Origin of the sequence: Deefgea rivuli DSM 18356 (genome assembly GCF_000620145.1) — a bacterium.
GTDB classification, from domain to species: Bacteria; Pseudomonadota; Gammaproteobacteria; order Burkholderiales; family Chitinibacteraceae; genus Deefgea; species Deefgea rivuli.
Window position 1 is genome coordinate 230,385 of the sequence record NZ_JHVM01000003.1, and the last position, 57,671, is coordinate 288,055.

Genomic DNA, 57,671 nt, shown 5'->3' on the forward strand with positions numbered 1-57,671 from the left:
GATGCCCTGGGGCTCAAATGGTTGGCACTGGCGATTGAGCAATTGCCGCGTGACAATCGTTGGCAAACCTTGGCGCGGCTTGCTGTGCGTGATGATTTGCAACGTCTGCATAGCGAGTTATTTAAGCAGGCATGGGCGCAGCATCAAGATCAGCTCGATCTATGGTTAACGCAAAACCAAGCCGCACGCGAACGTGTCGCTGCAATGTTTGCCGAATTGAGCGCAGCAACACCAGACTTAGCAATGATCTCAGCGGCACTACGCGAATTACGCCACCGTTTGATTGCGTAACTGGTTTTTACACCATCGATTCAAACGTCAAGGCTGGAGTCCACGAAAAGCACGAAATACACGAACAAAACCATCTCTATTTAGGCTATGACGCGGGCGATATCGACGTGAATGTGTAGAGACTTTGGTGTTTTTCGTGCCTTTCGTGTATTTCGTGGACTCGACTTTTGAATTTTTAGCATCACATCTGCCTCTCATTTCCCACTGCGGGTAAACCGAGTTTCGATTTACCCTACTTTAACAAGGCACTCGCTGATATAATTCTCGGCTTTTGCAATTGCAGACGCGGATTCATACGCATGGAAGCGGAACAGCTTAATCAGATTGAAAACCAACTCAAAGAGTTGGGCGCACGCGCGGACGAGCTCAAGCGCTACTTGGACTACCCTGGTAAAGTGGATCGACTCGAAGAAGTCGTTCGTCTTTCCGAAGCGCCAGAAACTTGGAACGACCAAAAGAAGGCCCAAGAAGTCGGTCGTGAACGCAAAGCACTGGAGGACATCGTTCTCGTGCTGGATCGCGTTTCTGACGGAGTAACTGACTCGCTTGAGCTATTTGAAATGGCCAAAGCAGAAGGCGATTACGGCACTGCCGAAGTCATCGCCGAAGATTACATTGCACTCGAAGCCGAAGTGGCCAAGCTAGAATTCCGCCGGATGTTTAATAATCCGATGGATCCAATGCCGTGCTTTATCGACATTCAATCGGGCGCTGGCGGTACTGAGGCACAAGATTGGGCTGGCATGTTGCTGCGCATGTACGTACGTTATGGCGAACGCAAAGGCTTTACCGTTGAAGTAATGGAACAATCGGATGGCGACATCGTCGGCATCAGCCAAGCAACGATCAAGCTGACTGGCGATTACGCCTACGGTTTCTTGCGCACCGAAACTGGCGTACATCGCTTAGTTCGTTGTTCTCCGTACGACTCCAACAATCGCCGCCACACGTCATTCGCTTCGGTATTTGTTTACCCTGAAGTCGATGATAGTTTCGAGATCGACATCAACCCATCCGATGTGCGTACCGATACTTACCGTGCCTCGGGCGCGGGTGGTCAGCATATTAATAAAACCGATTCTGCGGTTCGTTTAACGCACATCCCGACCAATACCGTCGTGCAATGCCAAAACGATAGATCACAACACAAAAACCGTGATGAAGCGTGGAAAATGCTGCGTGCTAAATTGTACGAGTTGGAATTGCGTAAACGCATGGAAGCTCAACAATCGCTCGAAGCGACCAAATCGGATATCGGCTGGGGGCATCAAATTCGCTCTTACGTGTTCGATCAAAGCCGAATCAAAGATTTACGCACCAGTTTTGAAGTCGGCAATATCAAAGGCGTCATGGATGGCGACTTGGATAACTTTATTGCGGCCAGCTTGAAACAAGGCGTTTAATTAATTCTTCAAACAGGGGGCGATGATTCGTCCCCTGAAATCATTTAGATGTAATGAGTGGAAAAATCATGAGCGAAAATCAAGCTGGTCAAGCAACTGAAGTTGCAGAAGCACCCATCGATGAAAATCAAATTATTCTTGAACGCCGCGCCAAGCTCGCTGCGATTCGCGCCAAAGGCATTGCCTTTCCAAATGATTTCAAACGCGAACATCTGTCTGGCCCGCTGCACGAACAATACGATGCCGTAGAAAAAGCGGAGCTCGAAGCCCAAGCCATCAGCGTTTCAGTTGCTGGCCGCATGATGCTTAAACGCGTGATGGGTAAAGCCAGTTTCGCGACGATCCAAGACGCCGATGGCCGTATTCAGTTTTACATCAGCAAAGAAAGCGTTGGCGAAGCGGTTTACGACGATTTCAAAACGTGGGACATGGGTGACATCGTAGCTGCGCGCGGCACTTTGATGAAAACCAAAACGAATGAATTGTCGATCCATGTAACCGAGCTGCGTTTACTGACCAAATCGCTACGTCCATTGCCAGACAAACATCACGGCATGGCCGATCAAGAGCAAATTTATCGCCAGCGTCATTTGGATTTGATTACCAATGACACAAGCCGCGGCACGTTTATCAAGCGCTCAAAAATCATTCAACGTCTGCGCGAATTCATGGTCGGTGAAAATTACCTTGAAGTTGAAACGCCGATGATGCACTCGATTCCAGGCGGTGCAACGGCCAAACCATTCGTGACGCATCACAATGCGCTCGACATGCCGTTATACCTACGCATTGCGCCTGAACTGTATTTGAAACGCCTTGTTGTTGGCGGTTTGGAACGCGTATTTGAAATTAACCGTTCATTCCGCAACGAAGGCATGAGCACGCGTCACAATCCAGAATTCACGATGATCGAATTCTACGAAGCGTACGCCGACTACCAACGCATGATGGATATGTCCGAAGGCATTATCCGCGCCTGCGCGATTGAAGCGACTGGCTCTGCAACCGTGGAATATCAAGGTAAAACGGTTGATCTATCACAGCCATTTGCGCGCTTTACGATTGCCGATTCAATCAAGCATTACAATCCAGAATACACTGACGCACAACTCAATGACGCTGACTTCCTGAAAGCTGAAATCGCCCGCCTTGGTGGCAAGCCAGTCTTGACCAGTGGCATTGGTGGCTTGCAATTGAGTTTGTTTGAAGAAAATACTGAGGCCAAACTGTGGGAACCGACTTTCATCGTTGATTACCCTGCCGAAGTGTCACCACTGGCGCGCGCATCGGATACGCAAGCGGGCTTGACTGAGCGTTTCGAGCTATTTATCGTTGGCCGTGAACACGCCAATGGTTACTCAGAATTGAACGATCCAGAAGATCAAGCCGCTCGTTTCCAAGCGCAAGTAGATTTAAAAGCCAAAGGCGACGATGAAGCAATGCATTACGACGCCGATTATGTTCGCGCGCTTGAGCACGGCATGGCACCGACTGGCGGCTGCGGCATTGGTATTGATCGCTTGGTGATGCTTTTGACTGATTCACCAAGTATTCGTGACGTGATTTTGTTCCCGCAAATGCGCCGCGAAGACTAATGCAGGCATATCCATCCAAGCCATATTAATTAATGGTCACATGGATATACCCAAATAAAAAAACCGGCTCTTGCCGGTTTTTTCATTTGCCAAAATATGAATTACTTCGCTAATGCGGCATCCTGCTCTGCCACAGCATCTTTCAACGCTTTAGCGGGTGTAAATTTCAATACACGCTTGGCGGGGATTTGTACGGCTTCACCAGTCCGTGGATTGCGACCAACGCGCGCATCGCGTGATTTCAACGCAATTTTCGCCACATTAGGCAAAACCACTTCGCCACCACCACTCACCGTGGCCACGATCACTTCAGACAAAGTCTCTAATGTGGCCGCAATGGCTTTTTTCGAAACTTCAGGATGATCGATCGCTACTAAATTATGCACGATCGAAATCAATTCGGTTTTATTCATCAAAAGAACCTTTGCATTGGCTGCTAGGCAAATATAGAACGCACATTATGCCGCAGCCTAGCGAAATAAGCTAAGTAGTCACATACAAGCCAATAGAAAGTTACAGTCCCGATACTGCCAAAAGCTCATCTGATTGATTGCTGGGCACTTCCTTAAAGTCATCTCCATTCAATTTACAAAAGCTCACCTTGCTTTGCACATAGAAAAGCATTTATGCCAACAGCACTATTACCTCGCTTTTAAAAAATAAAACAAGGAAAATGGCGGTACTTATTGAGAGATTACATGACCCAAATTCGTACCCAGCCGATTAGCCAACTCAGCTTTATCGCTTTATTATTTCCATTCGCCTTAGTTCTCTTTGAATTTGCCACTTACATTTCCAACGATATGATTTTGCCGGCGATGCCGACGATTGTGCATTTATTTAATGTCGATCCAAGTCATATTCCGTCGGCCATGTCTTTATGCCTGCTTGGCGGCGCTAGTTTACAGTGGCTACTTGGGCCATTATCAGATCGAATTGGCCGAAAACCAGTAATGCTGGCGGGTGTGCTGCTCTTTATCGTCGCCTGCATCGGCATTGTGTTTGCCAAATCGTATTCTTGGTTTTTATTCGGCCGTTTTGTACAAGGTACTGGCATGTGCTTTATCGGCGCAGTCGGTTATGCCGCCATTCAGGAAAGTTTTGCTGAAGCCACGGCGATCCGCGTCACAGCGTTGATGGCGAATGTGGCACTCATTGCCCCGCTGATCGGCCCATTGGCTGGCGCCATGATTCTGCAATTCACTGACTGGGAATGGATATTTATCATTGTGGCAGGCATTGCGATGGTGTCGTTTGTTGGCTTATGGCGCTTTATGCCTGAAACCTCGCCGAAAATCACTTCGCCATTGAGACTCAGCAGTTTACGTACCGACTATATGGCAGTGTTACGCAATCGCCGCTTTGTTGCAGGTGCGATTTCAATTGGCTTCACGTCCATGCCACTACTGGCATGGATCGCCCTAGCGCCAGTGATTTTAATGCAGGACGCAGGCCTTTCCACCATCGATTATGGCTATTGGCAAATTCCGGTCTTTGCTGGCCTAATACTGGGCAATATTATTCTTGCCAAAGTGGTGGGCAGCTTTCCAATTTATCGCATTATCACATTGGGATCGATCCCCTTTATGCTCGGATTCGCCCTTAGCCTCTACCTTATTCGCGCACCCGATGCGTGGCAGTGGCTGATTGTGTCACTTTCGATTAGCGCCATCGGGATTGGGATTATCAATGCCGCCCAATTCAGGCTGGCACTTTTTGCTAGCGATCAAAGCAAAGGCACCGTTTCAGCGGCGCTCGGCATTATCATTATGATTATTTTCTCGGCCGGTATCGAAATTGCCAAAATTAGCCATGAAATCGCAGGTAATGCCGGATTTGTGCTCGTTTGTATTGCCGCCGCTGCGATTGCAATTAGCGCTCGCCGTCGATTTTTGCGTGGCCAATTTGGCGAAGAAGCGCAATAACACCAACAATCGCGAACCAACATGAGCGCTCAAAGCAACGAAAAGCAACAGCACTTTATCGCCGCGAATCAACTGCCGCAGCGCTGGCAAGGCCGTGATTCATTCGCCATTTTTGCTAGTGACTTTGGCGATGGCTCGGCATTTTTAAACACTTGGCAGCTCTGGCAGCAAGATACACAACGCAGTCAGCGGTTGCATTACCTCGTATTTACCAATCCTTCCGATCTCAGTTCAATGAGCGAGGTGAGCGGCTCGCTGCAATTATTGCGCGATGAATTGCTGGCGCAATGGCCGGCGGCCACCAGCGGCTTTCATCGGCTTTATTTGCAGCGCGGCCAAGTGATGCTGACGCTGATTTTTGGCGACATGGATAAAATGCTGACTGAGGTCACGGGCCCGATCGATGCGTTTTATCTTAATGATGCAACGGACTGGACCACATCGCAGTGCAAGCAACTTTGGCGGCTCTGCAAAACGGACAGCATGCTGGTCAGCCACAACACCACACTTGCACCACAGCTAGATGCAGCGGGATTTAGCAGCACGCTATTTACCCAAGACAATACATCTTATTTAATTGCACATTGCCAACGCCCGCCCAAAACAACCATCGCCAAACCAAAGACCCAACACGCAATCATCCTGGGGGCGGGCATGGCGGGTTGCGCCGTTGCAGCCAGTCTTACCAGTCGCAACTGGAAAATCACGTTGATCGACGCGCAAGCGAGCATCGCCAGTCAAGCGTCAGGCAATCATATTGGTCTTTGCCATCCCGTCTTTAGCTTGGATGATAATTTTCAAGCTAGGCTCTCAAGAGCCGGCTTCGCGGTAACCCAGCAAAAACTCGATGCACTGCTTGCGGCGCAACAAGCAGTGCACTTTGCCCGTGATGGACATTTTCAAATCGCCAAAGATGCCGCCGCAGCGCAATTAATGCAGGCGATTTTAGCTGCACAAACACATCCCAATTCGCTAGTGCAATGGCTTAGCAGCGCAGAGTGCCTGCGCGCTCTCGATATAAATTGTGAGTTCGGCGGCTATTGGTTCCCGCAAGGAATGTGGGCGAACCCTGCCAGCTTATGCAATGGGTATATTAATGCAGGCATTGAAAATATTAGCCTACAATTAAATACCTATATTAAATCTATTCAATATGCTGACCAGCTCTGGCACCTATACGACGCTGATAATCACCTTATCACCCGTAGCGAAACACTTATTTTGGCCAATGCCACTGATGCGCGGCGCTTACTTCCCAGCCTTGAATCCGCGCTCAGCGCCAGCCTGCGTAGTGTCACTAAATTGGCTTCTGCACAGCTCAACACCACCCTTCACAGTATTTCTGGCTTAACTTATTTAACCGCCGAATTTGCTGGCTGGCGCTGTGCGGGCGCCAGCCTCGTCAACGCAGCAGATCCCGCTAGCGCCGAGCAGAATAACTTAAACGATTTAGCCAAACTACTTGGCCAAAACGCCATTAGCCCCTCCTTGCATACTGAAACACGGCTGTGCTTTCGCCCTAATTCTTCGGATCGCCTACCTCTGGTCGGCGCGATACCCAACACATCCGACATCCAACATGCGGTGCATCAGTTATTTCATATTCCAAGAGTCACAGGGCTATATGGTGTACTGGGCTTTGGTTCGCGTGGATTAACTTGGCATGCACTGGCCGCTGAAGTGCTAGCCTGTCAGCTCAATGCCGAACCGCAAGGCATTGAGCGCAGCCTGCTAGCTGCAATCGACCCTGCCCGCTTTGCTTTACGCGTGCTCAGAAAAAAGACTTCGGCCCCTGTGCAGTAAAACGATGCAGATGTCTTATTTTTAGAGCATAACAGTGACAGAAAAATGGTAAGTGAATGATGAAATACAATACAGTTTGCATCTAATACAGAAAATCTGCTTTGCGTATAGTCGGTATATCGCGTAAACCTGCAGAGAGCACAAGATGCAAACCTATCAACTCAATACCGCAGAAGTTCATTCATTGGCGGCCAAACAAAGTTGGATTCGCTGCGACTCAGGACAAGTTTGGCTTAGTCACGATGGCGAAGATATCGTATTGGAGTGCGGGCAAAAATGCTTTATTAGTGGCCGCGACAAGGTGGTTGTCGAAGCGTTACAAAATAGCCGCTATAGTCTGGCCAAAGATTTCATGGCCGCGACAGCTCAAGATCGCCCTATGGCATTGGGCGCGGCAGCGACCGCCTAAGTCAACAGCATGACAAGCAGGCGAGCCACCCGCCGTCCTTTGGCTGCGCCGTATGTCCCGACGACGTCCGTTTAAATACCGAATTGGAACAACCGTTAATCGGTGAATTTCGACGCTAAGCGCGGCCAAGGTTGCAGTTCAGTAATCGCTCTGCCGATATTTAAGCAAACGGCAGGCCGATTGCGTTTCATTCGAAATGCCAGCCCGTCAAGGGAGGGCATCATGTTCCGAAAATCCCTAATCACTGCAATTGCGACTGGATTACTTTTACCCAGTATCGCCAATGCAGAAATCATCGACGATTTACTCAATATTAACGATATCCTCGGCAATCTATGCGGCCAACGCATGACCGTGCTTTGGGTGGACGAAACCGAGCAAATCGGCCCCTGCTTACTGACCTACTCCGTAGGCTGCGTCGAAGTACAAACAGCAGGCTCACAAAGCTGCAGCAACGCAGCAGAAACGGCCAAGCCAGAAGCCGAGCCCATGCAGGTCACCACAATTACGGCAAATTAAGCACTACCGATGCGCTGCTTTGCTTAAGTAGTGTGCCAATTGCCCAAGCCGTTCGATGGCTTTTTCGTGTCGAACTGTCCAAGGCTCACCACAGCAAATTCGCAAGCAATTGTGGTAACTTCGGCTGGGCGAAAACATCATGCCAGGCGTAAAACTAATCCCTTCTGCCAATGCAAGCTGCAAGAGTTGCAAAGTTTCAATCCGTGTATTGAGCTCTAGCCACAACACATAACCGCCCTGCGGCACCGTCAAGCGCGTATCAGCAGGAAAAAAGCGCTGAATCGCATCGACCGCATCATTCACCTGCTCTGCGCAATTTTTTCTCAAACGACGCAAATGATGATCATAGCCGCCGCTTTCTAAGAAATTCGCAATCGTTCGCTGCAAGACCAAGGACGTTGAATAAGTATTGATGAATTTCAGCTGCTCGATTTCTTTTTGCCAACGACCACCGAGCACCCAACCAATTCGAAATGCGGGCGCTAATAATTTGGTAAACGATGCAATCAACATGACATTGCCCGTTTGATCGTAAGCTTTGGCTGGGCGTGGACGGTCGCCTTGATAATAAAATTCGCCGTAAATATCATCTTCGATCAGGGGGATATTGCGCTGATCCAGCAACTCGACCAGTCGCCGTTTATTCTCATCAGGCATCAAACTGCCGCACGGATTCGAGTAATTAGGCAATAAAACGCAAGCTTTAATGTCGCCATTTCGCGATGCAAGCTCCAGCGCCTCAATTGAAATTCCCGTTTTGGGATGCGTGGGCAGCTCTAGCGCTTTGAGTTTAAAGCTTTCTAAAATCTGCAACAGGCCAAAATACGCTGGCGATTCAATCGCCACCACATCGCCCGGCTTGGTTACCGCACGCAAACACAAATTCAAACCTTCAATCGCACCATGCGTAATCAGTACGTCATCGGCTTCAACCTGCGCACCCCACGTCAACGCGCGTCGAGCGATTTGTCGCCGCAATTCTAAATCACCATGCGACTCGCCATAATCGGCAATGATATCGGGATCATTACGCGTAACCTGCGACAAGATGCGTTGAATTTGCTGATTCGGAAATAATTTGGGCGACAAAATCGCCAAGCCAAAATCTACTTTCACTTCATTAATACGGGATAAAGCGCTCGGAGTGAGTAAAGGATCAATCACGACATGCGAAGGGCGTTGCGGCGGCTTAGTCAGCTCAGGCGCAGCAAGATGGCGAATCGCACGCACATAAAAACCAGATTGTGGCCTTGCTTCAACCAAACCGCGATCTTCTAGTTCGCGATACGCTTCCATAATCGTCGACAAACTGAGTTGACGCTCTGACGACAATTTGCGAATAGACGGTAGCTTTTCACCGGAACGCAAAATGCCAGCCTGAATCGCTAGCGCTAGCTCTTCAGCTAATTGGTAATACAGCGTGTCTGATTTTTTACGGTGATGCTCAGTGGTGATTAGCTCGCTCATTGCTTGCGCCCCTTGTTTACTGATCCAAGGGAATACTATAACTGAGTGCCAATCAAAAAAACAGATCAATAAAAACTAAATAAATCCCAAGCTGTACCGTATCAATTTGCAGTTGGTTTTTTAACCTCAGCAATTGTACTGGCAGCGATGGTGGGCGTACTAGCCGCTAAAGGCGCACGGTCTAAGACCTGAAAAAAGACTTCTTCTTGGCGTATCATGCCCAATTCATTTCTAGCACGCTCTTCAATTGCATCCGTACCGGTTTTTAAATCCCGCACTTCGGCTTCTAAAGCATCATTGCGTTCTTTTAATTTTAGATTTGCAGCACGATGCTCAGTGAGTTGCGTATCCAACTGCCAAACTCGCAACCAACTTCCCTTCCCCACCCACAGCGGCCACTGCAATGCGACGATCACAATCGCAAAAAAAATCGCAAGAATTCGCATACCCATCCAAATATAAAATAAAACCGGAGCAAGCTCCGGTTTTAGATCTTACTACAGAGGTTTACTACGTCGCATGCAAGACGAAAACAGCAACGTAGAAAACAACATTAGCCTTTCAATTGATAGAAGGCATCGATACCTGGGTAGTGCGCTGCATCACCCAATTCTTCTTCAATACGCAAGATTTGGTTGTACTTCGCAATACGATCAGAACGGCTCAATGAACCTGTTTTGATTTGCATGCAGTTGGTTGCCACAGCCAAATCAGCAATGGTGCTGTCTTCGGTTTCGCCTGAACGATGGCTCATTACCGAGGTGTAACCACTGCGTTTAGCCAATTCAACCGCAGCCAAAGTCTCAGTCAAAGAACCGATTTGGTTTACTTTGATCAAAATTGAGTTACAAATGCCGCGCTTGATGCCTTCAGCCAAAATTTTGGTGTTGGTTACAAACAAATCATCGCCGACGATTTGGACGCGTTTGCCCAAACGATCCGTCAAGATTTTCCAACCGTCCCAATCGCGCTCGCCCATACCATCTTCAATCGAAATGATTGGGTATTTATTCACCAAGCTTTCAAGGTAATCAACCATTTCTACTGAGTTGAAAACACGGCCACCTGATTTTTTGAATACGTAGTTGCCAGTGGCTTTGTCAAAGAATTCAGACGCAGCGCAATCCAGAGCGATACGGAAATCAGTACCGGCTTTGTAACCGGCTTTTTCGATCGCAGCCATAATCAAGTCCAGTGCTTCTTCTGGGCCTGCTACATCCGGCGCGAAACCACCTTCGTCACCCACTTGAGTTGGCATGCCTTTGTCGTGCATGATTTTTTTCAAGTTGTGGAATACTTCAGCGCCGTAACGCAATGCTTCACGGAATGTTGGCGCGCCAACAGGAACAATCATCAACTCTTGGAAATCCAAGCTATTTGATGCATGCTCGCCGCCGTTGATGACGTTCATCATTGGCACTGGCAGAGCCATCGGGCCTGAGCCACCGATGTAACGATACAAAGGCAAACCAGCTTCTTCAGCTGCGGCTTTGGCAACCGCCATTGAAACCGCCAAAATCGCATTCGCACCGAGTTTTGATTTATCTTCAGTACCATCTAAATCCAGCATGGTTTGATCGATAAATGATTGATCCGCAGCATCAAGACCAATGATCGCTTCACAGATTTCTGTATTGATGTTTTCTACGGCTTTCAAAACGCCTTTGCCGAGGTAACGTGCTTTGTCACCATCACGCAGCTCAAGTGCTTCACGCTCGCCAGTTGATGCGCCAGACGGCACAGCCGCACGGCCCATTACACCTGATTCTAAAAGTACATCTGCTTCTACAGTTGGATTGCCACGTGAATCTAAAATTTCACGTGCGATCACTTCAACGATTGCGCTCATCGGTTCTATACCCCTTAAAACGGTTGAATTAGTACTGCGATAAAATTAAGTAGTAAAGCAAAAGTTTTTTTGCTGCGTTGTATCGCCTTGCCATAAAAACTTTTACACAACAATTATTACAAGGAATGCTCAATAAACGAGTGTGCCTTAACTGCACGGTCGATGTCTTTGAGAACGGTCAGCAATTCTTTCATTCGTGCGATCGGCATCACATTTGGACCATCCGACATCGCAACGGCCGGATTTGGATGCGTTTCCATAAACACACCCGCCACACCAGAAGCAATCGCTGCACGCGCCAAGACTGGAACGAATTCACGTTGACCGCCCGATTTGTCGCCTAAGCCGCCAGGTTGCTGCACTGAATGCGTCGCATCAAACACCACAGGGCAATTCGTTTCGCGCATGATGGCCAAGCCACGCATGTCGCTGACTAATGTGTTGTAGCCAAACGATGTGCCACGGTCACAGACCATAATATTGTCGACGCCACCATTGGCTTCTTTGGCTTTCTCAACGACGTTCTTCATATCCCAAGGCGCCATAAACTGGCCCTTTTTGATATTCACTGGTTTACCCGTCGCACAGACTGCATGGATAAAGTCAGTTTGCCGCGCCAAAAACGCTGGCGTTTGCAGCACATCAACCACTTGCGCCGCAATCGCCGCTTCGGCTTCGGTGTGAATATCGGTGAGCACCGGAATACCTAGCTGGCGCTGCACTTCACTCAAAATACGCAAGCCTTCATCAATACCAAGCCCGCGAAATGATTTGCCGGACGAGCGATTGGCCTTATCAAAACTCGATTTATAAATAAACGGAATATTGAGTTCAGTCGTCAGCTCTTTCAAATAGCCAGCGGTGTCAATCGCAAGTTGCTCGCTTTCAATGACGCAAGGGCCTGCAATGAGGAAAAACGGCTGATCAATACCAACATCAAAACCACATAACTTCACAGAATTCCCCTTTGACGTATATGAATGCATATCTTGCTAGGTATGGGCTAGGAGCCCATACCTAGCAAATTACTATTTTAGCAGCTCAAACCTTCACGACCGTTTTCTTTAGCATAGCTAATCGCTTCTTGAATATAAGAGATAAACAAAGGATGCCCATCACGTGGTGTCGATGTAAATTCCGGATGGAATTGGCATGCAAAGAACCAGCGATGTTCAGGCAGCTCAATCGTTTCAACCAATTGCTCTGCACCTTTTGACTTACCACTGATTTTCAAACCAGCCGCCTGCAAACGATCCAGATAGTAATTATTTACTTCATAGCGATGGCGATGGCGCTCAGTGGCCGAATCACCGCCGTAGATTTTTGCCGCCAATGAGCCAGGCTCTAGACTGCACTCTTGTGCGCCAAGACGCATCGTGCCGCCCATATCGGAATTTTCATCGCGCGTTTCAACTTTGCCATCATGATTGACCCATTCATCAATCAAGGCAACGACTGGATATTCAGTATCCAAATCAAATTCAGTTGAGTTCGCACCAGGCATGCCAGCCATAGTACGTGCATATTCGATCAGCGCAATTTGCATGCCCAAACAAATACCCATGTAAGGAATATTGTTTTCACGTGCAAAACGCACGGCTACGATTTTACCTTCAACGCCGCGCTTACCAAAACCACCCGGCACCAAAATCGCATCCATATTGCGCAAGCATTCAGCGCCTTCGGTTTCAAGCGATTCTGAATCGACAAAGTGAATTTTCACTTCTGATCGCGTGTGAATGCCGGCGTGACGCAGCGCTTCGATCAATGATTTGTACGATTCGGTTAAATCAACGTACTTGCCGACCATCGCGATATTGACAGTTTGCTGTGGATTTTCTGACGCCTCAACAATCTTATCCCACACCGACAAATCAGCTTTTGGCAAATCAAGGCCGAATTGCTTGAGAATAATATCGTCGATACCTTGCTCAGACAAAGTGCGTGGAATCTTATAAATTGAATCTAAATCTGGGCAAGAAATAACCGCTTTCTCGCTCACATTAGTAAACAACGCAATTTTACGACGCTCATCATCTGGCACCACGCGGTCGCCACGACAAATCAACACATCGGGCATAATGCCGATTTGGCGCAATTCTTTTACGCTATGCTGAGTCGGTTTGGTTTTGATTTCACCAGCAGCAGCCAAATAAGGCACGTAAGAAAGGTGTACGAAACAGGTGCGATCACGCCCTAGCAACACACCCATTTGGCGAATTGCTTCTAGGAACGGTAAAGATTCGATGTCACCGACCGTACCACCGACTTCGATCACAGCAATATCTGCATCACCGCCACCCAAACCAATAAAATGACGAATCTCATCGGTAATGTGCGGAATCACTTGCACAGTTTTGCCGAGATATTCACCACGACGCTCTTTCTTAATCACAGAGTCGTAGATTTGGCCGGTTGTGAAGTTATTACACTTCTTCATTTTGGCGGTAATGAAACGCTCGTAATGACCCAAATCAAGGTCAGTTTCTGCACCATCTTCGGTCACAAAAACTTCGCCGTGTTGCATTGGGCTCATCGTGCCTGGATCCACATTAATATATGGATCAAGCTTCATCATGGTTACTTTAAGGCCGCGTGATTCTAAAATCGACGCGAGAGACGCGGCGGCAATGCCCTTACCTAAAGAAGAGACAACGCCACCGGTAACGAATATGTACTTGGTCATGTTGGTGTGCACAAGTTTGAATCCCCTATTCTACCTGAACAACAGCGCGCCCTCAATTCTGGACAGAAACAAAAAAACCTGCAGCAATGCTTTTATTTGCGTTTTCGACCATAACTCGCCCCCGGCTCATCCCCAGAAGCAGTTAATAAAATCCAATCTAAGCAACGTGTTGGCAAAATTCGCTTCAAATACCAAAATATTTTTGTAGGTGTTGTAACGCGATAACGTGGCTTGGGTCTTTTTGCCTCTAGCGCAGCGACAACGACCTTCAATACGGCAAGAGCAGGCAATGTAAACGGCGCGGCAGCGCCCACTACCGCCAAACGCTGCTGCATCAGAGCATACGACTTAGCATGAAAACTATGCTCAAGCTGAATCCAGCGCAAAAATTGCTGTGCGGCATTGCTACGAAAGCAACTCTCAATTGGGCCTGGTTCAATCAAGCATGCATGAATCTGCGAGCCACACAGCTCTTGTCTTAACGTATCTACAAAGCCCTCCAGCGCAAATTTGCTAGCGTTATAAGCCCCTCGGTACGGCATCGCCGCAAAACCCAGTACCGAGCTATTAAACAAAAGCGTACCGTAGCCTTGCTGGCGCATTGTTGGCAATACCGCATTGCTCAACTCAATCGCACCAAACACATTGGTTTCAAATTGATTGCGCATCGCTTCACGTGACAAATCCTCAACCGCACCCGGCACACCAAATCCGGCGTTATTAAACAAAGCATCAATACGTCCATCCGTTCTACTCAATACCTCAGCAACACACTCGGCGATAGAGCTGGAATCCGACACATCCAGACGTAAGGATTCAAAGCCTTGTTCCGCCAAATTAATTACATCACTTTCTTTTCTCGCCGTTGCAAACACGCGCCAACCCTGCTCACGTAGACCATGCACCACGCACAAACCGATACCAGAAGAGCAACCACTCACCAAAACAATAGGTGAAATCCCTAGATTTTGTCTCTGAATTGTCATTTTTTACCGTTTACAATAACAAGGGCTTACGCCAATATAAAAACACATGCTAGGATTTACGCCACATTAAATTCAATAGCGCTAAGCTGCAATTGATTCAATTATCTCACCTAGGAATAAAAACGCATGGCAAAAGTAGCACTAGTTACAGGCGGAATGGGCGGCATCGGAACGGCAATCTGCCGCAAACTAGCCGATGACGGCTTTCAAGTGGTAACCACGTACTCTAAACCAGGCAAAGAACAAGCTTGGCTCAGCGACAATGCTGCCGCTGGGTACACGTTTCATGCCTATGAATGCGACGTAACTGATTTTGATGCCTGCACGGTTTTGGCAGAAAAGATCAGCAGCGAAGTAGGCAGTGTCGATGTGCTGGTTAATAATGCTGGTATTACACGCGATGCTTCTTTTAAAAAACTGAGCAAAACCGATTGGGACATGGTGATTGGCACTAACCTTAACTCTGTATTCAACATCTCGAAACAATTTGTGGATGGTATGGCTGATCGAGGCTGGGGTCGCGTGATTAATATTTCATCAATCAACGGGCAAAAAGGTCAGTTTGGCCAAACCAACTACTCAGCAGCAAAAGCCGGCATGCACGGCTTTAGCATGGCTTTAGCGCAAGAAGTTGCCAAAAAAGGTGTGACTGTTAATACAGTATCACCTGGCTATATTGCAACAGATATGGTTATGGCAGTACCTGAAGATGTACGTAATAAAATTATTGCGCACATCCCTGTATCACGCCTTGGTAAGCCAGAAGAAATTGCAGGCCTCATTAGCTACCTCGCCTCTGATCTTGCAGGCTTTATGACAGGAGCCAACTTGGCCATTAATGGCGGTCAGCACACCTGCTAAATAACACGAATCAAATCGCACTCAAAAACCGGTCTTTGGCCGGTTTTTTTATGCCCTAGCCACTAATAAAAACAAAACAAATCAAAAATGCTATGTGTACAATTACAAAAACATAAGCGCTCGCAAGCTCCAGCTAAGCTGTTAAACTTTCGCAAAATTTATACCGACCATTCTGTTTTAACATTCACCACTCATATTACCGAGCTAACGCACATTAATTGGAGCGCCCTGCATGCGTAACACCACCACCAAGATTCGCGCAGTTTCAGTCAGCCTGCTCATTTTAGCTTCACTTACCGCATGCCAAAAAGCCCCCGAAAAAAAAGAGCGCCCACCTGCGCCCGTTACAGTTCTTGAAGTCAAACCAAGCAATGTGCCATTAACGAAAGAAATGGTCGGCGAAACGGCAGGTTATCGCGACGTCGATGTACGCGCCCGAGTCAGCGGTATTTTGCTGAAACGCACCTATATCGAAGGCCAAAATGTGCAAGCAGGCCAAATATTATTTGAAATTGATCCAGAGCCTTATAAAGCCGCCCTTGATCAAGCAAAAGGTGTTTTATCGCAAGAAGTCGCCAAACTCGAAAAAGCCCGCGCAGATCGGGATCGAATTGCCCCACTTTACAAAGAAAATGCAGTAAGCCGCAAAGACTTTGACGATGCCAACGCAGCTTACAATGCGGCGATTGCCAGCAATCAAGCAACACAAGCCAGCGTTCGACAAGCCGAGCTCAATCTTGGTTACACCAAGGTCACCGCACCAATTTCAGGCGCAACCAGCAAGCTAGCCCAATCTGAAGGTAGCTTAATTAGCGTTGCGGGCGATTCGGGCAAACTCACTACAATTTCCCAGCTCGACCCTCTGTACGTGAATTTTTCGTATTCAGAGCAAGATAAGCAAGAGCTCGAAGCCGCTCAGCGTGAGGGTGTAATTGATTTAAATGACTCGAGTAAGCTCTCAGCCACCCTTAAATTAGCCGACGGTAGCCATTACTCAGAAATAGGTAAAGTTAACTTTTCAGACAATCGTGTCGACCCCACAACCGGAACTATTCGCGCGCGCGCCATTTTTAACAATGCAAAAAGCGAGCTACTACCCGGCCAGTTTGTTCGTGTCACACTCAATCTAGGCACCCGAAAAAACTCAATCCTTGTTCCTGAGCGAGCTGTAGTGCAATCACAGGCCGATTTTATCGTTTTGACCGTCGACAAAGACAATAAAGTGGTACCAAAGCCTGTAACACTGGGGCCTCGCTACCAAGGACAAGTCATTATTACCAGCGGATTGAACAGTGGCGATAAAGTCATTGTTGAAGGTCAAATGAAAGCCCAACCTGGCTCCGTGGTTAAACCTATCCCTGCTAGCGCTCCAGCTACAGCAAGTAAATAACGGGGAGTCGGCATGTTTTCTAAATTTTTTATTGAGCGCCCCATTTTTGCGAGCGTTATTTCGATCATTATCGTGATTTTAGGTTTGGCAGGGATGAAATCGCTGCCTATTGAGCAATATCCCAGTATTACACCCGCAGTAGTTTCAGTTACTGCGTTTTTTCCAGGAGCAACACCAGAAGTAATTGCACAAACAGTGGCCGCACCGCTTGAGCAACAAATCAACGGCGTTGAGCAAATGCTCTACATTCAATCGGGCTCAGCATCTAACGGCCAGATGACCATGAATGTTTACTTTGCAATCGGCACCGACCCAGACCAAGCCACGATTAACGTGAACAATCGTGTTTCAGCGGCCATGTCGCAGTTGCCAGATGAAGTAAAACGCCAAGGTGTGACCGTCAAGAAAAAATCAACATCGATTTTAAATGTCATTGCAATCAACTCACCCAATGGCCGCTACGACACAACATTTCTTTCTAATTACGCGTTATTAAACATTGTTGACGAAATAAAGCGCATCCCGGGCGTAGGCGATCTAACTATGTTCGGCGGCACCGACTACGCCATGCGTGTTTGGTTGCGCCCAGATCGTCTAGCGCAACTTAGTCTCACGCCCAGTGACGTAATTAATGCGATTCGTGAACAAAATGCCCAGTTTTCTGCCGGTAAAATTGGCGCTCAACCGACCACTGAAGTGATTGACTTCACTTACACCGTCAATGCACAAGGTCGACTCAAATCAGTTGAAGAATTCAATGAAATTATCGTTCGTTCCACACCCGATGGTGCAACCACTCGCCTTAAAGACGTAGCCCGCGTGGAAATTGGGGGTAAAGATTATGATTTAAAAGCAAAAATTAATGGTAAATCAGCGGTTGCGATGGGGATTTACTTACAGCCTGGAGCGAATGCGATTGGTGTTGCTGAAGCCATCAACCAAAAAATGGAAGAGCTTAAAAAACGCTTCCCACAGGACATTGAATACTCAATCCCTTACGACACGACCACATTTGTCAAAATTTCCATCGAAGAGGTCTTGCACACCCTGCTCGAAGCGATTGTTTTAGTGTTTTTGGTTGTGTATTTATTCTTGCAAAACTTTAGGGCCACTTTAATTCCTTGCATTGCAGTTCCTATTTCTTTGATCGGCACTTTTGCAGGGATGATGGCATTTGGCTTTTCGATCAATCTTTTGACCCTATTTGGGCTGGTTCTCGCGATTGGTATCGTGGTCGATGATGCCATCGTGGTACTCGAAAACGTCGAACGCATTATGAGTGAAACCAAGTGCTCGGCCAAAGAAGCATCGATTAAAGCGATGGAAGAAGTGTCTGGCCCTGTGGTTGCCATTGTTCTCGTGCTGTGCGCTGTATTTTTGCCCGTGGCCTTCTTGGGCGGAATGACCGGCGTTATGTATCAGCAATTTGCAATTACGATTGCGATTTCTGTCATCATTTCAGGGATTGTCGCGCTGACGTTAACGCCGGCTTTATGCGCTATTTTATTAAAAGGCGGCCATCAAGAACCCAATCGTTTTTTCAAAGCCTTCAACCGTGGCTTTGACAAACTGACCAATGGCTATGTGGGTGGGGTTGCATTTTTAAACCGCCGAGTCGGCGTTGCATTTATGATCTTTGCCGCCATTCTGGTCGCAATGGTCTTGATGCTTAAGCACGTTCCGAGCGCTCTTGTCCCCGATGAAGATCAGGGCTATTTATTAAGCGCGATCATGCTCCCTGATGCGGCCTCTTTAAATCGCACCGAGGTTACGAGCACCCAATTCGACAAAATGCTAATGGCCAATAAAAACGTTGAAAACGTAGTTTCATTTGTTGGCTTTGATATTTTGTCGGGTGCCGTCATCAGCAATAGTGGGATTTCTTTTGTCACACTCAAAGACTGGAAAGAACGCCAAGGCAAGGGTGATAGCTCTTACGATCTCGCCAATACTTTCCAAGGCATGGCCTTTATGGGCTTGAAAGACGGTTTTGCCGCGACATTCAATCCACCACCGATTAGTGGTATGTCGACCACTGGCGGTATTGAAGCTTATTATCAAAACCGTGGCACTGGCGATATTGCAACCTTCTCTGCTGCGGTCAACGCCTTTGTCGCAGAAGCTAAAAAGCGCCCCGAATTTGCTAGCGTTTCAACAACGTTCCGCGCCAATGTGCCGCAGATATATTTGGATCTTGACCGCGAAAAAGCCAAAGCTTTAGGCGTTAGCGTGAATCAAGTGTTTGATGCTATGTCGGCAACTTTTGGTCAGTTATATGTCAATGACTTCAACCAATTTGGCCGCACTTACCGTGTGCAGCTGCAATCTGAAGCTGATTTCCGTGCGCACCCAGAAGACATTCGCAATGTGTTCGTGCGCTCAGCCCAAGGCACAATGATTCCATTGACCAGCTTGGTTCAGGTGAAATCATCAGTGGGGCCAGAGCTGGTTGAACGCTTTAATGTCTTTCAAGCCGCAAAAATCATGGCAACTCCCGCTATCGGTGTAAGTTCAGGCCAAGCCATTGCAGCACTCGAAGCCGTTGAAGCCGAAATGGCACGCAACGATTACAAGCTCCAATGGACTGGTTCGGCCTACCAAGAAAAAGCAGCTGGTGGCACGGCAGCAATCGCCTTTCTAATGGGGATTGTTATGGTGTTCCTCATCCTAGCGGCGCAGTATGAACGCTGGAGCCTGCCATTTGCAGTCATTACAGCAGTACCATTTGCATTATTTGGAGCACTTTTAGCCGTATTCTTAACGGGGCTGACCAATAACGTGTACTTCCAAGTCGGGCTGATTACCTTGGTCGGCCTTGCTGCGAAAAACGCCATTCTGATTGTCGAATTTGCCATTATGAAATACGAAGAAGGCGCAACCCTCCTTGATGCGGCATTAGAAGCGGCAAGGTTACGTTTCCGCCCCATCGTCATGACTTCACTGGCTTTTATTCTGGGCTGCGTACCCTTAGTCACATCAAGCGGCGCAGGCTCAGGCAGTCGATTTGCTTTGGGTGTTCCCGTTATTGGCGGCATGTTAGCGGCAACCTTTATTGCCATTTTCTTCATCCCACTTTTTTTCCGCTTAATTATGCAAATGTCTGAGAAAAAAGCTGCGAAAAAAGATCCACATGGAGAGAACCATGCTTAAAACCATTCTTTCCCTAAGTATTGGATTGGCCCTATCTGCTTGTGCATTCTCGCCAGACAGCAGCCTACCCGTAACGCAACTTCCGGTCGCCACAAGTAAAGTCAGTGTCAATCCGAACTGGTGGACTCAATTCAATGATCCAACGTTAAACCAACTCATTGCAACAGCATTGGAAAACAACCAAAATCTGGCACTCATCACAGCCAGAGTCGACGAATCTCGCGCCAAGCTTGGCATTGCAGCATCAGCCCAACTGCCTCGAATTGACATAGTCGGCGGCGGTGGGCGCTCAGAGCAATCACGAAATATCACGGGCAGCAATCCCATCGTAAGCAGCGACTACAAACTCGCAGCGCAAGCCTCTTGGGAAATTGACCTTTGGGGGCGTGTTCGTAACTCAACGTTTGCAGCTAAGCAAGATTTAATGGCTGTGGAATACAATCGAGATGCAGCGAGACTCGCGCTCAGCGCAGAAGTAGCACAAAACTATTTTAATCTGCGGGCACTCGACGACCAATTAGACATCACTAAAAACACCATCCAATCACGACTGGAATCTTTTGATCTCCAGCAAAAACGTTACCGTGGTGGCGTTACATCTGAATTGGACGTGAAGCAATCTGAAGTAGAACTGGCGAGTGCACAAAGTAATTTACCCGATTTCACCGAAGCAATCGCTCGCACTGAAAGTGCGCTAAGCGTATTAATCGGCCAGTCACCGAGAGCCATGATGGATGAGGGTATTGCGAGAGGAAAATCGATTCCTGAATTACAAATCGCCGATCCAATTCCAGCCGAATTAAGCTCGGATTTACTACTAAAACGCCCCGATATAGCGCAAGCTGAAGCTAATTTAATGGTGGCGCGTGCGCGAATTCAAGTCGCTCGCGCGGCGTATTTTCCAACCATCTCGCTAACTGGACTACTAGGTATAGAAAGTAAAAATTTGAATAATCTATTTTCTAGCAATTCCAATATTTGGTCGTTCTCTGGTAATTTGGCGATGCCACTATTTAATAGCGGCCTCACCGCAGCACAAGTTGAACAAGCTAAAGCGCAAGAAAAACAAGCGGTTGCACAATACCAGCAAGCGATTCAAATTGCTTTTTCAGAAACGCGCACCAGCTTAATTAGCAACCGAACTGTGACAGAAAAAACGGCCTTTGAACAAAAACAGGTCAATGCACTCAAAGTACAATTGAAATTAGCTAAACTTCGCTATGACAATGGATACTCCAGCTATTTGGAAGTGCTCGATGCACAACGCAGTTTATTTAATACCCAACTTAACTTAGTGAAAGCACAAAGAAATCAAATTAATGCTCGTGTCGAGCTTTATAAGGCGCTGGGCGGTGGATGGGAAAAAGTTGCAAATAATCCACTGAATTAATTAATGTAAATAGCTAGCAACTTTTTTAGCGCCATTCAATTAGTAACCTAGAACACAAAGTTGACGTGTAGAAATGGCAGCCTCACTTGCAAAATAGTGATGACTACGTGTAATATACGTCTTCTTCGCGGGCGTCGTATAATGGTAATACCCTAGCTTCCCAAGCTAGAGCCGTGAGTTCGATTCTCATCGCCCGCTCCAAAATTTTAAAAGCCAAAGTTATTTCTGACTTTGGCTTTTTATTTAGCTGTAAATATTGCAGCGTATTATGTATTTAATACGCGCATAGGCCAATTGGCGAACCCACGAAAAACACAGGGATTAATTTCAACATGAAAATTGCGACTTGGAATGTAAACTCGCTTAAAGTGCGCCTTCCCCAAGTGCTTGAGTGGCTAGCAACACATACTGACATCACCGCACTTTGCCTGCAAGAAACCAAAATGGATGATCCCGTTTTTCCCAAGGCCGAAATTGAAGCGGCAGGGTTTTATGTCGAATTTGCGGGACAAAAAACATACAACGGTGTTGCAATCATTGCCCGTGCACCAATTGAAAATGTGATTATTAACATCCCCAATTTTGAAGACCCACAAAAACGCGTCATTACCGCGACAGTGAATGGCATCCGCCTAATTGGCGCGTACATTCCAAATGGACAATCCTTAGATTCAGATAAATACCCGTATAAACTGGCATGGCTGGCCGCGCTAAAAGAATTTATTGCAGAAGAATTAAAGCAGCACCCTAAATTGGCACTCCTCGGTGATTACAATATTGCACCCGAAGATCGCGATGTGCATGACATTAAAAAATGGATCGGTGGTGTTTTAGTTTCACCAGCAGAGCGCGCCATTTTTGCTGATTTACTCGCGCTTGGTTTAGTCGATAGCTTTAGAATGTTTGAACAAGCAGAAAAAGCTTTTAGCTGGTGGGACTACCGCGGGTTTTCTTTTAAGAAAAATGCTGGCCTGAGAATTGATCATATTCTGCTATCATCAACCCTCGCACCGCAATGTATCGCTTGTGAAATTGACGTTGAGCCACGTAAAAATGAACGGCCATCCGATCACACCCCTGTTATTGCTACTCTCAATTAAGCCCGAAAGGCACTGAAATGGACAAAGCCAAGTTACTTTCCGGTAGCAGTTTATTTTGTGAGCTCAGCCCTAGCGAGCTCGAAACATTAGCCAAACATGCACACATCCGGCACTTTATCAGCAAGCAAATCATTATCGAGCAAGGCAGCCGTGGCGATGAAATGTACGCCGTTATTCATGGCCGACTCAAAGTTACACGTAGCAATAATGATGGCCGCGAAATTAACCTGGCAATTTTGGAGGGCGGGGAAGTTTTTGGCGAACTCGCAATGCTGGATGGTGCACCGCGCAATGCCAGCGTAGAAGCACTGGAAGATGGTGAATTACTGGTTTTGCAACGCAGTACCGTCGATCAATATCTCGCTCATCATCCGCATGTGATGCGCTCGCTGATTACTACTTTGTGCGAACGCTTACGTAGCGCCAATGACTTGGTGCAAGACACACTATTCTTGCCACTACCACAGCGTCTCGCTAAAGTATTGCGTCAACTTGCGCAAAATCATGGCGATATTAACGAAGATGGCGTACGAATTGATCTGAAAATGACGCAACAGGATTTAGCTAATTTCGTCGGCGCATCCCGCGAAAGCGTCAACAAACAACTTAGCCAATGGGAAGAACACGGTTTTTTGAAAATGCGAAGCGGCTACATTCAAATCATTCAAATCATGCAACTACCCGGCTAAATCTCACTCTGGCAGAATTTAGCGTTGCGCTACTTTCTGCCCTGTACCAGCATCCCAATCGTACCAATTCTTCCACGCTCCATGGACTAAATTGGGATATTCAGCTTTACCCAAACTGCCGTTATATCGACCCAAAGCACGGAAATAATCGCCATTTTCGATATCCAGATAATGGCGCAAAATCGTACAGCCGTAACGTAAGCCCGTATTCATATCAAATAAATTATGCTCTGGGCTACCGATACTACGCTGCCAAAACGGCATCACCTGCATCAGACCCCGCGCACCAACCACACTCACGGCATAACGATTAAACCCGCTCTCCACATGGATTAATCCCATCACCAACTGGGGATCGAGTCCCGCACGCGTCGCCTCATAATGCACCGCAGTTAGCAATTTTCGACGCACAAACTCATCTGGAATACGTTTTTTCAAGCGCTCAGACATCTCACTCAACCACGCCTCCGCCTGCGCGGGCGTCGCAAAAATCAAACGCGGTTCGGCTCTATCACTAATCGAGCGTTGCAACGTCGTCTGCACCGACTGCGACAGAAGTTCCTCACGCTGCGCACCAGCAAACGCCAGAGGCGCCATCAAGCACGCAACAAAGCAAAATGATTGAAGCAGTTTCACGGATCAACAACCTTTATATTCGATTCATCTTTACAAATTTAGCCACAGCAGCACAAACCAACAATATTCGCTGACGTTTCAGCCGATCAAGGGCAAGATTAAAGCCTCCGGCATGCACCCCAGTAAAACCACAACGTATATGCTTGCAGCCATTACATTATAATGGCTGCAGAGCAATACCTATTATTACTGCACTACGCCTTGCAAAAATGCTTGTATTTCATTGAGCGCTACTTTCTGCATTTCACCAGCACGGCGTGCAACATACTCAACCATACCATCGGCCAAACCTTTATCACCAATCGTCACGCGATGCGGAATGCCGATTAATTCCATATCTGCAAACATCGAACCTGGGCGCTCGTTTCTATCATCGAGCAAGGCATCTACACCGGCGGCGATCAATTTTGCATACAAATCATCAGCCGCCGCTTTAACGGCTTCCGATTTATGGTAGCCCACCGCAACGACAGCAACGCTGAATGGCGCCATTGCTTCTGGCCAAATAATCCCGCGATCATCATGGTTTTGCTCAATTGCAGCCCCCACAATCCGCGACACACCAATGCCATAGCAGCCCATTTCCATCGCTTGCTGCGTATTTTGCTCGGTCACAAACACGCAATTCATCGCTTCTGAATATTTAGTGCGCAATTGGAAAATATGCCCCACTTCAATTCCACGGCACAATTCCAACACGCCGCCCTTGCCATCTGGGCAAGCATCGCCACTCACTACATTACGGATATCGGCCACAATAGTTGGCTCAGGCAAATCACGACCAAAGTTCACGCCAGCCAAATGGAATTTCGGTTTGTTTGCGCCGCAAATAAAATCGCTCATCGCCGCGACAGTTAAATCGCTGATCACGCGAATGCCGGCCGCAATTCCAACGGGACCAATAAATCCTGGTGGGCAAGATAAATTGCTGCGGATTTCTTCATCCGTTGCAAAGCGAAAATCTGCCATGCCTTCGAGCTTACCGATTTTCACTTCATTCAAACTATGATCGCCGCGCAACAAAGCTACGACAAATTCATTCGCCACCGTTACCAATGCGATCATTTTGACGGTACGCTCAATGCCAACCCCCAGCAAAGCGGCCACATCGGCGCACGCGGTTTGTTTTGGCGTGTCCACATCGCGCATTGTTTCAGCTGGCACAGCGCGCGGTGCGGCAGGCGAAAACGCTTCGGCCAACTCGACGTTAGCGGCGTAATCGCTCGTTGGGCAATAGGCGAGCAAATCTTCACCCGCATCAGCGAGCACATGAAATTCATGCGAGCCCGAGCCGCCAATCGCGCCCGTATCAGCCGCAACAGCACGGAATTTCAAACCCAAACGGGTAAAGACTTTGCTATACGCACCGTACATCACATCATAAGTTTGCTGCAGCGATTCAAATGACGCATGGAATGAATACGCATCTTTCATCATAAATTCACGCGCGCGCATCACGCCAAAACGCGGGCGGATTTCATCGCGGAATTTGGTTTGTACTTGGTAGAAATTGGCTGGCAATTGTTTGTACGAACGCAATTCGCTACGTGCAATATCGGTGATCACTTCTTCGTGGGTTGGGCCAAAACAGAACGAGCGCTCATGACGGTCGGTGATTTTGAGCATTTGCGGGCCAAACACCTCCCAACGACCTGTTTCTTGCCATAACTCGGCCGGTTGCACGGCGGGCATCAATAATTCTTGCGCACCAGCGGCATTCATTTCAGCGCGCACTACACCCTCTACTTTACGCAATACGCGCAAGCCCAATGGCATCCACGTATATAAACCTGAGCCCAAACGCTTAATCAAACCGGCGCGCAGCATCAATTTGTGCGACAACAACTCGGCCTCGGCAGGGGCTTCTTTTTTAGTAGAGATAAATAGTTGCGAAGTGCGCATGAGAAAGTCATTCCAAGAAAATAATTTAAGCAGTCAGCAATTGTACGCGATACCCGTTACGCTGGCAGCATCGCGCGCAATTGAACCTTAATCCGCAGTCGATGCAGCACGCTCAGCTTCAAGCTTCGCAACTTCTACCGCTTTCATTTCAGCACGTTTGACCGCGATTTTAGGACGCAATATATTCATCATGACCATATCGCGTGCCCACATCAAAAACAGCAACCACGCCACCAAAATCCCTGCATAGATCATATTTTCATCGCGAATCTGCGGCGCATAACGATCAACTAAGGGATTAATCACAAACTGCACACTGCCTAACACCGCCAGCAATAAAAAAACGGTCGACATGGCACGTTCTTTGATAAAAGTCCCGCGCAGTAGAACGCGCTGCTCCCAGCGCGTTAAACCTTGTAACTCAGGCACATCATCAGGGCGAATATAAAAACTCATTGCACTTCCTAGGAATGAAAAAACATTGCGCGCAATTATACAAGGCGAATCAATTTTCAACTTGAATAAAATTGCTGACACCGTAACGTCTGCTGTGGTATCAATTACGCACAATAATGAGGAGACCTGCCATGAAGCAATTAATTCAACCTTTTACTATTTTGGCGCTCAGTGCTTTTTTCTTGCACGGGCTGACACACGCAGAAGATGCCGTCGAAATAAAACGCGTTACCGCACCAGAACTCAGCATGGCAATGATGAAAGACGTCATCACCCCCCATTACGATCAGCTACAGCAAGCCAGCACGCAACTCGTTGCTAGCAGCAAACAGCTCTGTAACAAACCCAGCCCAGAAGCACTATCGAGCGCACGCAAAGCTTACTTAGCAACACTGATCGCTTGGCGAAAAATTGAAATCGCCCCGATTGGCCCAAGTAATAATGTAAACAATGGTCGGATTTTTGAATCCCCCGCAGCGCCATTGGCAGATTTAGTCGAACAAGGTAAACAAACGCCAGATCGCGCCATGGTCGATGGCGAAGCGCATTTTCACGGCATGAAATTGCCTGATGGCACCATAGGTATGCCAGCTATCGCTAGCTTACTATTCCACGGCACGACAAGCCAAACATTACAGCTTTTAAAACAAGATAAAAACTGCGCCTATTTGCAATGGCAAACCCAAGTCACAGCAAGACAAATTACCGTTCAGCAATACGAATGGACGGGGCTGATTCGCGGCGCGGCATATGATGTGTCGTACCCAGGTCAGTTTGTGACCGAATATTTAAACCGAATCATTGCGGGCGCCAGCAGCTTTCGCAACTTAAAGCTCAGCGGCGAAGCCGATAATTGGCAAGACGCAAAAACAGGTGCGACTGCAGCAGGAATTGCAGCCAATGTGCAAGGCCTTAAAATCTTGCTCGAAGGTAAGGACGGCGGCATTGGCTTAGACGATTACTTAATCTCGCGTGATAAAGCCGCGTTATGGCAAAAAGCCGCCAAACAACTAGCGCAACTCGAAGCCGCAAGCACTCAGCTGGATGCCAGCCCAAACGCAAAAACAGCTGAAAAAATCAATTTAGCGGCCGACCAGTTAGCCAATACACTTAAAACTGAAGTCGCCCCCGCGCTGAATATTCGAACTGAAAAGAAATAATAAAAAAGGCCAGCTTTACGCTGGCCTCTTTACTTCATCACGCAGGGATTAAATTTCGCCATCCACATCAAAGCGATTCTGGCCATGACCTTCTTGGGCAAACCAATAAATCAGCACAATCCAACCAATCACCGGCACAAGACCAATTAATTGCCACCAACCACTGCGGTTCGTATCATGCAAACGACGTGCGCCTACGGCAAGTGATGGCAACAAAGTCGCCAATGAAAACAACCCTGAAGCCACTTCGCTAAACATACCCAGCGCAATACTGACTAAAAACGTGAACAGCGCAAACCACCAGTATTCAGAACGAATTGCACGCCCTTTAAAATCGGCATATTTGCTAAAACAAATCTTAATTGATTCTTCAAATTTCATCACTCACACCACAAATAGATTTTAACGCCACCATCAAATCATCAAGTCCGGCACAAGGCAAGTGTAAGTAAATTATTCTGCCAGCGGTGGTGCCAATACGGTACGGTTGCCGCTCGTCTCCATCGAACTGACCAAGCCAGCGGCTTCCATTTGCTCGATCAAACGCGCCGCGCGGTTGTAACCAATGCGCATTTGCCGCTGCACGCCAGAAATCGAGGCGCGACGGCTTTTGAGCACCAAAGCGACCGCTTCGTCATAGAGTGGATCAGCTTCTTCGCCCTCACTGGCACCGCCCGACCAACCGCTGCTGCCGCCATCCTCACCGACCACTGGATGCAAGACACCTTCAACATAGTTTGGCTCGCCAAGCTGTTTCAGATACTCGACGACACAATGCACTTCGGCATCATCGACAAAAGCGCCATGAATTCGCGTTGGATAGCCGGTTCCCGGTGGCAAGAACAGCATATCGCCCTGCCCCAACAAGGCTTCCGCGCCCATTTGATCGAGAATTGTTCGGCTATCAATTTTACTCGACACTTGAAACGCCAAGCGCGTTGGAATATTGGCTTTAATCAGGCCGGTAATCACATCCACCGACGGGCGCTGCGTCGCCAAAATCAAATGTATCCCAGCGGCACGCGCTTTTTGTGCCAAGCGCGCGATCAATTCTTCGATTTTCTTCCCTGCGACCATCATCAAATCGGCAAACTCATCGACGACAACGACAATCAGCGGCAAGTGTTCGAGCGGCTCTGGATCTTCTGGCGTCAACGTAAATGGATTAGTCAGCTTGCGGCCTTTGGCAGCGGCATCAGCGACTTTTTGATTAAAGCCCGCCAAATTACGTACACCGAGCGCACTCAACAGCCGATAGCGTTTTTCCATTTCGCCAACACACCAGTTCAGCGCATTGGCGGCGAGTTTCATATCAGTGACCACGGGCGCAAGCAAATGCGGAATGCCTTCGTAAATCGACAATTCCAGCATTTTCGGATCGATCATAATAAAGCGCACTTCATCGGGCGTGGCTTTAAATAAAATCGACAAAATCATCGCATTCACGCCGACCGATTTACCCGACCCCGTCGTGCCGGCCACCAGCATATGCGGCGTTTTGGCCAAATCAGTCGCCACGGGTAGGCCAGTAATATCTTTACCAAGCGCAATCGTGATGGGAGAAGTTTGTTGATGATATTCCGGTGCAGATAAAATTTCGGACAAACGAATCATTTGCCTTGTTGGATTCGGTAGTTCCAAACCCATGCAGGTTTTACCCGGGATAGTTTCCACAACCCGCACTGCCGCGACGCCTAAAGAACGCGCCAAGTCTTTGGCTAAATTGACGACCTGTGCGCCGCGCACGCCCATCGCTGGCTCGACTTCAAAGCGGGTAATCACCGGACCTGCATAAGCATCAAGCACACTGACTTTGACTTTGAATTCAGTCAGTTTTTCTTCAATTAAAATACTACGTTCCAGTAAATCTTCAGCGGTCACGGTTTGCTTACTTACCAGCGGTGGGCGCAACAAATCGAGTGGCAAGCACAGACCATTTTCGCACTCGCCCCACGCTGAATTGGGCTTGGCGGCACTGCTTAACGAGCTTAATTCATCTGGACGCAAAAATTGTGCCGGACGAGTAATCGCCGCTGGAGCTGTGTTAAGGGGCGCGGCAACAGGGTAAAACTCAGGCTCAACGAATACTGACGGCATCGCTATAGGCGCTTCGAATGCCGTAACCAATTGCGGCTCAACTGCCAGAGGTGGTACAAAAGTAGAAATTGTAATATTTTCTACGGGTATATGAATGCAGGCAACATCAGGCAATGGCTGTATAGTAATACCCTGCTCTACTACGGCTCGGCGCATAATAACTGGCGGCGCTAACGGCGGTTTCACGCCAATAGGCAAGTGCGCTTGCGCTTGCACTGCTTTAGCACTTACCGCCGCAGACAAACTTGCAGCAGGCGCGCCGCGCTTGCTGCGCTCAACGGGAGCTGGCTTGGCATGAATTTCTTGCAGGCGGCTGCGAATTTCTGCAGGATCAATCACTGGCAATGCCGCAGGAGCGGCTTTACTCGGCATTTTTGCACCTTCGGCAGCCAATTTACGCTGGCTAATGGCTAAATTCTGCTGAATTTGCTGCAAATCAATCGTCGGCAATTCTTTGCGCCTTGGCATGGGCGAAAACTCAACCGGCTTTGGTATCACGGCTTCAATCACAGGCATTACTCGGGATTCAAACGAGTGTATCGATTTAGGCTGCGTTGCTGCTGATGCACTCATTTCTGCGCTCTGTTCGGTTTCAGGCCTTGTGCGGATTTGTTCACGGAAAACTTCGCCATGACTTGAAAAGCTAGCGAGCGCTGGCTTTGCAAGCGTTTTTTCTGACGGAGTTGCAGGTGGCAGCTCAAAATCAGGCTCTTCACGCATCGGCGCTGAGTCATGTGCATCACGCGATCCTAACTCTTTAATCATTCCCACCGCATGGCGCAATCCCGCCAAGCCTTTCTGTGCGACATTCACGACGGGCGACAGCGGCAATTCAAACACGCGATCTAGCGCAGGCCTACTTGGGTCGGACTCCTGATGCTGCTCTGCAGCTTGCTGCAGCACCTCATCTGACACATCGCCATCGAGTTTTTTATTTAAAGATTCAAACAAATTTTTAATTTTTTTCATTTTTTACGCAGTAGCAGAACGATCTAACACGACAAAATATTTACGCACAGCTTCAAGCACTTCAAAGCGCCCCACAAAACCCGCCGGAATCACCGCAGCTTCACCCGTGCTGACCACAACGCCCTCGCCCGCCTCATCCCACAAACATACTTTGCCTTCAATCACGCAGAAAAACTCTTCTTTATCAGCGGCAAACTGAATTTTCCACGCGCCCACTTCACAAGCCCAAATGCCACACGACAGCTGCTTGTCCGAACTTTCATAATGCGACCACGTTGTGCGTTGCGGATTTCCCGAAACCAAGCGATCGACTCTAGGCTGATCGAAAGTCGGCACAACAAGTGCATTAAAATGTGTAATTCCCACAACGGACTCCAGCGGCAAACCAAGTTCAAAAACAATTCCCCCACGAAAAACACGAAAACGGTCTATTTCTTGCAAGGACCTTAGCAATTAACTTTTTAGCTCGTTTGCTTTTCTTTCGTGCCTTTCGTGATCACAGGCTTTTAGTCTTGAAACGCACAATTATTCCAAATCGCTCGACCAGCCATCTGGCCGCATCAGTGCATTATCAAAGCGTGAATGCATCCCTTGGAACACCAGCGGAATTTTGCCGGTGGGACCATTCCGGTGCTTACCCAAAATGCATTCGGCGATGCCTTTAAACTGGCTGTCCGGATTGTAATACTCGTCACGATACAAAAACATAATCAAGTCGGCATCCTGCTCAATTGCGCCAGATTCACGCAAATCGGACATCATTGGACGTTTATCAGTCCGCTGCTCAACCGAACGGCTCAATTGCGACAGCGCAATAATCGGGCATTTCAGCTCCCGCGCGAGCCCTTTCAGCGAACGTGAAATTTCGCCCAACTCGGTCGCGCGATTTTGATCTTTTGCGCCTGAGCGACCGGCCATCAACTGCAAATAGTCGATCACGATCAAACCCAGCTGGCCACCGCACTGACGCGCCAACCGGCGTGATTTAGTCCTAATATCCAGCGCGGTTAGTGCGCCAGTTTCTTCAATAAAAATCGGTGCCTCAGACAGTTTACCGACGGCATGCGTCAAGCGTAGCCAATCGTCGTCTTCAAAACGGCCGGTTTTGAGCTTGTGCATATCGATCTTGCCGACCGACCCCACCATCCGCATCCCGAGCTGCGCGGCACCCATTTCCATCGAGAAAATCGCCACCGGTAATTTACTGTCAATTGCGACATTTTCGGCAATATTGATCGAAAATGCAGTTTTACCCATTGATGGACGACCTGCGACAATAATCAAATCGCCACCTTGCAGACCGGAAGTCATTTTATCCAGATCAATAAAACCCGTCGGCGTGCCGGTAATTTCAGAAGGATTGTCTTGTTGATAGAGATAATCGATACGCTCAACGATTTCTTTCAGGATGGGCGGCATCGCAAAAAAGCCCTGGCTGCCTTTTTGCGATTGCTCGGCAATCATAAACACGCGGGATTCCGCTTCATCGAGCAATTGCTTGGCATCGCGGCCATCGGGAAAGAATGTCGCATCAGCGATTTCAGTCGCGACGCTGGCCAACTGACGCATCACCGATTTTTCGCGAACGATTTCCGCGTAGCGGCGAATATTGGCCGCCGAGGGGGTATTTTGTACCAGCGAGCCTAGATAGGCGAGTCCACCGATATACATCAGGTCATTGGTCGTATCGAGCGACTCTTTAACCGTGATCACATCGGCTGGCCTATTGTGCTCCACCAGTTTTACAATCGCTTGATAAATGCGTCGATGATCTTCACGATAAAAATCACCATCGCCAATCACGTCGGCAATTTTATCGAATGCCTGATTGTCGAGCATCAAACCACCGAGCACCGATTGCTCTGCTTCAACCGAGTGCGGCGGGATGCGATACACCGCGGTTTCGTCCTGCTGACGCGCATCGCTTCTATAGCTCGCTTGCGCCTCGTTCACTTGGTCGGTACGATAATCAGTCATTTATCAATCACAGGGTAAATTAGCTCGCTATTTTACCCTCTCAAAGCCATGCAGTGTTTACGCAAATCAGTTCTAGTTTCCCATTCAGCGCAAGAAATGTTCGATTTAGTCGATCGCGTTGAAGATTACCCTCGATTTCTGCCTTGGTGCGGCGGCGTGGAAGTTCACGAACGCAGTGATGAGGTCTTGGATGTAACTATTAAAATTGAGTTTTTAAAGGTCAGTACCTTTTTTCGCACCCGCGACACCAAATCAAACAATGAAATTGTGATGCACTTTGTCGACGGCCCGTTCAAGGCGTTGACCGGCATCTGGCGCTTTACGCCGCTAATGGAAGACGCCTGCAAAATCGAGTTTGAATTGGATTATGAATTTTCTAATCGCACGCTCGATGCGATTATCGGCCCTGTCTTTGGCAAAATTACGTCGACCTTTGTGGATGCTTTTGTGAAAGAAGCGGATAGAAAATTCGGCTAATTTCAATCTTTACTGGGTATACCAATCCAAGCCAATTAAAACATACCCGCCAAGGCAATACCCAAACAAACCATCTTAGGGGTTTTTATGAGCGAATTCATTACCGTTGAAGTCGTCTACGCAACGCCTCAAAAACAAAAACTGTGTAGCGTCAAAGTAGCTAACGGCAGCACGGCACAAGAAGCCATTCAAAAATCAGGAATTTTGAGCGAATTTCCTGAGATCGACTTATCAACACAAAAGATCGGCATCTTTGCCAAAGCCGTCAAGCTAGATACCGTTTTGCGCGAAAAAGATCGCGTAGAAATCTACCGCCCCTTGATTGCCGACCCAAAAGAAGTTCGCCGCCAGCGCGCCGAAGCGGGAAAGGTGATGAAAAAAGGTGGTGGGGAGGCTTAATACGGGCGGAGATTGGCCTCCAATTCAACAACTAGCCTAAAATAAATAAAGCAATTGCATCAGCAAACTACTACGGGTTTTACTTTACGCGAATAACTCATTCGATTAGCATCGATCAGCCCAAAAAGCCAAGTTTTTACCATGTCGACTTTTTAAACGGATCGCAGCTAATGTCAGCAAAAAAAACGCCCTCAGTAATGCTTATGCTCATTGCTCTATTTGTAGGCTCTACGCTTTATTTTTCAGGAGAGTCCATTTACCGTAGTCAAGCCACTGAACAGGCTCGTACAGTGGCTGATTTGGTGGAAAATATAGGCAAATGGGCGTCCCAATATCGTGGACTTTGGGTTAAGGACAGTAAAGGTAAACAAATCGACCTCGGCTCTCACCTTGACACATTAGTGGTCACCCCTTCAGTAGCAAACAATAGTGAAATTACGCCTGAAGAAGCCAACGACATCATGCAATTTCACTTGAAGAACCCCGCTTTAATTCAACGTGAAATCTCTGATTTAACCGAAAAATCGGCCTCAACCACCAAATTCAGAATTACATCTGACAAATACATGAACCCTAAAAATGCACCCAATGCATTTGAAACTCATGCGATAAATGAGATCAGAAAAACCAACGCCCGCGAACTTACCAAGGTTGAAAATGGTGAATTACACTACGCTCGCGCCTTGGTTGCCACAGAAGCCTGCATGCGCTGCCACGATACAGCCGCAAAAGCACCAGCAGCCGTGCGCGATTTGTATCCAGATCAAGGATACGGCTATGAAGTTGGTAAAGTGGCTGGCGTAATCGCCGTCACTATTCCATATCAATACTCGCCTCAAACATTACTAAACGGTTTTGATTTATGGGCTTGGCTTTCCTTCGCTGGCCTATTGCTCGTTCTTGCCATCGCATTTAGAAGCAAATCTTCCAAGTAAAATAAGCAATCCACTCCGTTTCTACACAAAAATGCGCAGAAGCGGAGTTTCCACTCAACATACCCCTTGCAGGTATATCAGAAGCAGCCTAATATACCCTTCATGGGTATGAGTCAGAACACTCTCTTTGCAAGTGCCTCTATCGACATACCCATTGAGAGATTGGCGCGTATTCGATACAGCCGTTGGTTGCGCTTGGATGAATGACCCAAACGATCATTAATGCCACTTTCAAATCGCGCAAAAATACGGTAGTGCGGGCAAGACCATGGAGTATCAATGAACACCACAAGCATTGAAATTCAAATTGAAGGAATGACGTGCGGGGGCTGTACAGCTCGCGTAACACGCGCCCTACAAGCCGTGACAGGGGTGCAGTCGGCCAATGTCACTTTAAACCCTGGTGCGGCACAGATCGTGTTCGACGCCAATCAAACCAGCCGTTTATCGCTGGAAACCACCCTAGAGGAAGCTGGATATGCCATCAAGCACTAAGAAAGCCCAAGATAAAACTCAAATGCCACGCCCTAACAAAGATTTGTTAGTTAAGCGCCTGAACCGCATCGTCGGCCAAGTATCGGGCATCACCCGCATGGTTGAAGAAGAAAAATACAGCGGCGACATTTTGAATCAAGTGGCTGCCGCACGCTCAGCGCTTGATGCTTTGGGCTTGATCTTGCTCGAACAACAAACCCAAGATTGCATCGCTCAAGCCCTTAAAACGGGCAAAGGCGAAGAAGCTGCAGCGCAATTGATGCAAGTTGTGAAAAAAGTACGCGGTTAATTGATTACTGAAAAAATCCCGCATTTATGCGGGATTTTTTACGTCATTTAATGCTCAATGCTAGATAGGTATTGCCATGTATTCTTTTAAAATAAAAGCCTACATACATATACCCACTCAAATTTATATTCACATCCACTACCATATTTAGCCCTAGCCAACATTTAAATAATCTTCTTTAGCCAACGTCTTTTCAAGCCACTCTGAAAATCAAGCAGATCATCAGTACCACAATGCGCTTCAAAAAACTTACAACACCAAAGTAAAATTATAAACCAATAGTATATTGATTTATGCCATTTGAAATATAGACTCTATAGATATACACCCTCAAAAAAATAGAATCACGCGCTATTGAAACGGTAAAACCGGCTCAAAAACCACGCTACAACACAGCAATACTGACAATAAAAACATAAAATAAATACATTTAAATTCAGTCATTTATTTGGTTTTGATCTAACTTTAAGAAAGCTATTCTTAAGGAATACATCATGCTGGATACTCAACTGCTCCGCACACCCGTGATCATGATTGTCGATGATCAAGTGAGCAATATCCGCATTCTGCGCGAAGCGGTACATGATTTAGGTGACATTTACTTTGCGGTTGATGGTGAGTCGGCACTGAGCTTGGCGCAAAAATGCTTGCCTGATGTGGTGTTGCTCGATATTGAAATGCCCGGCATGGACGGCTTTGCCGTCTGCCAAGCGCTCAAAGCAGATCCAAGACTCGCCGATGTGGCCGTTATTTTCGTCACCGCTCACACCAATAGCGCCGAAGAACTGCGAGCACTGGAATACGGTGGCGTGGATTTTCTGTCCAAGCCTTTAAATGTGCCTGTTGCGCGAGCGCGAATTAAAACGCAATTGGCGCTACGCAAAGAAACCCAGCAATTAGCACTGGCACGACGCGACCTAGAAGATGTGATTCATCATTTGCCAGCATTCGTCGCCTATTGGCAAACCGATTTGCAATGCGTATTTTGCAATGATTTGAGTGGCCGCTGGTTTGGCTTCCCCGCACAAAAGATGCTCGGCCAATCCATGCGCAAAGTGATTGGTGAAAGTAACTTCCTCGCCATCAATATGTACCTGCAAACCGTATTGGACGGAAAACTCACCTCATTTGATATTACGCTGCAGCGCGCCGATGGTGATGTTTTGTATGGACAAGCCACGTTGGTAGCGCGCGTCGTCGATGACGTTTGCTTAGGTTTTTTAATGTTGCTCGTCGACATTACCGACCGAAAAGTGGCTGAATCGGCTTTGTTTGAAGAAAAAGAACGAATCCGCGTTACGCTTAATTCAATTGGTGATGCCGTCATTGCAACCAATCAGCAAGGAGAAGTGACCTTTGTTAATCCCATCGCCGAATCCTTAACGGGCTGGCTTGAGCATGATGCTTTAGGCAAACCCATCGAGGTCGTGATGCCGCTACGTGACGGCAGTGACGAGTTTGACTTACAAAATCCAATTCGCTTTGCCTTAAATGAAAATCGCTCTGTCGGTATGGCGTTGAACTGCAAATTAAAACGCTGGGATGGTGTGTTATTAGATGTTGAAGATTCCGCCGCACCGATTCGGAATCAAACCGGCGAAGTGACTGGTGCAATCGTGGTCTTTCACGACATCAGTGAAGCACGAGCGATGGCCGTCAAAATGACGCACTTGGCCTATCACGATGCGTTAACCGACTTACCCAATCGGATGCTGCTGCAAGATCGAATCGTTCAAGCCATTCAGCAAGCTGCGCGTAGTCAAGAGCGCGTTGCCATGCTGGTATTGGATTTGGATAATTTCAAAAGCATTAATGACACGATGGGACACGCAACAGGAGATCATTTACTACAACAAGTTGCACAACGCCTGCGCGGCGCTTGCCGCTCAGTCGATACAGTTAGCCGCCAAGGTGGCGATGAATTCATCATGCTTTTACCCGAAGTCATCAGCTTTGAAATGGTCGGTGATATTGCACTCAAAGTACTCAATCTGATTGCCGAGCCTTTTTGGATCGACGAACGACGCTATGATTTATCGGCATGCATCGGCGTCAGCCTATACCCAGAAGACAGCAATGACGCCGAAGCCCTGTATCGCCACTCAGATTCAGCAATGCATCAAGCCAAGCAATTAGGCCGCAATCGCTTTCAATTTTTCTCGTCCGACATTGAACACAATATGCGATCACGGCATTTGCTCGAACAGCATATGCGCCAAGCCTTAGAAGATGAAGTATTCGAAGTGTTCTATCAGGCCAAAGTCGATGCGCGGCAACAAAAAATTGTCGGCGTTGAAGCGCTCACGCGCTGGAGAAAAGGTGACTTTCTAGTTTCGCCAGCCGATTTCATTCCATTGGCAGAAGAAACTGGCTTGATTGTGCCCATGGGTAAATATGTACTTCAGCAAGCTTGTCTTGACGCCGTCGCATGGCATCAACAGGGTTACCCGATCACCATCAGCGTTAATATTTCAGCGGTGCAATTTCGTGAACCCACCTTCCTAGGTATGGTGACCGATATGCTCGCGATGACAAAAATTCGGCATGATTTATTAGAGCTAGAAATCACCGAAAGTGTCTTAGCACAGGATATTTACACCGCACAAGACACCTTGCAAACCTTGAGGCAATTGGGTGTTCGCGTTGCGATTGATGACTTTGGCACGGGTTACTCTAGCCTGTCCTATTTAAAACGTTTGCCGCTGGATGTTTTGAAAATTGACCAAAGTTTTGTCAATGAAATGCTGACTAGCAAAAATGACACTGCGATTGTCGAAGCCATCGTGAAATTGGGATCGACACTGGGGCTTGAATTAGTCGCCGAAGGCGTTGAAACCCAAGAGCAAGCCACAGCACTACTCTCCATTGGTTGCCACATTATCCAAGGCTACCTCTACTGCCGGCCCATCCCATATTCAGAAATGACGACTTTAATACAACAAGGCATTAGCCTTCCAACGTTGACCGAACCTTAAATTATGCTCAACTTTCAGCGTTTACCTCGTGCCTACCACTATGGCGCAATCACTTTCTTACTCGGCGTATTGCTAACTAGCGTATTAGCTTGGCTGCTCGTTCAGCGTAATCATCAATACGTTCAAGCTAGCATCGCCAAAGTCACAGACGAGATAACAGAGCAAGTTTTATCACGATTTAAGTTATATCAATATGGTTTACGAGGGATGCGCGGCAGCATTCTAACCGCAGGCCCAGCGCTCAATCGCCAAGTCATTACGGCTTACAGCAAAACCAGAAGCCCAGAGCAAGAGTTCCCCGGCGCCCGAGGTTTTGGCTTTATTCGTCGTGTACCCCAATCCCAAGAAGCAGCATTTTTAGCACAAGCTAAAAAAGACGGCTGGCCACAGTTTTACATTCACCAATTTACGCCACATCAAGGCGAACGCTTCGTCATTCAATACATTGAGCCAATAGCGACCAACCTGCCCGCAATCGGGCTAGATATCGCTTCTGAGCCGAAACGACGAGCCGCAGCACTGTCGGCCATTCAAAGTGGCGAAGTCAGATTAACGCCACCGATCACTTTAGTTCAAGCATCGGGCGACCTTGAACAATCATTCTTAATTTTATTGCCAATTTTCCCTGATGGCGTTATTCCTCCCAGCATTGCAGAGCGTGAAGCTAAAGCCATAGGCTGGAGTTTTGCCCCGCTTCTGATGGAAGAAGTCTTAGCCAATTTAAACCTTAATCGAGCCCAACTGCGCTTACTACTGACCGACATCACCAGCGGTGCGGGGGTGAAGTTTTACGATTCCGCTTTAGATACAAAAAACCCACTGCCTGATGCCTATACACAAACCAAGCAGATTCAAATTTTTGGCCGAACGTGGCTAGTGCAGCTCAGCGCTCATCCTGAGTTTGTCAGCAGTTTGCACTTAACCTCACCTTATCAATTGATGCTTTTGGGCGTTTTACTCAGCCTATTACTCGCAAGCCTTGTCACCGTATTGTCGATTAATCGACGACGTAATCACGAACTACAATCCGAACAACAACGCCTTGCCGCAATTGTTTCAAGCTCAGCAGATGGGATTATCGGCAAGACTTGTGATGGCGTGATCACCGATTGGAATCCTGCAGCAGCACAATTATTTGGTTATTCCGCCGCCGAAGCGCTAGGTCAGCGCATGATCGATTTATTGGTTCCCCCAGAACTACACGCCGAAGAAGTCGATATTTTGCGCCGTATCAATCGTGGACAACACGTGCCGCATTTCCAAACTCAGCGGCGTTGCCGTGATGGGCGCTTACTGGATGTTTCTGTAACCGTCTCCCCAATACTGAATGCACAAGGCAAAGTGATTGGCGCGTCTAAAACAATTCGAGATGTTAGCCAGCAAAAAATCGCCGAACAACGTATCCACGAGCTCAACAGCAATTTAGAAACGCTCGTTTTACAACGAACCACCGAACTCAGTCGCGTGAATTTGTTATTGAGTAATGTGCTCCATGCCGCAACAGAAGTTTCAATCATTGCCACCGATGCCGATGGCCTTATTACGGTGTTTAATCGGGGTGCAGAACGTTTATTAGGCTATTGCGGAGCAGATTTAATCGGGCGCCCCGCTGCGGGTTTATTTCATTTAGCCGAGGAAATGATTGCGCGTGGGATCGAATTGAGCGCTGAATATGGCGAAGAAATCACAGGCTTCCAAGTCTTCGTTTACAAGCCCATTTTAGAAGGTGCAGAAACACGCGAGTGGACTTATGTGCATCACGATGGAAGTCACATTCCCGTCAGTTTATCCGCGACGGCGATGCGAAATGACACGGGGGAAATCATAGGTTATTTGGGTATTGCTATTGATATTCGTGAACGCAAAGCTGCCGAGCAGCGCTTAGCCAGTAGCCTGAATACCAATCAAGCGATTTTGGATACCGTCGTCAATCCAGTAATCACAATCGATCGCCAAGGCCTATTGTGTTCATTTAACCCTGCGGCCGAACGTGTGTTTGGTTTAAGCGCTGCGGCGGCAATCGGTCAAACCTTCAGTCAATTAATCCCTGAGCTACTAGAACAACACCCTGATTCTAATTTAACGCCTTATTTAACCGGCGAAGTCGACGCCTTAAATGAACAAGGTTGGGAAGTTCAAGCGCAACGCAAAGATGGCACGCGCTTTGCTGCGCAACTGAGCTTAGGCGGAATGCTATCAAATGGTGAGCGCAAAGTGGTCGGCGTTATCACCGACTTATCTCTCATGCAAAAACAACAAGCTGAAGTTTTAGCGGTACGCGATCAATTGCAATTGGCTGCCGAAGTCGCAGAGCTTGGCGTCTGGAGCTGGATATTGGCCGAAGATGCTCTGCTTTGGAACGATAGAATGTTCGAATTTTATGATCAACCCATCGCGCTGCGTGAACAAGGTTTGCGTTACCAACATTGGTACGAACGCGTTCACCCTGATGATGTTGACGCGACTGCAGCGTGCTTGATGGCGGCGGTTGAAGGCAAAGGCGACTACACACCGATCTTCCGCATTGTTCGCAGCAATGGTGAAGTGCGCTATATGCAAGCCGGTGCACAAATTGAACGCGATGCGCAAGGCAATGCCATTCGGGTCACCGGGATTAATCGCGACATTACGATTCAGCGCGAGCTTGAAGCACGATTGCGCGACGCCAAAGAGCAAGCCGATGCAGCGAGTGCAGCCAAATCGTCTTTCCTTGCCAATATGAGCCATGAAATCCGTACCCCGATGAATGCCGTTTTAGGCATGCTGCAATTGATCCGGCAAACTGAACTCAATCAGCGGCAGCAAGATTACATTGTGAAAGCACAAGGTGCGGCGACGGCGTTGCTCGGCCTGCTCAATGATATTTTGGACTACTCCAAGATCGAAGCTGGCAAATTACAACTTGACCCTCATCCGTTTGAACTTGAAGCCTTAATGCGCAATCTGGCGATTGTGTTGCCAAGCAATCAAGGCAAAGAAGACGTTGAGGTTATGTTCGATATCGATCCAGATTTACCACAACAAATGCTAGGCGACAGTTTACGGCTCTTACAAGTCCTCATTAATCTCAGCGGCAATGCTTTGAAGTTCACGCAGCACGGCCTAGTGCAAGTACAAGTCAAAGCACTACAGCGCCGCAATGATGCGATCCAACTGCACATTGCCGTTAAAGATACAGGCATTGGTATCAGCGCCGAACAACAAACGAGGATTTTTAATGGCTTCACTCAAGCCGAAGCCTCCACTGCGCGGCGCTTTGGTGGCACAGGCCTAGGCTTGGTGATTAGCCAACGTTTGGTTGCACTGATGGGCGGCGAGCTGCAATTAGAAAGCGAACTGGGGCAAGGCAGTTGCTTTAGTTTTGATTTATGGCTCCCCGTCATTGATGCCGCACCTTTAGTGACGTGGTCCGATTTGCCTACGCTGCCGCTCAAAGTACTGGTTGTTGAAGACAATTCAATGGTTGCCGAGCTGATTTTGCGAATTATCGCCGCACTAGGTTGGCAGGCGCAGCATGCCATTAATGGAATGGATGCCATTCAAGCGGTGCAAACGGCAAGGCAAGAAGGCCAGCATTTTGAGCTGGTGCTGATGGATTGGAAAATGCCGGGCTTAGATGGACTCAGTGCCGCGCGACTGATCTTAAAAGATTGCGTATTAGCACCCCCACCCATGGTGATTATGCTGACCGCTTACGACAAAGAAATGCTACTCGCCGCATTACATGATGAAGATATGCCTTTTGTTGACTCTTTAACCAAGCCAGTCACACCACAACAATTATTGCTGTCGGTACAAAAAGCGTTAGCAGGCCAATCGGCGATCGCCTTGCCGATACGAGAAAAAAAATCTTATCCATTGAATGGCCTGCACTTACTCGTTGTCGAAGACAATGCACTCAACCGCCAGATTGCCTACGAATTACTCACTGGAGAAGGCGCAACGGTCGCCGTTGCCGAAGGAGGTTTGTCTGGCGTTGCACAGGTACTCAGTGCCGAACTCAATTTAGATGCCGTACTAATGGACGTGCAAATGCCCGATATTGATGGCTTAGAAGCAACGCGGCGAATCCGGGCTGACGGACGCTTTGCCCATTTACCCATCATTGCAATGACCGCCAATGCATCGCAAACCGATCGCCAAGCGTGCTTAGATGCAGGAATGAACGAGCACGTCGGTAAACCCGTCGATTTGCCACAGCTTATTCATGTGTTACTTCATCAAACGGGCCACATCGCCCAACAAGATCCTGCGGCACAAGCCGACCTGTCTGCCGTCGTCGAACCATTGGCCTCTATATTGTTACGCTTTGGCGGCAATGAAAAACTGTATCGCACTGTACTGAAAAATTTCCATGCCGAGATGAATACGCTCATCCAAGCATTGCTCGCAACGATAGACCTCCAAAATGTCAGCGTCGCAGTGCAGACACTTCATGCCATCAAGGGCAGCGCAGGAACCTTGGGAGCTCGTGCCTTATCAAACCGAGCGGCAGCACTTGAGCAACAGCTTAAATACGCCATTGAGCCACCACTCGCAGAATACCTAAACCCATCAGCATTAAGCGAGCTAGAGCAATTACTCATTGATTCAGACCTATTGCTAAACGCACAGTTAAGTGAGCGTGGCGTTTCCCAAATACAAAAAGCAATCACCTTGTCGGAACAGAGCGTGCAACAACGCTTACTTGAATTACAACCGCTACTTGAATCTGGCAATATGCGTGCGCTGATGTTAATAGATGCTTGGTCACAAGAGCTAGGCCATTCCATACCCGCGCAGTTTATTCAATTAAACTCACAAATACAGTCGCTCAATTTCTCTGCGGCAGAAGTGACGCTACAAACTTGGCTCGCTAGCTTGTAATGCAGAGTAACGTAAAAAGCCGCGAGACTCTTGATCTAGCGGCTTTTATTTTACATCATAGGTATATAGCTGTAGAACTTACTTAATAAAGCCTACGTCAATATACCCTTATCAATTAAAGTGGCAATAAATTTAATTTACGAAACAAAGCTTTATCACCTTCAACCTCTGGATTACCCGTAGTTAACAATTTGTCGCCGTAAAAAATCGAATTCGCACCCGCCAAGAAACACAAAGCTTGCATGGCTTCTGGCATTTGCTGGCGCCCCGCCGAGAGGCGCACATAGGCGCGAGGCATCGTAATCCGTGCAACGGCAATCGTACGCACAAACTCAGTCCAGTCTACGGTCTCTGAACCATCGAGCGGCGTACCGTCGATTTGCACCAAATTATTGATGGGCACTGAATCCGGTTGCGGGTCTAAATTAGCCAACTGCGCCACCAAACCGGCACGATCCAAACGCGTTTCGCCCAAACCCACAATCCCACCCGAACACACATTTAAACCCGCTTTACGTGCTTTACCTAAAGTATCAAGGCGATCAGCATAACTGTGCGTCGTAACGATTTCGCTGTATTTAGCTTCAGAGGTATCCAGATTGTGATTGTAATAATCCAAACCAGCCTCTTTTAATTGCTCAGCTTGACCGTCTTTCAGCATGCCAAATGTGGCACAGGTTTCCAGCCCTAAAGCTTTCACGCCTGCGATCATTTTTTTCACTTCGTCCAAATCACGATTTTTCGGACCACGCCACGCGGCGCCCATACAGAAACGCGATGAGCCATTTTCTTTGGCAATCGCTGCGGCGGCGATCACATCATCCGCATCCATCAATTTTTGGCTTTCTAAACCTGTATCATGCCGCGCCGATTGCGAGCAATAACCGCAATCTTCGGAACAGCCGCCAGTTTTCACCGACAGCAAAGTAGAAAGTTGAACGCGGTTCGCATCAAAATTGGCACGGTGCACGGTTTGCGCTTGAAACAGTAAATCGTTAAACGGCAGCGCAAATAACTCAGCCACTGCAGCCTCAGACCATAAAGATTGCTCAGGATGCGGCGTAGCGCGTTTAAATTCAATGGTTTGAGCTGAAGCTGTTGTTGAACAATTCATTCGCAATTTTTCCCAAATATTTGATACTGAGTCATCACGCTAAGCTGCGCATGACCCAATTTTAGCTAAAGGCTATAGTTTGCATTGTCCAAACAGGAGCTTGAGTTGTCAAATTTTTTCTCTTCAATTTTAAACTACATCACACCATGTCAATGCATACTGTGTGGTAGTGCCTGCCAAAAAGCATTTTGTCCACCCTGTTTGGCGACACTCGTGCGCTGGCAGGCAACAGAAAGCTGCCCCTGTTGTGCCATTCCCAATACGCAAGGGCATCGTTGCGGTCAGTGCCTCAAAGCATCACCCGCACTCGACAAAAGCTATGCCGCATTTATTTATACCGACCCAGTTGCCAGCTTGATTCAGGCTGCTAAATTTGCACAGCAATGGACGCTACTGCCGCCACTCGGGCAGATTCTGGCCGAATTGCCGCTCACTCGCCCTGATGTACTGATTGCACTGCCACTTCATGCGGCACGTTTGCGTGAGCGCGGTTTCAATCAAGCGCTAGAAATAGCACGGCCGATTGCAGAAAAATTAAATATTCAATTGGAAATGGGCCGTTTGACGCGGCAAAAGAATACCGAGCATCAAGCTAGGCTGAGCGCCAATGCCCGCTGGCAGAATATGCGAAATGCGTTTCACTACGCCGGAGATTTAAGCGGCGCACGGGTGGCGCTGATTGACGATGTAATGACCAGTGGCGCCAGTCTCAACGCGGCCGCCAACGTACTCAAAGCCGCAGGTGCCCGTGAAGTAGAGGCCTGGGTACTGGCACGCACGGCTTAAATGGCTCGTGCGGCTCAGCTTATAGACCCGCTTAGAACTGTCTCGTCCAATTCACATCGACCGAACTCGAGTCGATACCGAAACGCGAAACAACCGACCAATTTCGCGACAACTGCAAAGTAAAGCGAATCGCATCACGTAAGCCGGTAAAGCTCTTATCGAGTGAGACACTAAAATTCCGACCCAAGTGCTTAGTGACCGAAACCACCTGTGTCGTCGAGCCGTCCGACTCTTTAACCGAGCTGTAACTAGCGTCATCCAGCCCCACCGTACCTAATATCCGTCCCGTAATACTTGGCCCAGAATTACCCGTCGCCATCGAATTGAGCAATTGCAAAGCCAAAGCGCTATCGGAGCTGCCAATGCTGTCGACGCCATGCCCAAATAACAACCAAGAGATTTTTTCTGCGTCCGGCACATTCGGCTCGGACACCAAGCTAATCCGTGGCGACTGCGCCGTACCTTGCACTCGAACGCCCACTTCCACCGATTGATTACGCCGCATCGCCAACACATCCAGCCCCGGATTATCCACCGGACCGATAAACGACAAAACGCCCCGCTCAATATCCAAAGTTCGCCCATAGGCACGGTATTCGCCACGATCCACACTGACCGTACCATTCGCTCTCAAAGCCTGATTCGCCTGCGCCCGCAAACGCAACTGACCAATCAGCTGTGCATCTAGCCCATAACCCCGGAAACGGAAGTTATTGCCCAAATCCACATTCAACTCAATATTGATCGGCAAAGCGCGCGAAGTTTCAACGCGCTCACGCCCCAGTACCACCACATCGGCAGACAGGCGCGGTACGTCATTAGACACAAACTGAATATCGCCTTCATCGGCAACAAACTGCCCATTAACTTGCAAGGTACCGTCACGAAATTCAATCGCCCCTTGCCCACTCATCACCAGCAACATATCGGGCTTGCTAATCAACGTGAACTGATTGGCCACCAATTTTGCCGAACCAACAAGCCCTTCCTGCCCCATTTCTATCACGCCAGAGCCGGTGATACTGCCTTTACCGCCGTTAAACTTCAGGGTACGTAGCTGAATTTGCTGATTGGATAACACCACATCCAACTCACCATCGGTCAAACGAATGCCAGTATTGGCATCGCGGATCGATAGCGCCGAGCCTTGCACAAGGCCCGTCATTTTAACTACGCCTGACTGTGAAACACGCTGCACATTCATTTTGGCACGGCCCGCTAGGCGCATATCCGGCCCCATAAAAGGCGACAACAAAGCCAAGTCGGGCAAATCACCCCGCAAATTCATCACCACAGGCTGATAATCCAGCGGTTGCCCTGTGCGTGGATCAAGTGCGGCGGTCAAGCTAAAATCCGCCAATCCAAATCGAGGTGATTGAAAATTACTCAATACGCTCAGTTGGTTTTTATTTATTTTGGCATTGAGCTGTAAGTCACTCAACTGAACCGCTTGTGCCGTCGCACCAGCACCTTGCCAGACCACATCACCAGCTAGGCGTTTTAAATTCAAACTACCGTTAATATCCTGCGCCTGTTCAATCGACCAGCCACCAGCCAAGACCAAATCGCTGCGAATTTCTTTGTTACCCAGCAAAGGCAACCAGTCGGCCACCACAATTTTTTTAAACTCGCCCTGCGTGCTGATGAGACCCGGACGCCAATCAAAATGCCCCAGCCGAATCACACTCTGCCCCAGCTGAAGGTCAGCGACGCCCAGCTTCACTTGTTCACTTGATGCCAGCAGCGTCATTGGCGCTAATAGCTGGAATGGCACGATACTTTTACCTGCCAGCGTTTTCACTTTACCTTGCCAAATAAATTGCTCGCTCAAAGCGCCCGCCAAGGTGGTATTAAGCTCCAGCTCCTGACCCGCTTGCAGCCCTTTCACGCTCAGCGTAATTTCATGCTGATTTCGGCTACCCGCAGACCAGAGATTGATTTTATTTAACTGAGTCTCGCCCATCACCAACTGAGTCAAGTCAGCCTGCAACTTCATCGGCCCTTGCAAATCAGCGCGTAAATCCAGCTGTATATCGGCCTGCTGTACACTCAAATCCCACGGTGTTTTGACCTTACTGGCTTTAAGCCCGCCTTGAATCTGCAACAGTGTAAAAGGCCCCGATAACACCCCTTGCCCCTCGACCAGGCCGGAGAATTCACGCCCAATCACCGCCAGATTGGGTAGATGTAATTGATAAGTGAGCTGATCATTGACCCGCCCCAGTGCGCCCTTAAGATCAACTCGGTTTGCCCCCAAGCTCAGCCAAAGCAAGCTGTCTTGCAAACGATCTTGACTCAACTTCAAGCGACCTTGCCCCGCCAGTGCCTCGCCATTGAAGCGACTATTTTTCAGTATGTAAGCTAAATCAATTTGAGGTATCGGCTTGAGCGCACCGCTTGTATTGATGTCCGCACTAATACTACCCGATGGTACTGAAGCATATTCAGCGGGGTTAAATTGTTTCAGCTCTGCATCTAACTTAAAATCAAATGGCGACATTAAGTTAACTTCGCCTTTGGCAGTCACTTGGCTAACACCTCGGCTTAGCGCCAACTGTCGCACCGCAATTCGCCGCTGCACATCGGGTCTAATCCATCCCAAATCGACTTCAGCTACGGCATTAAAGCGTCGATCACTGATTTTCCCCTTCACATCCGGCGCCAACCACGGCCCAGTAATACTGAGTCGCCCCGCCATTTGGCTAGCTGGTTGCGGTGACCAGAGCAAAGCGGGATCAATCGCTTGTAAATCGAGCTGTAAATTGAGTTTTTCATCCTTGATCTTGCCCGACGCCCGAATTTGACCATTGCCACTGAGCTGTGCGAGTAAACTTTTAATCTGTAGCTCATTGCCGTCAAGCGAGAGTTCCGCATTCAAACTTCGCAGCGGCAAGCCTTGGCGATCCAATGTATTGGGCCGCTGATTTTGTAAGCTGAGCTGCATTTGTGCCCCCGTTGCCGTGGGCTGGATTTTTACATCGGCATTGATGAGCGCCTGAGGCGCACTGGGATGAAAAGCAGCAGGATTAATCTGATTTAATTTAGCACTACCATGCTGCAGCATTTGATAGGCATGCGGTGCAAACACATCGAGTTGCATCTCAATATTGGCGCTGACTTGATCGGCATCCAGATCGGCCTTGACGGCCAAAGCGCGTAAATCGCCTAGCACATGGCCTACCGCGGTCAATTGACGGCCTTCCAGCTCGCCGGCCAGCACGAATGAACCTGCAGTCTCAAATGGCGCAAGTCCTTTCAAGTTCAAAGCTGCGCTTAATTTGCCTTGCGGTGCGCGAATTTGCAGCACGCTTAAGCGGTGCATCTTGCCATTGCTGTCCAAACTGGCCTGTATGTCTTGCAATAAAGGCACGTCGCTGATGTCGAGTTTGGCGATATTGAGCTTAATAATTTTAAGTCCAAACGGCAGCGTCAAACTCGTTGGCGGCGGCGTTGGTGTTTTCATTGGCGGCTGTGGCTTTAAATGAATTTGCAAAGTATTCAGCAGCACCTCATCGAGGTATACGTCCCTAAGCAACAAAGCATAAGGCGACCAATCCAATACCCCATGATCTAGCTTAACTTCAACATCGGCCGTATTAACGACCAAATCGCGCACTTCCAAACGCGACCAGAGCGAGCCTTGTAAAGATTTTAAGGAAACAATACCACTGCGGTTAATCACTTCTACCAAGCGCGCACGGCCATGATCTGAATCAAGCCAAGTAAAAATGCCCGCCACAATCACGAGGGTGAGCACGAAGCTACTGAGCGTACCCCAGACTACGCCACGCAAAACACGCCGAGCGATGCCGTATTTTGGCTTATTCGCTACAGTGGAAACGGCTTGATCGGACGTGCTCGGCGATTCGGCCGCAGCCTTAGTAGATTCAATCGACATTAAAATGCTAAGCCCATGGCAAATTCAAAGCGTACTTTTCGGGCATCAAGGCCATAGGCCAAATCGGCACCAATCTGTCCAAGTGGGCTATTCCAGCGAGCGCCCACGCCGACACCGCCAACTGGCTCAAGATTTTGCCAGTCTTCAGCGGCAGAGCCATAGTCAAAAAAGATCGCAGCACGCCAATCTTTCACCACGGGATGCTGGTATTCAATCGATGAAGTCGCTAAGACTTTGCCAGGCGCAACCGAGCCGCCCATATCTACACCCAGCGATTGATACGCATAACCTCGTACTGAGCCCACACCACCCGCACGAAATAACCAATCGGTTGGCACATTGGTCGCATCTTCTGTAATGGTGTCACCCAATTCCAGGCGCAACATCAATACGCCCTCACGCCCTACTTTCTGGTAATACACGCCATTGGTATACAGACGCAAAAAATTGGCATCGCTGAGTAGATGGCTGGATGCGCCACCGATTTCAGCTTGAACCATATAACCATCCCGAGGATTTTTTTTACTATCTAAATTTCGCTGAATCCATTTGAAATTACCGGTCAACGATTTAGGATTATTTGATGTTCCATCATTCAGTTCACGTGTTTCAGTGAGGTACTCAACAGTAATATACCGCTCAATATTGCCTTCTAATTTATTGCGCCCCAGCCCTGTCCGATAAGTTTCCGATTGCAAGCCTTGAATATCCGAGCGCAAATAACGCAAATTACCGCCATTTTCCCAACCATCGCGCCCACGCGGCAACGTCACGCCGATGCCTGCTGATTGCTCTTTTTGCGTTAGGCGTAAATCACTATTAAAAACCCACGCTCGATCCAGTAAATTCAAATAACGATAGGAAACACCCACCTGAGCGCCCGTATTGGTGTCGTAACCCAAATTGGTCGTCACCCGATTAAGCGGCGACTCTTGCACATCAATGGTCAGCGGAGCCTCAAAAGGTTCAGTTTGAGACAGTTCAACATCGACTAAGACCGATGAAAAATGCGGCATATTCTGCAGTTCAGTCTGCAAATCAATCAAATCATTACGCCGGTAGCCCTGCCCAGGCTCAATCTGCACCCGATCAAGCACCAAATACTCAGGAAAATGCTTTAAACCACGAATGGTCGTGCCCCCAAAAACATAGGCCGGACCACTATCAATATCAATTCTGAAATGAGCGGTATTCTTGATTGGATCAATGGTTGCGACACTATCGCTGATTTGTGACGCGGGATAATCACGCGCAATAAAAGACGCTAAGCTGCGCCGCTTTAATTCATCCCAAGCACTTTGCGTGAAGCGCTCGTCGATCAACTCATCAGCACGTGAGGTAAATCGCCGTTGCAAGATCTGTAAACGCTCTGGATTTTCTGTGATGCCACCTGAAACATACTGCTGCGCATCCTTAATAACTGCAAAAGGCCCAAGATCAACATCAATAAACACCGTATTTTGGCCATTACGACTCTCTAGCCGCGCCGTCGTTTTAGAATTGAAATAGCCTTCCGTCTCGACCAAAGACGTAACAGCATTGGGCACATTTTCAATTAAATGATTGAGTTGTTCCGATGAATTACGCGGACTATTACGCAAAGCAAAGATTTCGAGGTGCTGTTCCAGCAAAGCCGATACCGCAGACGGGGCACGCAACTCAATACGGAAATTAAACGGAATCGGAGCAGTGCTTTCAGCGCTGGCAGCACTCACGAAGAATGCCGAGGTCAACCAGAAGGGAGCGAGGAGGTCTTGGGCTTTCAAACGAAAAAACCAAAGCAAAGATTGAAACCGCGACTTTACCAAAACTGCAGCCGCATTGCTTGAATGAATGTTCAATTGCAGCAAAAAAAATCCCGACTTGGCTCGCATCAAACAGACGCAAGTCAAAGCCGGGCACAGGAGGATGGAGTCGATAACGCAACCTTCGTTGCGGGTACTACAGAGCACTACATAAAATCTTTATCGCTTAGCGATCGAGCGTCAACTGCCAGCCGTGTGATTTAACGAGCAATTGTTGTTGGAATTCGAAATTTTTAATCATTTTGATTAAGGTACGCATGGTAGTTCTCCTTGAGTTGTGCCAGCTATCTCACTGGCAGTGCATTCTTGCTTCGATGGACGTACTTTATCAAAACTACAGAATTAACGCAAGACATTAGGTAATATTACTACCTAATTTAAAGCCACAACACGTAACAACAAGTACATAAAATGAAATAAAAATCATATATTTCAACAACAACAACTGTAACAAACAAAAATAACAAAAAATAAAAAAGTAGTATTACTACGAAAAATTCAATACAAGACCGCATCTGCGGCGGCCTCAGAAACATTCATACCAATTAAACCTTACCCAATAAAGCGGCTTTCAAAGCCTCATTCACTGGTGCTTTGCCCAGCCAAATCGACAATAGCGCCGTTGCAAAAGCATCCCCTTCAATCACACCCACTGCCTGTCCGCGCATCGAAATCTTCGTACCTTGATTGGGAATAAAATCAAGTACGATCACATCGCCCTTATTGGCGCTTTTCATTTCTGCAAAAATTTTTTCCAGTTCTGCCAATTTGCCAGCAAAACCTTTGAGTTGTGCCGCAGACACATTCTGTTGCAGCCCTTCCAACAAAGCTTCGTGCAGGCTTTTAGAATCTACTGTACGCAGCATATTCATTTGCATGCGCCGTGGACTCGTTGAATTTAAAACTTGCGCGGCATCGCTCGTTTTTGCTATTACATACAGCGATGCAATGTAAACATCAAAAACCATCTTTTTGCGAATACCGGCGCCATTGAGCAGCAAAGGGCTCTCCGCGACGACGACTTTTTCGACGATTTGCGTTCCTGCCACTTCCAAAGCCGACACTGGCAATGCCAACAACATCGACGCCCCCAATACCGCAGCGGATACTATTTTTTTCATTTTTGGCTCCAAAAAAAGCCCGTAATCCAAATCATAGATACGGGCTTTTATATTTAAAAACGTAAGTACACGTGCACAAGTTTTATGGCAAGGCGTCGACGCCGCAGACAGTACTTTAGTACGACAAGGCGAGACAACGATGCAAGGGAACTTTTGCTTTACTACTTAGTGAGACTACAAAACCTGCAAAATCCCTGCCGCGCCCATGCCTGTGCCGATGCACATCGTCACCATCGCGTAGCCTGATTTACCTTGGCCGCGCAGACCATGAATCGCCGTTGCTGCACGAATCGCGCCGGTTGCGCCCAGCGGATGCCCTAAAGCAATCGCACCGCCATGTGGATTCACAATGCTCATATCCAAACTCAAATCACGACTCACCGCCAACGCTTGCGCAGCAAAGGCTTCGTTTAGCTCAATCCACGCCAGATCCGACAAATTCAAACCGGCTTGTTTCAGCGCCGCCGGAATCGCTTCTTTCGGACCAATACCCATAATTTCAGGCGGAACGCCTTTGACGGCAAAAGTCACGTATTTGGCCAATGGCACCAGATTAAATTCTTTAAGGATTTTCTCTGAAACCAAAATCAAAGCCGCTGCGCCATCAGACATTTGCGAGCTATTGCCAGCAGTGACACTACCCTTAGCGGCAAATACCGTTTTCAGCTTCGCCAAACCGTCTGCACTGGTATCCGCACGTGGGCCTTCATCCTGCAACAGCGTTTTGCTGACGAGTTCAACCTCACCCGTTGCCAAGTTTGGAATGCGGTAAGTCACGTCCAGCGGTGCGATTTCAGCAGTAAACTTGCCTGCGGCTGTGGCAGCCAAAGCGCGGCGATGCGATTCAACCGCAAACGCGTCTTGGTCTTCACGGCTCACTTGCCATTGCTGCGCAACTTTTTCTGCCGTTAAACCCATGCCGTAGGCAATCGCAACGTTTTCGTCCGTCTCGTAAATACTCGCGCCGAGAGACAACTTATTGCCGCCCATCGGCACCATCGACATCGATTCCGTACCCGCAGCAATCATCACATCGGCTTCGCCCAAGCGGATTTTGTCCGCCGCCAACGACACGGCATTAATCCCCGATGAGCAAAAACGATTAATCGTAATGCCGCCCACCGTATTGGGTAGCCCTGCCAGCAGCGCGCCTATCCGCGCCACATTCATGCCCTGCTCGCCCTCAGGCATCGCGCAACCTGCCACGACATCCGACACTAAAGCCGGATCCAGCGACGGCACTTGTGCCATCGCGGCGCGGAGTACATGCGCCAATAAATCATCTGGCCGCATGCCTTTCAACATGCCACGCGGCGCTTTACCGACTGGCGTTCGCACAGCGGCGACGATATAAGCTTCTTGAATCTGTTTGCTCATTTTGAGCTCCTGAACTTTTTTTGAAAAAGCCTAGTCCACGAAAAACACGAAAGGCACGAAATAAACCAACTTCTTAGCCATGACTAATTCATTGTTACTTACGCCCCAAGCTGTAAAGCTTATTTTCGTGCTTTTCGTGACTTTCGTGGACCCATTGGTTTTTATTTAGTTACGCAAAGGCTTGTTGAACTCAATCATGTGCATGATGCGCTCTTGGGTTTTGCCTTTTTTCAGCAAGCCCATAAAGCGTTCACGCTCTAGTTTGAGTATCCATTCCTCGTTCACCAAAGTGCCTGCATCCACATCGCCACCGCAAACAATCTCGGCGATCTGCACGCCGATATGGAAGTCGTATTTCGAAATAAAGCCGCCTTCCAGCATATTGACCAGTTGCGCACGAATCGTTGCTGCGCCTGAACGCCCTGCTACGGCAAAGGCCTTAGGCCGTACTGGCGCACGGTATCCGCTGGCCGCCATTGCACGTACTTGGGCTTGCGCCACATACAGCAGCTCATTGGCATTCATCACGATGACGTCAGATTCTTTCAAATAGCCGATTTGCTGACCTTCTTCCGCGCTAGTGCCCACTTTGGCCATGGCCATCGCCAGGTAATAGTCTTTCAACACTTCTAAAATATTGCCGTTACGCGCCAAACGCGAAGCGCGCAGTGCGAATTCTTTACAACCACCACCCGCTGGCAAGAGGCCAACACCCACTTCAACCAAACCGATATAAGTTTCAACGTGCGCGACAACGCGAGCGCAGTGCATCAAGAATTCGCAACCACCACCAAAGGCATAACCTTGCGCAGCGCCAACCACGGGCACTTTGGCGTATTTAATCGCTTGCGAGGTGTTTTGAAACTCAGCCACCATGTGCTCAATCGCAGCAAAGTCGCCAGTCATAAACGCTGGGCCCATGCTCATCAAATCCGCACCGACTGAGAATGGTGCGGTCGAATGCCAAATTACCAAACCAGGGTGGTATTGCTCTGCAATCTTGATAGACGCTTGGATACCGGCCAATACATTGGCACCCACGCAATGCGCTTTGGTTTTAAAACTGAGTACAGGAATATCATTGGCTGACGCACCCACACTGGCAGGCGGCAACCACATCCGTACGCTATCGTTTTCAAACAAAGTTTCGCCAAAATCAGCTTCAGCTTCGCCCAAAACCGTTGGCGGATAGAATTGTCGTTCATACACAGGCAAGTTCGAGCGACCAACCAAGAGCGATGTCGCCGCGCTGAACGAGCCTTGCGGCGTATGCACGCCATCGCGCGCTATGACCCAAGCTGGCAATGGCGTGCTCGACAGTGTTTTGCCTGCGGCGATGTCTTCATTAATCGCCGCCGCAACAGCCTGCCAACCCGCAGCCTGCCACATTTCAAACGGACCTTGCTCCCAACCAAAACCCCAACGAATCGCAAAATCCACATCACGCGCATTGTCAGCAATGTGTTCGAGCTGTACAGCGATGTAATGCCATACATCGCGCAAGCAAGCCCAGATAAATTGCGCCTCAGGATGCTCAGAAGCACGTAGCGCAGCGATTTTGGCCGCTGCATCTGGGTTTTTCAGCAAGGCTTTCACTTCATCCGATGCTTTTTGACCGCCTGCGACATATTCACCACTAGCTGGATCGAGCATCAGCACGTCTTTGCCGACTTTCTTAAAAATACCTTGGCGCGTTTTCTGCCCCAAAGCACCCGCCGCGATCAGGCGATTGAGCCATTCTGGCGTTTGAAATAAATCATGCCACGGATCATCGCCTAGCGTGTCGGTCATGGTTTTCACGACGTGCGCAAAAGTATCCAGACCCACCACATCGGCAGTGCGGAAAGTTGCTGATTTTGGGCGACCCAGTTTCGGGCCGGTTAAATCATCAACCACGTCAAAACGAATGCCAAAAGTTTCCGCGTGGCGAATCGTTGCCAACATCGAAAATACGCCGATGCGATTAGCAATAAAATTCGGCGTATCTTTGGCGCGAACCACACCTTTACCCAAACGCAAGGTCAGGAAAGTTTCCAGCGCATCGAGGGTATCAGCTTGGCAACCTTGAGTAGCAATGAGTTCAACCAGATACATATAGCGCGGCGGATTAAAGAAATGAATCCCGCAGAAACGAGATTGCAGCTCAGTCGGCACGCTGGCAGCGAGTTTTTCAATGGATAAACCCGAAGTATTGCTCGCGAGAATCGCATGCGGCGCGAGATGTGGCGCGATTTTGGCGTAGAGATCGGCTTTCCAATCTAGTCGTTCAGCAATCGCTTCAATCACCAAATCGCAATCAGCCAATAGCGCTAAATCTGTACCGTAATTGGCCGGCGTAATACCATCGACGCGACCCGCCGACATCAGCGGCGCTGGTTTGAGTTTTTTTAAATTATCGAGTGCTTTGAGTGCAATCGCATTGGGATTCCCCTCCGCCGCCGGCAAATCAAACAATACCGTATCAATACCCGCGTTTGACAGATGCGCAGCGATTTGCGCGCCCATCACACCCGCACCCAACACCGCAACGCGGCGAATTGGGCTAGTTGCAGAAAAAGTCATAAATATTTCCTCAATTCGGTGTGGTGCGCGCGGCAAGACTCATCACCGCTCAGCACCACACGCAATCAAAAGCGATGGTTGTACTGCATACCCAAAGTGATGGAATCAACGCTGTAGTTACCATTGATGCTACCGGCGGCTTTTTCGCTGGCATCAAGCGGCTTGCGATTGATCGTCGAGTCTTTTAGCTGTACATAAATGGCCGCCAGATCGATTGAGCTATTTTTATTGATGTTGTAACGCGCACCCAAGGCGTACCAGATCCGATCGCTATCGGGAATACTGGCGATGCGTTCAGCATCATTGCTTTCAGGCGATTGATCGTAAGCTAAACCCGCACGCAAAACCCAAGATGCATTCGGTGTATAAATCGCACCCACTGAATAGCGATTCGTATCACGCCAGTTCGTTACGGTCACTGAATCAGTACGGCCATCAGCTTTGATCCGAATTTCATCAAAGCGCGAATGCCCTGTCCAAGTGTAATCAGCGGTCATTGCCCATTCTGGCGTGAATTGGTGGAAGCCATTGAGCGAGAATGATTCTGGCGTTTCCACATTCAACTTGGCCGATGTGTCTTTCAAGCTTTTACCAATAGCAGTCGGTTGTAATGCCGCTGGCACGGTAAACTTCAAATCGCCTTCTAAGGTGTGGCGGATTTTTGAGCGGTAGGCCATACCAACGCGAGTGCTTTCGCTAAGTGTGAACAAGGCACCGAGGTTATAGCCGTAGCCAATATCATCACCCGTCACTTCAGACTTACCGTCGTACGCCTTATTACCCGACAGCGCTGGATTAGCAGCCGCTCCTAAATCCAAGGCTTTCGATAGCGTACCTTCGATGTATTGCATACTAAACCCAGCACCCAAAGCCACCATGTCATTCACTTTGTATGAAATCGACGGGTTTAAATTAATGGTTTTAATTTCGCTTTCTAGTGTTTGATAACGGCCAACCCAGTCGTTTTCGTAATCGGTATGCGAACCAAACGGCACAAAAAGACCTAAACCAACGGTGGTTTTTTCATTGATCTGATACGTACCGTACATATGCGGTACCGCTGTCGTGGCACCAAAATTACCGCCATTACCGCCGGTAATCGTTTTACCCGTTGCCGTTGTTGATTTGATATTGCTGTATTCACCATCCGGCATAATCACATTCAATACGCCACTCACTTGCGTACCTTCAAGGCGACTCATACCGGCGGGGTTATAAAAGATCGTCGATGCATCCATGACTTCGGCCGCACCTGAATTGGCCACACCCTGATTACTGGCACTTTGCGTACCAAAATGGTAGCCCGACGCCAGCACTGAAGCCGAACTCAAGAGCAAGCCACTCGCGCCAATTACTTTCAACGAACTCACAAGCTGTTTCATATTTGTTTCTCCAAGGTGTACTGCATGAGGGTACAAGTCAACTCTAGGGCCAACTTTAAAACTAACTAGTGCAAAAGTTTTGGCCCAAGGCCACCTTGTATACCAAGGCGTCGAAGTCGCAGGCAGTACAGTCAGTACGGCAAGACGAGACAACGCAGCAAGACTGGGTGGCCTTAGGCCAAAACTTTTGCTTTACAAGCTAAACAATGCTCCGATGAATTGCATCTACATCAGCATTTTCTAAATGTGCATCAAAATCGTCGACCATAATGACTTCGCGTTTCAAGCGACGCGCCCGCACGATTTCTGCGTGCTCGTCAGTCGTAATCAAGCCCAAAGATAAAGCTTCTTGTAAACGTGCTTTAGCAGTGATCGATTTAAGCTGACCTTCGCGCTGCGCACGGCGCAGTTTGCTTTCAATACCTTCCGTTGCAATCACCGCTTTAAGTGCATGTTCAAGCACGCCGACCGAATCAGTCT

44 protein-coding genes, 1 tRNA gene and 1 pseudogene (2 of these 46 cut by a window edge) are annotated in these 57,671 nt (G+C 48.3%); 23 read left to right on the forward strand and 23 right to left on the reverse strand.

From position 1 onward, the window contains the following. The 3 genes from Q320_RS0101065 to lysS form a co-directional block, all read left to right on the forward strand. Positions 1 to 291, forward strand: the 3' end of a protein-coding gene (locus tag Q320_RS0101065; protein WP_027467462.1) for an NAD-glutamate dehydrogenase. 4,428 nt of this gene lie to the left of the window's left edge; the window shows 291 of its 4,719 coding nt (coding positions 4,429-4,719); its start codon lies beyond the left edge, outside the window; it ends in the stop codon at positions 289 to 291. A 299-nt stretch (positions 292 to 590) separates the two neighbouring features. Further along, entirely contained in the window at positions 591 to 1,694 is a 1,104-nt protein-coding gene (gene prfB, locus Q320_RS0101070) for a peptide chain release factor 2 (protein WP_027467463.1), read from the forward strand. 68 nt (positions 1,695 to 1,762) lie between these two features. Then, positions 1,763 to 3,289, forward strand: coding sequence for a lysine--tRNA ligase (lysS, locus tag Q320_RS0101075; protein WP_027467464.1), 1,527 nt, complete (start codon positions 1,763 to 1,765; stop codon positions 3,287 to 3,289). Positions 3,290 to 3,390: 101 nt separating this feature from the next. On the opposite strand, the gene Q320_RS0101080 is transcribed toward lysS, so the two are convergent. Continuing rightward, positions 3,391 to 3,702, reverse strand: coding sequence for an HU family DNA-binding protein (locus Q320_RS0101080; protein WP_027467465.1), 312 nt, complete (start codon positions 3,700 to 3,702; stop codon positions 3,391 to 3,393). Between the two features lie 285 nt (positions 3,703 to 3,987). Here Q320_RS0101080 and Q320_RS0101085 point away from each other — a divergent pair, with 285 nt between their 5' ends. The 3 genes from Q320_RS0101085 to Q320_RS0101095 all read left to right on the forward strand — a co-directional run bounded on the left by Q320_RS0101085 (position 3,988) and on the right by Q320_RS0101095 (position 7,426). Next, positions 3,988 to 5,214 (forward strand): MFS transporter, encoded by a 1,227-nt coding sequence (locus tag Q320_RS0101085; protein WP_035851615.1) that lies wholly within the window; start codon positions 3,988 to 3,990, stop codon positions 5,212 to 5,214. A gap of 21 nt (positions 5,215 to 5,235) precedes the next feature. After that, the gene (gene mnmC1, locus Q320_RS0101090) at positions 5,236 to 7,017 is read left to right on the forward strand and encodes an FAD-dependent 5-carboxymethylaminomethyl-2-thiouridine(34) oxidoreductase MnmC1 (RefSeq protein ID WP_027467467.1); all 1,782 of its coding nucleotides are present in this window, start codon (positions 5,236 to 5,238) and stop codon (positions 7,015 to 7,017) included. A 145-nt stretch (positions 7,018 to 7,162) separates the two neighbouring features. Next, positions 7,163 to 7,426, forward strand: coding sequence for a DUF2917 domain-containing protein (locus Q320_RS0101095; protein WP_027467468.1), 264 nt, complete (start codon positions 7,163 to 7,165; stop codon positions 7,424 to 7,426). A 95-nt stretch (positions 7,427 to 7,521) separates the two neighbouring features. On the opposite strand, the gene Q320_RS22075 is transcribed toward Q320_RS0101095, so the two are convergent. After that, on the reverse strand, positions 7,522 to 7,650 hold the full coding sequence (locus Q320_RS22075; protein ID WP_281174219.1) for a hypothetical protein: 129 nt from the start codon (positions 7,648 to 7,650) through the stop codon (positions 7,522 to 7,524). On the opposite strand from Q320_RS22075, the gene Q320_RS0101105 reads away from it, so the two are divergent. After that, entirely contained in the window at positions 7,649 to 7,945 is a 297-nt protein-coding gene (locus tag Q320_RS0101105) for a hypothetical protein (RefSeq protein ID WP_027467469.1), read from the forward strand. The two genes, Q320_RS22075 and Q320_RS0101105, sit on opposite strands and share 2 nt — an antisense overlap. A gap of 3 nt (positions 7,946 to 7,948) precedes the next feature. Here the strand turns inward: Q320_RS0101105 and Q320_RS0101110 are convergent, their stop codons facing one another. The 6 genes from Q320_RS0101110 to Q320_RS0101135 all read right to left on the reverse strand — a co-directional run bounded on the left by Q320_RS0101110 (position 7,949) and on the right by Q320_RS0101135 (position 14,933). Then, positions 7,949 to 9,412, reverse strand: coding sequence for an aminotransferase-like domain-containing protein (locus Q320_RS0101110; protein WP_035851619.1), 1,464 nt, complete (start codon positions 9,410 to 9,412; stop codon positions 7,949 to 7,951). A 101-nt stretch (positions 9,413 to 9,513) separates the two neighbouring features. Further along, entirely contained in the window at positions 9,514 to 9,858 is a 345-nt protein-coding gene (ftsB, locus tag Q320_RS0101115; RefSeq protein WP_027467471.1) for a cell division protein FtsB, read from the reverse strand. A gap of 107 nt (positions 9,859 to 9,965) precedes the next feature. Continuing rightward, positions 9,966 to 11,261 (reverse strand): phosphopyruvate hydratase, encoded by a 1,296-nt coding sequence (gene eno, locus Q320_RS0101120; RefSeq protein ID WP_027467472.1) that lies wholly within the window; start codon positions 11,259 to 11,261, stop codon positions 9,966 to 9,968. 116 nt (positions 11,262 to 11,377) lie between these two features. After that, positions 11,378 to 12,217 (reverse strand): 3-deoxy-8-phosphooctulonate synthase, encoded by an 840-nt coding sequence (kdsA, locus tag Q320_RS0101125; RefSeq protein ID WP_027467473.1) that lies wholly within the window; start codon positions 12,215 to 12,217, stop codon positions 11,378 to 11,380. Between the two features lie 77 nt (positions 12,218 to 12,294). Further along, a complete protein-coding gene (pyrG, locus tag Q320_RS0101130; RefSeq protein ID WP_027467474.1) occupies positions 12,295 to 13,947 on the reverse strand; it encodes a CTP synthase in 1,653 nt (550 codons plus the stop codon). A 92-nt stretch (positions 13,948 to 14,039) separates the two neighbouring features. Next, positions 14,040 to 14,933, reverse strand: coding sequence for an SDR family NAD(P)-dependent oxidoreductase (locus tag Q320_RS0101135; RefSeq protein WP_051534358.1), 894 nt, complete (start codon positions 14,931 to 14,933; stop codon positions 14,040 to 14,042). Positions 14,934 to 15,059: 126 nt separating this feature from the next. Here Q320_RS0101135 and phbB point away from each other — a divergent pair, with 126 nt between their 5' ends. The 7 genes from phbB (at position 15,060) to Q320_RS0101170 (ending at position 23,513) form a co-directional block, all read left to right on the forward strand. Beyond that, the gene (gene phbB / locus Q320_RS0101140; protein WP_027467476.1) at positions 15,060 to 15,794 is read left to right on the forward strand and encodes an acetoacetyl-CoA reductase; all 735 of its coding nucleotides are present in this window, start codon (positions 15,060 to 15,062) and stop codon (positions 15,792 to 15,794) included. A 232-nt stretch (positions 15,795 to 16,026) separates the two neighbouring features. After that, positions 16,027 to 17,184 (forward strand): efflux RND transporter periplasmic adaptor subunit, encoded by a 1,158-nt coding sequence (locus tag Q320_RS0101145; RefSeq protein ID WP_051534359.1) that lies wholly within the window; start codon positions 16,027 to 16,029, stop codon positions 17,182 to 17,184. A 12-nt stretch (positions 17,185 to 17,196) separates the two neighbouring features. Then, the gene (locus tag Q320_RS0101150; protein WP_027467478.1) at positions 17,197 to 20,334 is read left to right on the forward strand and encodes an efflux RND transporter permease subunit; all 3,138 of its coding nucleotides are present in this window, start codon (positions 17,197 to 17,199) and stop codon (positions 20,332 to 20,334) included. Continuing rightward, a complete protein-coding gene (locus Q320_RS17930; RefSeq protein ID WP_035851623.1) occupies positions 20,327 to 21,724 on the forward strand; it encodes an efflux transporter outer membrane subunit in 1,398 nt (465 codons plus the stop codon). The genes Q320_RS0101150 and Q320_RS17930 overlap by 8 nt, the downstream gene beginning before the upstream one ends. Before the next feature lie 127 nt (positions 21,725 to 21,851). Then, positions 21,852 to 21,925: transfer RNA gene (locus tag Q320_RS0101160), tRNA-Gly, on the forward strand. A 131-nt stretch (positions 21,926 to 22,056) separates the two neighbouring features. After that, the gene (gene xth, locus Q320_RS0101165; RefSeq protein WP_027467479.1) at positions 22,057 to 22,824 is read left to right on the forward strand and encodes an exodeoxyribonuclease III; all 768 of its coding nucleotides are present in this window, start codon (positions 22,057 to 22,059) and stop codon (positions 22,822 to 22,824) included. Between the two features lie 17 nt (positions 22,825 to 22,841). Further along, on the forward strand, positions 22,842 to 23,513 hold the full coding sequence (locus tag Q320_RS0101170) for a Crp/Fnr family transcriptional regulator (RefSeq protein ID WP_027467480.1): 672 nt from the start codon (positions 22,842 to 22,844) through the stop codon (positions 23,511 to 23,513). An 18-nt stretch (positions 23,514 to 23,531) separates the two neighbouring features. On the opposite strand, the gene Q320_RS0101175 is transcribed toward Q320_RS0101170, so the two are convergent. From Q320_RS0101175 to Q320_RS0101185, 3 genes are all read right to left on the reverse strand, one after another. Next, entirely contained in the window at positions 23,532 to 24,149 is a 618-nt protein-coding gene (locus Q320_RS0101175) for a lytic transglycosylase domain-containing protein (protein WP_035851626.1), read from the reverse strand. Between the two features lie 186 nt (positions 24,150 to 24,335). Then, entirely contained in the window at positions 24,336 to 26,051 is a 1,716-nt protein-coding gene (locus Q320_RS0101180; protein ID WP_027467482.1) for a proline--tRNA ligase, read from the reverse strand. An 87-nt stretch (positions 26,052 to 26,138) separates the two neighbouring features. Beyond that, positions 26,139 to 26,507 carry a hypothetical protein gene (locus Q320_RS0101185; RefSeq protein WP_027467483.1) on the reverse strand — a complete coding sequence of 123 codons (369 nt, stop codon included), beginning with the start codon at positions 26,505 to 26,507 and terminating at the stop codon, positions 26,139 to 26,141. A 131-nt stretch (positions 26,508 to 26,638) separates the two neighbouring features. Between Q320_RS0101185 and Q320_RS0101190 the strand changes: the two genes are divergently transcribed. After that, positions 26,639 to 27,667 (forward strand): imelysin family protein, encoded by a 1,029-nt coding sequence (locus Q320_RS0101190; RefSeq protein WP_027467484.1) that lies wholly within the window; start codon positions 26,639 to 26,641, stop codon positions 27,665 to 27,667. Between the two features lie 48 nt (positions 27,668 to 27,715). Here the strand turns inward: Q320_RS0101190 and Q320_RS0101195 are convergent, their stop codons facing one another. From Q320_RS0101195 to dnaB, 4 genes and pseudogenes are all read right to left on the reverse strand, one after another. Further along, complete coding sequence (locus Q320_RS0101195; RefSeq protein WP_027467485.1) at positions 27,716 to 28,048, reverse strand: DUF805 domain-containing protein; 333 nt, start codon at positions 28,046 to 28,048, stop codon at positions 27,716 to 27,718. Between the two features lie 72 nt (positions 28,049 to 28,120). Then, positions 28,121 to 29,584 (reverse strand): annotated as a pseudogene (locus tag Q320_RS22290) (DNA translocase FtsK); the annotation flags it as partial. A gap of 1,152 nt (positions 29,585 to 30,736) precedes the next feature. After that, the gene (locus Q320_RS0101205) at positions 30,737 to 31,099 is read right to left on the reverse strand and encodes a cupin domain-containing protein (RefSeq protein ID WP_027467486.1); all 363 of its coding nucleotides are present in this window, start codon (positions 31,097 to 31,099) and stop codon (positions 30,737 to 30,739) included. A 159-nt stretch (positions 31,100 to 31,258) separates the two neighbouring features. Beyond that, a complete protein-coding gene (gene dnaB, locus Q320_RS17940) occupies positions 31,259 to 32,710 on the reverse strand; it encodes a replicative DNA helicase (protein ID WP_051534360.1) in 1,452 nt (483 codons plus the stop codon). A 48-nt stretch (positions 32,711 to 32,758) separates the two neighbouring features. Here dnaB and Q320_RS0101215 point away from each other — a divergent pair, with 48 nt between their 5' ends. From Q320_RS0101215 to Q320_RS0101245, 7 genes are all read left to right on the forward strand, one after another. Continuing rightward, positions 32,759 to 33,187: a type II toxin-antitoxin system RatA family toxin gene (locus Q320_RS0101215; RefSeq protein ID WP_027467487.1), complete on the forward strand. Its 429-nt coding sequence runs from the start codon at positions 32,759 to 32,761 to the stop codon at positions 33,185 to 33,187. Positions 33,188 to 33,274: 87 nt separating this feature from the next. Then, positions 33,275 to 33,586, forward strand: a complete 312-nt coding sequence (locus tag Q320_RS0101220) for an RnfH family protein (RefSeq protein WP_027467488.1) — start codon at positions 33,275 to 33,277, stop codon at positions 33,584 to 33,586. Positions 33,587 to 33,756: 170 nt separating this feature from the next. Then, positions 33,757 to 34,521 carry a Tll0287-like domain-containing protein gene (locus Q320_RS0101225; protein WP_027467489.1) on the forward strand — a complete coding sequence of 255 codons (765 nt, stop codon included), beginning with the start codon at positions 33,757 to 33,759 and terminating at the stop codon, positions 34,519 to 34,521. Between the two features lie 279 nt (positions 34,522 to 34,800). Further along, positions 34,801 to 35,016 (forward strand): heavy-metal-associated domain-containing protein, encoded by a 216-nt coding sequence (locus Q320_RS0101230; RefSeq protein ID WP_027467490.1) that lies wholly within the window; start codon positions 34,801 to 34,803, stop codon positions 35,014 to 35,016. Next, positions 35,000 to 35,305, forward strand: a complete 306-nt coding sequence (locus Q320_RS0101235) for a metal-sensitive transcriptional regulator (protein ID WP_027467491.1) — start codon at positions 35,000 to 35,002, stop codon at positions 35,303 to 35,305. Before Q320_RS0101230 ends, Q320_RS0101235 begins: the two co-directional genes overlap by 17 nt. A gap of 494 nt (positions 35,306 to 35,799) precedes the next feature. Further along, a complete protein-coding gene (locus Q320_RS0101240; RefSeq protein WP_035851630.1) occupies positions 35,800 to 38,280 on the forward strand; it encodes a two-component system response regulator in 2,481 nt (826 codons plus the stop codon). 3 nt (positions 38,281 to 38,283) lie between these two features. Continuing rightward, positions 38,284 to 43,146: a PAS domain S-box protein gene (locus Q320_RS0101245; protein ID WP_027467493.1), complete on the forward strand. Its 4,863-nt coding sequence runs from the start codon at positions 38,284 to 38,286 to the stop codon at positions 43,144 to 43,146. A gap of 115 nt (positions 43,147 to 43,261) precedes the next feature. On the opposite strand, the gene bioB is transcribed toward Q320_RS0101245, so the two are convergent. Further along, complete coding sequence (gene bioB / locus Q320_RS0101250) at positions 43,262 to 44,260, reverse strand: biotin synthase BioB (protein ID WP_027467494.1); 999 nt, start codon at positions 44,258 to 44,260, stop codon at positions 43,262 to 43,264. 213 nt (positions 44,261 to 44,473) lie between these two features. On the opposite strand from bioB, the gene Q320_RS0101255 reads away from it, so the two are divergent. After that, complete coding sequence (locus Q320_RS0101255; protein WP_169734416.1) at positions 44,474 to 45,046, forward strand: ComF family protein; 573 nt, start codon at positions 44,474 to 44,476, stop codon at positions 45,044 to 45,046. Between the two features lie 31 nt (positions 45,047 to 45,077). Here the strand turns inward: Q320_RS0101255 and Q320_RS0101260 are convergent, their stop codons facing one another. The 7 genes from Q320_RS0101260 to Q320_RS0101295 all read right to left on the reverse strand — a co-directional run. Next, positions 45,078 to 48,944 carry a translocation/assembly module TamB domain-containing protein gene (locus tag Q320_RS0101260; protein ID WP_027467496.1) on the reverse strand — a complete coding sequence of 1,289 codons (3,867 nt, stop codon included), beginning with the start codon at positions 48,942 to 48,944 and terminating at the stop codon, positions 45,078 to 45,080. Beyond that, positions 48,944 to 50,710 (reverse strand): autotransporter assembly complex protein TamA, encoded by a 1,767-nt coding sequence (locus Q320_RS0101265; RefSeq protein ID WP_169734417.1) that lies wholly within the window; start codon positions 50,708 to 50,710, stop codon positions 48,944 to 48,946. Before Q320_RS0101265 ends, Q320_RS0101260 begins: the two co-directional genes overlap by 1 nt. 584 nt (positions 50,711 to 51,294) lie before the next feature. Further along, on the reverse strand, positions 51,295 to 51,870 hold the full coding sequence (locus tag Q320_RS0101275) for a chalcone isomerase family protein (RefSeq protein ID WP_027467498.1): 576 nt from the start codon (positions 51,868 to 51,870) through the stop codon (positions 51,295 to 51,297). Positions 51,871 to 52,044: 174 nt separating this feature from the next. Next, positions 52,045 to 53,247 carry an acetyl-CoA C-acyltransferase gene (locus Q320_RS0101280; RefSeq protein ID WP_027467499.1) on the reverse strand — a complete coding sequence of 401 codons (1,203 nt, stop codon included), beginning with the start codon at positions 53,245 to 53,247 and terminating at the stop codon, positions 52,045 to 52,047. A gap of 165 nt (positions 53,248 to 53,412) precedes the next feature. Beyond that, positions 53,413 to 55,809, reverse strand: coding sequence for a 3-hydroxyacyl-CoA dehydrogenase/enoyl-CoA hydratase family protein (locus Q320_RS0101285; protein ID WP_035851635.1), 2,397 nt, complete (start codon positions 55,807 to 55,809; stop codon positions 53,413 to 53,415). Between the two features lie 65 nt (positions 55,810 to 55,874). After that, positions 55,875 to 57,191 carry an OmpP1/FadL family transporter gene (locus Q320_RS0101290; protein ID WP_027467501.1) on the reverse strand — a complete coding sequence of 439 codons (1,317 nt, stop codon included), beginning with the start codon at positions 57,189 to 57,191 and terminating at the stop codon, positions 55,875 to 55,877. 199 nt (positions 57,192 to 57,390) lie between these two features. Next, a protein-coding gene (locus Q320_RS0101295) for an acyl-CoA dehydrogenase (RefSeq protein ID WP_027467502.1) crosses the window boundary here: on the reverse strand, positions 57,391 to 57,671 show its 3' portion. The gene runs 2,176 nt beyond the window's last position; only the last 281 of its 2,457 coding nucleotides appear in the window; the start codon falls outside the window, past its right edge — the gene reads right to left on this strand; it ends in the stop codon at positions 57,391 to 57,393.

What these genes read in the sequence shown, in the direction of transcription:
- Q320_RS0101080 (WP_027467465.1), bottom strand. Translation starts at nt 3,702, where the DNA reads ATGAATAAAACCGAATTGATTTCGATCGTGCATAATTTAGTAGCGATC.
- prfB (WP_027467463.1), top strand. Translation starts at nt 591, where the DNA reads ATGGAAGCGGAACAGCTTAATCAGATTGAAAACCAACTCAAAGAGTTG.
- Q320_RS0101240 (WP_035851630.1), top strand. Translation starts at nt 35,800, where the DNA reads ATGCTGGATACTCAACTGCTCCGCACACCCGTGATCATGATTGTCGAT.
- Q320_RS0101105 (WP_027467469.1), top strand. Translation starts at nt 7,649, where the DNA reads ATGTTCCGAAAATCCCTAATCACTGCAATTGCGACTGGATTACTTTTA.
- pyrG (WP_027467474.1), bottom strand. Translation starts at nt 13,947, where the DNA reads ATGACCAAGTACATATTCGTTACCGGTGGCGTTGTCTCTTCTTTAGGT.
- lysS (WP_027467464.1), top strand. Translation starts at nt 1,763, where the DNA reads ATGAGCGAAAATCAAGCTGGTCAAGCAACTGAAGTTGCAGAAGCACCC.
- Q320_RS0101135 (WP_051534358.1), bottom strand. Translation starts at nt 14,933, where the DNA reads ATGACAATTCAGAGACAAAATCTAGGGATTTCACCTATTGTTTTGGTG.
- Q320_RS0101170 (WP_027467480.1), top strand. Translation starts at nt 22,842, where the DNA reads ATGGACAAAGCCAAGTTACTTTCCGGTAGCAGTTTATTTTGTGAGCTC.
- xth (WP_027467479.1), top strand. Translation starts at nt 22,057, where the DNA reads ATGAAAATTGCGACTTGGAATGTAAACTCGCTTAAAGTGCGCCTTCCC.
- Q320_RS0101085 (WP_035851615.1), top strand. Translation starts at nt 3,988, where the DNA reads ATGACCCAAATTCGTACCCAGCCGATTAGCCAACTCAGCTTTATCGCT.
- Q320_RS0101225 (WP_027467489.1), top strand. Translation starts at nt 33,757, where the DNA reads ATGTCAGCAAAAAAAACGCCCTCAGTAATGCTTATGCTCATTGCTCTA.
- Q320_RS0101190 (WP_027467484.1), top strand. Translation starts at nt 26,639, where the DNA reads ATGAAGCAATTAATTCAACCTTTTACTATTTTGGCGCTCAGTGCTTTT.
- Q320_RS22075 (WP_281174219.1), bottom strand. Translation starts at nt 7,650, where the DNA reads ATGATGCCCTCCCTTGACGGGCTGGCATTTCGAATGAAACGCAATCGG.
- Q320_RS0101290 (WP_027467501.1), bottom strand. Translation starts at nt 57,191, where the DNA reads ATGAAACAGCTTGTGAGTTCGTTGAAAGTAATTGGCGCGAGTGGCTTG.
- Q320_RS0101245 (WP_027467493.1), top strand. Translation starts at nt 38,284, where the DNA reads ATGCTCAACTTTCAGCGTTTACCTCGTGCCTACCACTATGGCGCAATC.
- Q320_RS0101110 (WP_035851619.1), bottom strand. Translation starts at nt 9,412, where the DNA reads ATGAGCGAGCTAATCACCACTGAGCATCACCGTAAAAAATCAGACACG.
- Q320_RS0101275 (WP_027467498.1), bottom strand. Translation starts at nt 51,870, where the DNA reads ATGAAAAAAATAGTATCCGCTGCGGTATTGGGGGCGTCGATGTTGTTG.
- Q320_RS0101235 (WP_027467491.1), top strand. Translation starts at nt 35,000, where the DNA reads ATGCCATCAAGCACTAAGAAAGCCCAAGATAAAACTCAAATGCCACGC.
- Q320_RS0101285 (WP_035851635.1), bottom strand. Translation starts at nt 55,809, where the DNA reads ATGACTTTTTCTGCAACTAGCCCAATTCGCCGCGTTGCGGTGTTGGGT.
- eno (WP_027467472.1), bottom strand. Translation starts at nt 11,261, where the DNA reads ATGAGCGCAATCGTTGAAGTGATCGCACGTGAAATTTTAGATTCACGT.
- Q320_RS0101180 (WP_027467482.1), bottom strand. Translation starts at nt 26,051, where the DNA reads ATGCGCACTTCGCAACTATTTATCTCTACTAAAAAAGAAGCCCCTGCC.
- ftsB (WP_027467471.1), bottom strand. Translation starts at nt 9,858, where the DNA reads ATGCGAATTCTTGCGATTTTTTTTGCGATTGTGATCGTCGCATTGCAG.
- Q320_RS17930 (WP_035851623.1), top strand. Translation starts at nt 20,327, where the DNA reads ATGCTTAAAACCATTCTTTCCCTAAGTATTGGATTGGCCCTATCTGCT.
- Q320_RS0101260 (WP_027467496.1), bottom strand. Translation starts at nt 48,944, where the DNA reads ATGTCGATTGAATCTACTAAGGCTGCGGCCGAATCGCCGAGCACGTCC.
- Q320_RS0101150 (WP_027467478.1), top strand. Translation starts at nt 17,197, where the DNA reads ATGTTTTCTAAATTTTTTATTGAGCGCCCCATTTTTGCGAGCGTTATT.
- mnmC1 (WP_027467467.1), top strand. Translation starts at nt 5,236, where the DNA reads ATGAGCGCTCAAAGCAACGAAAAGCAACAGCACTTTATCGCCGCGAAT.
- dnaB (WP_051534360.1), bottom strand. Translation starts at nt 32,710, where the DNA reads ATGACTGATTATCGTACCGACCAAGTGAACGAGGCGCAAGCGAGCTAT.
- Q320_RS0101195 (WP_027467485.1), bottom strand. Translation starts at nt 28,048, where the DNA reads ATGAAATTTGAAGAATCAATTAAGATTTGTTTTAGCAAATATGCCGAT.
- Q320_RS0101095 (WP_027467468.1), top strand. Translation starts at nt 7,163, where the DNA reads ATGCAAACCTATCAACTCAATACCGCAGAAGTTCATTCATTGGCGGCC.
- bioB (WP_027467494.1), bottom strand. Translation starts at nt 44,260, where the DNA reads ATGAATTGTTCAACAACAGCTTCAGCTCAAACCATTGAATTTAAACGC.
- Q320_RS0101280 (WP_027467499.1), bottom strand. Translation starts at nt 53,247, where the DNA reads ATGAGCAAACAGATTCAAGAAGCTTATATCGTCGCCGCTGTGCGAACG.
- Q320_RS0101185 (WP_027467483.1), bottom strand. Translation starts at nt 26,507, where the DNA reads ATGAGTTTTTATATTCGCCCTGATGATGTGCCTGAGTTACAAGGTTTA.
- Q320_RS0101215 (WP_027467487.1), top strand. Translation starts at nt 32,759, where the DNA reads ATGCAGTGTTTACGCAAATCAGTTCTAGTTTCCCATTCAGCGCAAGAA.
- Q320_RS0101220 (WP_027467488.1), top strand. Translation starts at nt 33,275, where the DNA reads ATGAGCGAATTCATTACCGTTGAAGTCGTCTACGCAACGCCTCAAAAA.
- Q320_RS0101145 (WP_051534359.1), top strand. Translation starts at nt 16,027, where the DNA reads ATGCGTAACACCACCACCAAGATTCGCGCAGTTTCAGTCAGCCTGCTC.
- phbB (WP_027467476.1), top strand. Translation starts at nt 15,060, where the DNA reads ATGGCAAAAGTAGCACTAGTTACAGGCGGAATGGGCGGCATCGGAACG.
- Q320_RS0101230 (WP_027467490.1), top strand. Translation starts at nt 34,801, where the DNA reads ATGAACACCACAAGCATTGAAATTCAAATTGAAGGAATGACGTGCGGG.